Origin of the sequence: Phenylobacterium aquaticum, from assembly GCF_947378715.1 — a bacterium.
Classification (GTDB): domain Bacteria; phylum Pseudomonadota; class Alphaproteobacteria; order Caulobacterales; family Caulobacteraceae; genus Phenylobacterium; species Phenylobacterium aquaticum_A.
Window position 1 is genome coordinate 1 of sequence record NZ_CANCLE010000007.1, and the last position, 48,922, is coordinate 48,922.

Below are 48,922 nucleotides of genomic sequence, written 5' to 3' on the forward strand. Positions count from 1 at the left end.
TCATCACCAGTTCGCGGCGGAAGGCGAAGCCCAGGGTCTGGTAGAGGGCGATGGCTCCGGTGTTGCTCGCATAGACATGCAGGATCGGCGTCTCGCCCCGGGCGCGGACCCGGGCGGCGATGCGGCGCATGAGAGCGGCGGCGTAGCCCCGGCCGCGATGGTCGGGGTGGGTGCAGACGCCGCTGAGCTCAGCGTGGCCCTGGGGCTGCATGCGCTCGCCGGCCATGGCGACCAGGCGGCCAGCGACCTTCACCCCGATGAAGGGGGAGAGTTCGTGGGTGCGCTCATAGAAGGGACCGGGCTGGGTCAGGGTCGCCAGGGCCAGCATGTCGGGGGCGTCGGCGGGGGTGAGGGCCAGGACCTCGAAGGGCGCGGCCGGAACCGTGATCTCGCCCTCGGCCGCCATCTGCCAGCACAGGGCCTCGGACACGACGCGGGTTCCCGGGACGGGCGGCGGGGCGGCGGGCTCGACCAGGGCGACATCGCCGTGGGCGCGGACCAGGGCGCCGAGGTCGGCGAGGCTGGCGGGGGAGGTGTCCGGTATGGCGGCGAACAGGCCGATGGCCGGATCGAAGCGCAGGGCCTGACCCTGGCGCACGGCGAGGGGAGCCTGGCGGCCGGTGAGGGCGGACCAGACCGGGCGATCGAGGGGATGTTCGGCGGACATGGGCCAAGTCCTATCGCGACCCCAGATGGAGGCAAAGTCCGGCGGGGCGGTCGACAGCAAGGTGGGGCGCCGCGATGATGCGCCCCTGACCGTTTCGGAGCCTGCATGTCCCCGCACCCCCTCGACCTCGCCACCACCCTCGAACCCCTGGGCGAGGGTCGGTTCCGGGGGCGGACCCACCCGGCCTATTGGAACATGGCCGGGCCGTTCGGCGGGGCGACGGCGGCCTTGATGATGCAGGCGGTGCTGGCCCATCCTGAACGGCGCGGCCGGCCGGTGGCCCAGACGGTGAACTTCTGCGCGGCGGTGGCCAAGGGCGAGTTCGAGATCACCGTCGAACTGGTGCGCGACGGCCGCTCCACCCAGCACTGGAACGCCGTGATGCGCCAGGGCGAGGTGGTGGTGACCACGGCGAGTTTCGTGACCGGCGCCGAGCGTGACACCTGGGCCCATGCGCCGAAGAGCCCGCCCAAGGTTCCGCCAGCCGCCGAGGTCGCGCCGATCCCGACGGCGGGTCGCATGCCCTGGTTCGACCGCTATGAGTTCCGGGTGATGAGCGGACGGACGGTGTTCGACCTGGACCCGCCAGGGGAGCTCGCGCCGGCCGACACCCTGGTCTGGATGCGCGACCTGCCGGAGCGGCCCCTGGACTATGTCGCGCTCTCGGCCCTGGCCGACACCTTCCTGGTCCGCATCCTGCTGGTGCGCGGCCATATGGCCCCGGTCGCGACCGTGTCCCTGACCACCTATTTCCTGGCAAATGAGGCGACCCTTGCGGCGCAAGGTTCGCGGCCCCTGCTGGGGCTCGCCGACGCCCGCGCCTTCCGCCACGGCTTCGCCGACCAGTCCGCCGAACTGTGGGGCGACGACGGGGTGCTGCTGGCCGTGAGCCACCAGGTGACCTGGTTCAAGGAATAGGCCTCACCGCATCAGATGCTCGGCCGCCATGCGGTACAGCGGGATGCCGAGGATCAGGTTGAAGGGGAAGACTACGCCCAGCGCCAGGCCGAGATAGACCCCGGGTTGGGCCTCGGGCAAGGCCAGGCGCATGGCGGCGGGGGCCGCGATGTACGAGGCCGAGGCGGCGAGCAGGGCGACCAGGGTCGCGTCACCCACCGATAGGCCGCCGAGCCTGGCCAGCGCCAGGCCCGCCGCCGCGCCGACCAGGGGCAGGACGAGGCTGAGCGCCAACAGTCGCGGCGGCAGGCGGGCGGCGTGGTTGAGGCTCTGGGCGGCGGTGATGCCCATCTCCAGCAGGAACAGGCACAGCACGCCCTGGAACAGGGGGTTCACGAACAGGTCGAGCTTGGCCAGGCCGCGCTCGCCCGTGGCCAGGCCGATGGCGAAGCTGCCGGCCAGGACCAGGGCCGGGCCGCCCAGGAAGACCTCACGCAGCACATCGCCGCCGCGATGGACGCCGTCCCGGCTGCGGGCCAGCAGCAGGCCAGTCAGGATGGCGGGCGCCTCCATCAGGGCCAGGACCGCCGCCATATAGCCGCCGAACGGGACGCCCTGGGCCTTCAGGAAGTCCGAACCGGTGGCGAAGGTCACCACGGAGACCGAGCCGAAGGCCGCCGCCGTGGCGGCCGCGGTCTTGCGGTCGAGGCCGCCCAGGGTGCGGAACAGGGGGAAGGTCAGGAGCGGCATGAGCAGGCTGAGCGCGAATCCGGCCAGGCCCGCATGCAGGAAGCCTGTATGGAAGCCAGCCTTGGCGGCCTCGACCCCGCCCTTGAAGCCGATGCACAGCATCAGATAGAGCGCGAAGGTCTTTACCGCGCCGGGCGGCAGGGCGAGGTCGGACTTGGCGAAGCCGGCCCCCATGCCGAGGACGAAGAACAGGACGGCCGGCGCAATGAGGTTCTGAAGCCCCAGATGCGCAGCGGCGGTGATGGTGTCGAACATGCGAGCCCCCGGTGTGCGGCGGCCCCCTTGGCCGCTCGGCGGGGCGGCTCATAGGGGGCGGGGGACGATGAGGCGCGTTGAAAGCTGTCATCTTCATCATTAGAGAATGAAATGATGGAGTGGTGAATGGATCGGATCGTCAATCTTGAGCTCGACCTGGTGCGGGCCTTCGTGACCGTCGCCGAGGCGCGGAGTTTCACCCGGGCCGGCGCGCGGCTGGGGCGGACCCAGTCGGCGATCAGCCTGCAGATGCGCCGTCTGGAGGATCGGCTGGGCGCGCAACTCCTGTCGCGGGACCCGCGCCATGTGGTGCTGACCTCGGCGGGCGAGGCGTTCCTGCCCCAGGCGCGGCGGTTGCTGCGGGTCAATGACGAGATCGTCGCCGATCTGCGCGGCGACGACCTGGAGGGCGAGGTGCGGCTGGGGGCGCCGGAGGACTTCGCCACGGTCCACCTGCCGGAGATCCTGGGCCAGTTCTCCCGCGCCCACCCGAAAGTGGCGCTGGCGGTGACCTGCGACCTGACGCTCAACCTGCTGGATCGGTTGCGCGAGGGGGCCTTGGACCTGGCCCTGGTCAAGCGCGAGCCCCTGGGGCCGGACCTGGGGGTGCGGGTCTGGCGCGAGCCCCTGGTCTGGGTGGCGGCCGACGCGGCGGTGCTCAAGCCGGGGGAGCCTGCGCCCCTGGTGGTGGCGCCGGCGCCTTGCGTCTACCGCAAGCGGGCGGTGGCGGCCCTGGAGGCGCGCGGCCGGACCTGGCGGGCCGCCTATACCAGCCCCTCCCTGGCCGGGCAGCATGCGGCGCTCAGGGCAGGATTGGGCCTGACCGTGCTGCCGCGCGACATGGTCCCACCGGACCTCAAGGTGCTGGGCGCCGCAGAGGACCTGCCCTGGCTGGAGGACGCCGAGATCGCGCTGCTGAAGCCGCGTGCGGCGATCCCGACGGCGGCCGACCGCCTGGCGGAATTCGTGCTGAGCTCCCTGGATCGCAAGCAGGCGATGGGGCCGGCATGATCTCCCTGGGGCCGACTAGGGCTTGGGCGCGAGCGGACTGCCCGGCGTCCAGGATGGGCGGGCTTCGGCGTCGGCGACGGCGGCGGTCAGCTTGTAGAAGAAGCTGTTGAAACGGGTGGCGGCGTCGAAGTCCATCGGCTGGGTCAGGTCGTCCTGGGGGCGGTGGTAGCGGACGCGGTACCATTCGCGATAGCGGGCCTCGGCCTCGGTCCCCGGATCGAACCCGAAGATGAAGCCGATGGCCGGCACGCCTATGCCCATGAACGGCCAGTGGTCGGCGCGGCCGAGCAGGCCGCGTTCCGGCTCGTGGTCGGGGCGGATCTCGATGCCCATCGACCCGGCGACCTGGCGGGCGGTCGCGCCCAGGCTGGTGTCGTCGACGGCGAGCGCCGTGAGGATCTTCAGGGGAAACAGCGGGCGCAGCTGATCCAGATTGAGGTCGGCGACCAGGCTGTCGGCCGGCACGGTCGGATGCTTCACGTACCAGTTGGCGCCGAGCAGGCCCTTTTCCTCGCCGGTGAAGGCGGCGAAGACGACGCTGCGCCGATAGCCATGGCCATGCCGGCGCTCGGCCAGGCGGACCAGCAGGGCGACATAGGCCGCGTCGTCGAGGGCGCCGTTATAGAGCCTGTCGCCGCCGACCGGCTCGCCGAAGCCGTAGCCGTCGAGGTGGGCGCTGAGCACCAGGTTCTGGCGGGCGAGGGCGGGATCGGTCCCCGGCAGGACGCCGAGCACGTTCTTCGAAGTGTAGTCGCGGCGCGCCAAAGTCAGGCTCAGCTTCAGGCGCGAAGGGATGTCGAACGCGGGCAGCGGCTGCTTGTCGCCGCCGGCCTTGAGGATCGCGGCGGCGGACTGGCCGGAGCCGGCGATCATGGCCTCGAAGCCGTCGGGGCTGAGGGTCATGGCCGGGATGGCCGGGGCGGGCTTGGCGTCGGCGAAGGCGATGGCGCGGGCGTAGGCCGCCGGCCAGCGATAGGGCTCGATCGTGAAGCCGGGATCATCGACCTGGACCACGCCGACCGCGCCGGCGGCCTGGGCGGCGGCGATCCGCTGGGCCGCCGTGGTCAGGCCCTTGCGCCGGGTGTTGAAGCAGACGGCGATCTTGCCGGCCATGTCGGTCAGGTCGGCGGGCGCGCAATAGCCGCGGAAGGCCAGGGGCGCCTCCAGGCCGGCCGGGCTGTCCTCGGTCGGGCGGATGGAGATCTGATGCAGGAAGACGAGCGGCGCCTGGCCGCCGTCAGGCCGGACCAGGGCGAAGCTGGCTGACGTCACCGCCACCTCGTGCAGCGGGACCTCCTGGAACCAGGTTCCGTGCTCGCCGGCCGGCTTGAGGCCGGCCTTGGCGAAGCGGTCGGCGACCAGGTGGGCGGCGCGGTCATAGGCCGGCGAGGCCACATCTCGGCCTTCCATGTCGTCTCCGGACAGGGCCTCGCTCGCATGCCACCAGGCCCGGGTGTCGGCGTCCTTGATCTCGGCGTCGCGGGGATGGGGGGCGGCCAGGGCCGAGGTGGCGAAGAGGGCGGCGGCGAGGACGAGGGCGATACGCATGGGAACTCCGGGCGGGACGCCTGGGACCTTAGCCGATCGCGCGCCTATGCCCAGCCGAGGGCGGCCTGACCGCGCAGGATCGCCTCGGCTTCCGGCGTGTGCTTGGCGCCCTCGTCCGGATGCAGCACCAGGGCGGGCAGGATCTGTAGCGGCGCCTTGCCGGTCTTGATGGCCCGGACCAGGACTCGCTTGGCCGGGGCGTCGGCGCGGGGGTGGATCGGGCGGATCTGGAACCCGCCGCACTTGGGCGCCAGCAGGGCCAGGATGTCGGCCAGCCGATCGGCACGGTGGATCAGGGTGATGGTCCCGCCCTCGCGCACGGCCTTGGTCAGGAAGCCGGCCCAGGCCGCCAGCCCGCCCTCGGCGATCCAGGCCTCGGTCTTGGCCGGATGCGGCGCGCGCAGGGCGCCGGGGTCGTCGAAGAAGGGCGGATTGGCGAAGGCGGCGTCGAAGGGCTTCAGCCCCAGGCGCGAGAAGGGCTGGCCGATGTCGGCCTCGAGAATCTCCACCCGGCCGGCCAGGCCATTGGCCGCGACATTGGCCCGGGCCAGGGCGGCGGCGGCGGGATCACGCTCCACCCCGGTGAAGCCTGCGTCAGGGCGCCGCACCGCCGCCGCCAGCAGGGCCGCGCCGGGACCACAGCCGGCCTCCAGCACCCGCGCGCCCTGAGCGGCGTCGCAGGCGGCGGCCAGCAGGGCCGCGTCCAGGCCGGCGCGATAGCCCTTGGCCGACTGGCGCAGTAGGATTGCGCCGTCCAGCAGGCGATCCTCCGTGGTGTCGGGAGCGGGTTCGGACGGGGCGGAAGCGGGCGGGATGTCGCGCATGGAAACGGTGGGGAACCCGATGGGGGGCGGCGCGCGGCTTGTGCTCGCCTTGACCGTGCCTTATCGCGTTCCCATTGTGCTTTCGCAAACGGGACTCCCCCAGGTCCCATGCCCATGACTGGAGATTTCGTGGACGCAGCCAGCGCCGCGGTCGTCGCCAAGCCCGCCTCGGTGGATAGGCTCCTCGAGCTTGCGCGCCCGGACATGGCCGGCGTCGACGCCCTGATCCGCGATCGCATGCAGAGTCCGGTGGCGGTGATCCCGGCGCTCGCCGAGCATCTGATCGGCGGTTCGGCCAAGCGGTTGCGGCCGCTGCTGACCATCGCCGCCGCGCGCCTGGCCGGGGCCCGCGACGACGCCTGCCTGAAGCTGGCGGCCTCGGTTGAGTTCATCCACACCGCCACCCTGCTGCACGACGATGTGGTGGATTCCTCGGAGCTGCGTCGCGGCAAGGTCGCCGCGCACCTGATCTGGGGCGCGCCGGCCAGCGTGCTGGTGGGCGATTTCCTGTTCGCGCGGTCGTTCGAGCTGATGGTCGAGGCCGGCTCCATCCAGGCGCTGGAAATCCTGGCCCGGGCAAGCCGTGTGATCGCCGAGGGCGAGGTGCTGCAATTGACCCGCAGCCACGACCTCAACCTGCCGCAGGACACCTATCTGGACATCATTCGCGCCAAGACCGCCGAGCTGTTCGCGGCGGCGGCCGAGGCCGGGGCGGTGTCGGCCGGCGCCAGCGCCGAGCAGTGCCGCAACCTGCGTCGGTTCGGCCAGAACCTGGGCCTGGCCTTCCAGCTGGTGGACGACGCGCTGGACTATTCCGGCGACGCCGGGACGCTGGGCAAGAATTCCGGCGACGACTTCCGCGAAGGCAAGGCGACCCTGCCGCTGCTGCTGGCCATCGCCCGCACGGGGCCGGCCGAGAAGGCCTTCTGGGACCGGGCCGTGGCGCGGCGCGAGCAGGAGGACGGCGACTTCGAACGGGCTCGCCGGCTGATCGCCGAGACCGGCGCCGAGGCCGCGACCCTGGAGCTGGCCGCCCACTATGCCGACGACGCCAAGGCGGCGCTTGGCGAATTCGCGGCGTCCAACAGCTGGCGCCCGGCCATGGAAGACCTGGCCGACTTCGCCGTTCAGCGGAAGATGTAGCGCTCAGAAGCCGGTGAACAGGCGGTCCAGGGCGCGGCGGATCTCGTCTTCGTAGGCGGCGAGGGAGGCGATCGCGGGGCCATAGCCCGCCTTTGGCACGCCTGCGGATTCGGCGAGGGCGAGCAGTAGCGACTCGCTTCGGAACTCAATCGCCAGGTCGACGGAGGTCAGTGCCCTCTGACCGTCGCGAACCAGCGGGGTGAGAAAAGATCGTCTCGATCGGCTCCAGATGGTGGGACTGAAGGACCATCAAGTACGGGCTGTGCTGTCGCGTCGCTCGGTTCGGATTCTCAAGAACGTCGAACTGCCGCACCTACCAGGTCCGCAAACCGGTGCTGAAGACGCCTCGCTCGCGGATGCGTCGGTTGTAGTCGGCGATGGCCTCGGCGTTTTCTTCCGCCCACTTCGCAGCCCTGGCGTCAGCCGCCGCAGCTGCCGCGGCTGGGCCTGAAGCGGCCAGCAGAGCTTCACGCAGCGCACGTTCAACGACGCGTTCAGTCAGCACGCCGGCGGCCTCGGCTTGAGCGAGGAGATCGGCGTCGATCTTGAGTTCGGTCTTGCCCATGGGCCGAAGATAATCCGGTTCCGTGCGTCCGGCTAGCGGCGCAGCTGGTGCGACCAGGGGCGGTTCGCGACGGAGGTGAAGCCCTGGGCCTCCCAGAACGCCGCCGCCGCGTCGCCGCCGGCGTGGACGGTGATCAGGGCGGTCTGGCCGAAGGCTTCCTGGATCAGGGCGGTGGCGATCGCGCGGCCGACGCCGTCGCGGCGATGGGCGGGGCCGACATAGAGCCGGCGCATCCGCAGGGCGGGTTCTTCCGACGGTTCCGGTTCGACGGTCAGGCCGCCGATCCCGGCGAGGCCGCCGCCAGCCAGGGCGGCCAGCAGGGCGACGAAGCGCGGTTCACCGGCCGCCCACTCGGCGGCCAGGCGGTCCATGTGCCGGTGACCCTCGGCGGCGGCCTCGGCGCGAAGACGCTCGAAGCCTTCAGGGAGGCCGTCCTCGATCCGGACGAGCTGGATCATCAGCCCGGGCTGATCATCTTCTCGGGACGGACATAGAGGTCGAACTCCTCGTTCGTCAGATAGCCGCCGCCGACGGCCTCGTCGCGCAGGGTGGTGCCGTTCTTGTGGGCCGCCTTGGCGATCTTGGCGCAGGTGTCGTAGCCGAGCTTGCCGTTGAGCGCGGTGACCAGCATCAGCGAGCGCTCGAGGGCGGCCTTGATGTTGTCCTCGCGGGCCTCGATGCCGACCACGCAGTTGTCGGTGAAGGAGATGGCGGCGTCGGCCAGCAGGCGGCAGGACTGCAGGAAATTATAGGCCATGACCGGGTTGAAGACGTTGAGCTCGAAATGGCCGGACGCGCCGGCGAAGGTCATGGTGGCGTTGTTGCCGAACACCTGGGCGCAGACCATGGTCAGGGCCTCGCACTGGGTCGGATTGACCTTGCCGGGCATGATCGACGAGCCCGGCTCGTTCTCCGGCAGGCTGAGTTCGCCCAGGCCCGAGCGCGGGCCGCTGCCCAGGAAGCGGATATCGTTGGCGATCTTGAACAGCGAACCGGCGACGGTGTTGAGCGCCCCGTGGCTGAACACCATGGCGTCGTGGGCGGCCAGGGCCTCGAACTTGTTGGGGGCGGTGACGAAGGGCAGGTGGGTGATGGCGGCGATCTTCTCGGCCACCTTTTCGGCGAAGCCCACGGGAGCGTTGAGGCCGGTGCCGACGGCGGTGCCGCCCTGGGCCAGTTCATAGAGGCCGCCCAGGGTGGTCTTGATCCGCCGGACGCCGCTGGCGACCTGCTGGGAATAGCCGGAGAACTCCTGGCCAAGGGTCAGGGGGGTGGCGTCCTGGGTGTGGGTGCGGCCGATCTTGATGATGTGGGCGAAGGCCTCCTGCTTGGCCGCCAGGGCGGCGTGCAGATGCTCCAGCGCCGGCATCACCTCGCGGGCCACCTGCTCGGCGCAGGCGATGTGCATGGCGGTCGGATAGGTGTCGTTGGACGACTGGCTCATATTGACGTGGTCGTTGGGGTGGACCGGCTTCTTGGAGCCCATCTCCCCGCCCATCATCTCGATGGCCCGGTTCGAGATCACCTCATTGGCGTTCATGTTCGACTGGGTGCCCGACCCGGTCTGCCAGACCACCAGGGGGAAGTGGTCGTCGAGCTTGCCGTCGATGACCTCCTGGGCGGCGGCGATGATGAACTTGGCGATCTCCGGGTCGAGGCGGCCGAGCTCCATATTGGCTTCGGCGGCGGCGCGCTTGACGATGCCCAAGGCCCGGATCACGGGCTTGGGCTGCTTCTCCCAGCCGATCTTGAAATTGCCGAGGCTGCGCTGGGACTGAGCGCCCCAATAGACGTTGGTCGCGACCTCGATGGGGCCGAAGGTGTCGGATTCGGTGCGGGTCGCGGTCATGTCTTTCAAGCCTCCAGCCAGTTCGCCGCGCCGGTTTAGCGAACACGGGCGAGACTGCAAGAACGAGAGGCCCTATGGACCGTCAATGGACGAGACCTGGACACAGCACGGCAAGGTGCGGGCGCGGTCGATCCCGGCGGGGATCGAGATCGTTGTCGACGGCGTGACGACGCAAGCGCGCTACTACAAGCCGTTGATCTACGAATTCTTCCGCAAGGCCTGGCGCGGATCGCGGCCGGCCTGGGGCGAGTACGCGGTCGAGATACTGATGGAATATGTCGGCGACCCGCCATGGATGGACCTCGACAACCTGGCCAAGGCCCTGCTGGACGCGATCAAGGGCTACGCCTTCCACGACGACGCCCAGGTGGCGCGGCTGTTGGTCGAGCGCCGGGCCGGGGAGCGAGAGCGGATGACCATATTGGTGACCCGGCTGACCGAGGCTGAGGACTGGCGGATCAGGCCCGCTTAGCTGCGGGCTTTTCCAGAGCCTGGGCGATCAGCAGGGCGTTGGCGACGATCACCAGGGTGGTGTAGCGGCCGACGCTTTCCGGCGGCATCTGCGGCAGCAGCCGGGCGAAGTTCACCGCCAGGGCGCAGGCCCCCAGCACGCCCGGCGCGGCATAGATCAGCGCCGCGATCACCCGCCTGCGGCGAGGCAGGTGGCGCAGGCGCGCGGTGAGCTGGAAGAACATCGCCGTCGCGGCGGCCACCAGCACGGCGTTGAGGGCGTAGAACCAGAAGGCCTGCTCGATCACGCCGCGCGCAAAGGCCACGTAGAACAGGGTCGCGGCGCCCCAGACCAGCGCGCCCACCGCCCCAAACCAAAGTCCGTCCTGTTTCGACACGGTTTCCCCCTCCGTACGCCTGATGCAAGCACAGGCTTGCGACAGGCGTGCCAAGGAACGCCTGTTGGGAGAACGAAGGTCCGGGAAGGGTCGCTCGCTGGGCGAGGATGTGCGGACAACCGGGTCCGTCGTCCAGACACAGTTGCGCCCGCATCTGGGGGGATGCGGGCCCATCTTTCAAAAACAGTTGCGCCCGCATCTGGGGGGATGCGGGCGCGGGTCGTGAACCTAGTCTGGGGGGAGCTAGGGGTTCAGCGATACTGTTGCAGACGGGTGGTCCGCAGGCCGGCGAGACCGTGCCGGTCGATAGATTTCTGCCAGGCGAGGAATTCCTCGTTGGTCAGTGAATAGCGCTCACAGGCTTCATCGAGCGTGAGCAGTCCGCCACGGACCGCAGCCACGACTTCCGCCTTGCGCCGGATGACCCAGCGGCCGGTGTCCGTCGGCGGAAGGTCGCCGATCGTCAAAGGCGCGCCGGTCGGGCCGATCACGTAAGGTTCGCCACGGCTGTTCGTCCGGGTCTGCTGTTGTTGCAACATGGCTTTACGCCTTTCCCACCATCATTCTTCAGTGGGAATATAACCGGCAGGACATAACAGCCGGTGAATCGCAATAGTAAAGAAAGGTCTAACCATTCGCTCCCCCGTGTACTAAACCGACACAGTCAAAGATGTCGAGGCAAGTTAAAGCTGATTAACATCAAGACTTATCGCTTAATGCTGATCAACTCTTCCAACATCTGGTCGGCCGTGGTGATGATCTTCGAGGACGCTGAGTAAGCTTTCTGTGTCGAGATCAGGCCAGTGAACTCGGCGGACAGGTCGACGGTCGAAGCTTCCAAGGTCGAGGAGGCGATCTGGCCGGCCCCGGCGACCTTCGGCTGCTTCACGGAGAAGTCGCCGGACGGAATGGTCGGCTGATAGGCATTGCCGCTGACCGGCTTCAGGCCATCCGGGTTCGGGAAGGTGGCCAGGCCGATCTGGGCGATCTTGCGGATTTCCGAGTTGTCGAAGATGGCGGAGACCACGCCGCTCTCGTCGACTTCCACGCCGACCACGTTGCCGACCTGGGCGCCGTCGGGGTTCACCGACTTCACGCTGGAGACCGAGGCGTACTGGCTGAGCTTGGAGAGGTCGAGGGCGATGGTCGAGGAGGCCAGACCCTTGCTGGCGGCCCAGGCCGGGGCGACGCCGCCGGTCGAGGAGTCGATGGTCAGGGACGGGGTGTTGCCCGCGCCGCCGAACAGGGTGGTGTTGGTCTTGTCGAAGGTGCCGTCCGAATTGAACACCACCGAGCCCGAGGCCAGCTGGCCGGAGTTGCCGTTGGCCACCACGTCGCTGGCCGGGACCGCATAGACTTCCGCGTGCCAGGTGTTGGGGGCGGTGGAGTCCTTCAGGAAGGACATGGCCAGCTTGTGGGTGTCGCCGACCGAGTCGATGACGTTCATCTCGATAGTGAAGTCGGGCTTATAGACCGTGTTGCCCTGCGGGTTGTCGGCGTAGCCCGCCATGGAGGTGGAGGCCGCCGTGGCGACATAGCCGGTGTCGCCGACCGAGCCGGTGATGCCGCGCTGGTCGACATTGGCGTTGATGACCACGTTGGAGGTGGCGCGAACCGCCGAGCCCAGGTTCTTGACGTTGATCGCCGACATCTTGCTCAGGTCGGACGGGCTGGTGTCGACCGTGCCGTCATTGGCCACCGGCCAGCCCTGCAGATAGAGCTTGGCGTCATTGACCAGGAAGCCGTCGGCGTCGACGCTGAACGAGCCCGAGCGCGTGAACTTGCGCGGGTCGGAGGCGGTGAGGCCCGAGCTCTTGTCGGTGACGACGAAGAAGCCGTCGCCGGAGATGCCCAGATCGGTGGGCGAGGACGCGGTCTGGATCAGGCCCTGCTGCGCCACATAGGTGCGGGTCACGGCCTGGACGCCGCCCGCCGAGTAACGGCCCTTGACCGCCTGGGACGTCACGACGTTGGCGAAGTCGACGGCGTTGCGCTTGTAGGCGGTGGTGTTGACGTTGGCGATGTTGTCGGAGATCGCCGCCAGAGCGGAGGAGTTGGCGATCAGCCCCGAAACGCCGGCGGCCATTGCGCTGTTGATACTCATGCGGGCATGCCTTCTTTGACTGTCGAGGTCGTGTCAGAGGTCAGGGAGAACCGGTGGGCCATCAGGCGGCCGTGTCGGTCGTGGCGGGGTTGGTGGTGGTCGACGAGGTGGAGCTCGTCGAGGCGCTGTCGATCTGATTGATGCTGGTGACGGTCTCCCAGGGGATCTGGGCGCCTCCCAGAGTGATCAGGGTCTTGCCGTTGGTCTGCTGAACGCCGGTCACCACGCCCTTGACGAAGACCGTCGGGGTGATGGCGGCGCCAGAGGCGTCCTTGGCGGTGATCTTCATGGTGTAGGGGCCGCCGTCGGCCAGCTGCTTGCCGGTCAGGTCCTTGCCGTTCCAGCTGTAGGTGTGGTCGCCGGCCGTCTTGTCGGTGGGCGAGGCGACCTGAACGACCTTGCCATTGGCGTCGAGCACCTCGATCTGCACGCTGTCGGCGGCGGAGGGCAGGGTGTAGCTCCAGTCGGCCTTGCCCTTGACCAGGCCGGCGTCGGCCGAGGTCGCCTTGACCTCTTTGCCGATCAGGGCGACGGCGGTCGAGATGCCGCTGCCGGTGTTGGTGACCAGCTGCTTCAGAAGGTCGTTGGAATAGATCTGCTGCTCGACCCCGGTCATCTGGGTCAGCTGCTGGGTGAACTGGTTCGAATCCAGCGGCGACAGCGGGTCCTGGTTCTTCAGCTGCGTGGTCAGCAGCGTCATGAAGGTGTCGAAGTTCGCCGCCAGGCGCGCCTTGCCCAGGGCCCCGGTGTCGGTCGTGGCGTTTGTGGTGACGCCCGTGGTGGAGTCGACAGCCATGATCTAGATCCTGATGTCCACGCCCGCAGCGGGGCGTGTGCGATAGGCGAGCGCACTGGAAAGCGCGGCGTCGGCGCTGCCGCTGGCGGTGTCGAGCGCGGCCTGGAAGGCGCGGCCGCGCGCCTGGCCGCCGCCGTCGGAGGTCGATTGCCCGGTCTGGTTCTGGTTGGCCTGGCCGCGATCTCCCGCGACGTCGAAGGACATGCCGCCGGACATGTCGAAGCCCGCCTGCTCCAGGGCCTTGGTCAGTTCATCCGCCCGGCCGCGCAGCTCGGCGGCGGCCTGGGGGTTCTCGAAGGACATGGAGGCGGTCAGGCGGCCGTGGGCGCCGATCTCGATGCGGACATCGACCCGGCCGAGATCGGCGGGGTTCAGTTCGACGTCGAACCGGGTGGTGCGGCCGTCCAGCTTCTTGACGATCTGGGCGGCGAGGCTGGCCACGGTCTCCGGAGAGCCGCGCACCGGTACGGTCGCGCGGCTGGTTCCGGTCGCCTGCTCGGCGGCCAGGGCCGGGGCGGCGGCGGGCTGGTTGGTGGGGTCCTTGGCGTCGGTCTTGGTCTCGGCCTCGGCCTTGCCGAGCGCCGGGTCCACGGCGTCGGCCGTATCGGCGCCCTGAGCCTGGGCGCCCGTCGCCGCTATGGCGGTGGTCGCCGTGGCCGGCTGGGCCGCGCTGGCCGCCGCCGTGGCGGTGGTCGGGGCGGCGCCGCCTTCCTTACGGGCCTCGGCGGCCTTGGCGGCGCGGCTGGTCGGGCGTTCGGCGGGTGTCAGGAGCGCAGGCGGCGCGGCCTCGGCGGCGACCGCCTGGAGTTCCGGCGTGGGCGGCGTCGCGACCTCGAGCGCCTGGGCGGCGTCGATGGGCGGCGGCTCGGCGGGCGGCGCGGCCTCCGGCTTGATCTGGGCGGCGGCGACCGGGGCGACCGGCGTTGCGGCGGCATTGGCCCCCTGGCCAGCTGGCGCATAGGCGGCCGCGTCCTGACCGGCCCGGCCGGCGGCGCGAGCGGTCTGTGCGGCCTGGGCGGGGAGCCCGAGGTCTGGGACGCCGGCGGCGTCGTCGCCTGCGATCTCGGCGGCATGGGCGTCGAGCGCGTCATTGGCCGCATTGGCCAGGCGGGCGGTCTGAGCGGCGTGCGCAGCGCCCTTGCCGCCAGCAGCGAGCAGGGCGTCGTCGGTGGCGACAGCGCCTTCACCGGCCTTGGCGGCGGTGGTCGCCGGCTGCGGCGCGGCCGGGGTCTGGCCGGAGAGCATATAGAGCAGGGCGGTGGCGGTGGCGTCCGGGCTCGCCGGAGCGTCGACGGCGGCCAGAGCGTCCGCGGCCTTGTCGTCGCCGGTCTTGGCGGCGCCATTGGCCTGGGTCGCGTCAGCGCCGGCGGCTTTGCCCGCCGCCGCGAGCAGGGCGTTGGCCGCCGCGCCGGTCGGGTTCATGCCCTGATGGCCGAAGAAGGCGGCCAGAAGCGTCTCGAAGCCGTTCACCTGACCGTGGCCGGCCGCAGCGGTCTTTCCAAACAGACCCACGGCCGCGTTCGCGCCCGCACCGGCGACGCCGGAGGTCTGAGCCGTCTGAGCGGCGATGGAAAAGCCTGCAGCCATGGTGTCCGTGATGTCTTGGGCCCAGCGAGGAAGCGAGGGTCCGACGGGAAGGCGCTTGCTGCGCCACGGTCATTCGAACCTGTCAGAGCAACCTCCGCGCCAACTCAGGGCGTGGGGCCAGGCAATTGAAAAACAAGGACAAAAATAGGCCGTTAAGGCCTCGGAAACCTCTGCTCGCGGCGCTTTTTGCCGGGCGCCTGGGGGTCATGTGGCGTCCCTTGCCGGTCCAGAGAGGGGTGTTCGCGCGGCTGGCCGAGCCCGGTTGGCCCTTATGGTTAATCTTGGCGCCAGTCTTGCGCCCATGATCGGGACGGCAGCGGCCTTCGAATGGGTCGGTGTTGATTTATATGGATTTTTCCCTGCCCCTCGCGCGGGCGCTTAGTTAAGGTCCCGGCAGAATTCGCCGGGTCGCGCGCAAGGGTTGCCGGGCGGAGGGTATGTCATGTCCCTGAGCATCGCGATGAAGACGGCGGCCTCGGGCCTGATCGCGGCCCAGACCGGCCTGCGGACGGTGTCCGACAACATCGCCAACGTGAACACCACCGGCTACGTCCGCAAGACCGTGGACCAGCAGCCGCTGGTGGTCGGCGGCATGGGGATGGGCGTCGAGATCACCGGCATCAACCGGGTGACCGACCAGTATCTGCAGGGCGCCTCGATGACGGCGACCTCGGACTCCGCCAAGTGGGGCTCGATGTCGCAATATCTCGACAACGCCCAGGGCCTGTTCGGCGACCCCTCAGGCGACAGCTTCTTCTTCACCCGGCTGGACAATATCTGGTCGTCGTTCTCGGCGGCGGGCAATGACCCGTCCTCCAGCCTGATGCGCGGCCAGGCGCTGTCCAGCGTCCAGGACTTCGTCAACGAAGCCCAACGGATCAACACCCAGATCACCTCGCTGGGGGACACGGTCGACGCCCAGGCCCAGACCGATATCACCAACGCCAATGACCTGCTGAAGCAGATCAACTCGCTGAACTCCGACATCAGCCGGGCGCGGCTGTCGCGCGGCGACTCCTCCGGCTCGGAGAACATCCAGAGCAGCCTGGTGGACCAGCTCTCCAAGTTGCTGAGCATCCAGGTCACGCCGCGCGAAAACGGCGGGGTGACGGTGCGCACGGAGGAAGGGTTCCAGCTGGCCGGCGATCAGGCCGCGACGCTCAGCTATAACCGCACGGACGCGACCAAGGCCTTCATCGCCATCGAGCCCTCGGGCGGCGTGGGGTCGCCTCAGCCGATCGCCGCCTCGTCCGGCCAGGTGCGGGCGCTGATGGACCTGCGCGACAAGAACCTGCCGGGGCTGGCCGACCAGCTGGGCGAGTTCATGAACGAGGCCGCCAACCGCATCAACGCGGTGCACAACGCCTCGACCGCCGTGCCGGCGCCCACCAGCCTGACCGGCCGCGACACCGGCCTGGACCTGCCGACCGCCATCGCCCACTTCACCGGCAAGTCCACGGTGGCGGTGGTCGACAACACCGGCGTGGTGCAGCAGACCGTGGCCATCGATTTTGACGCCCACACCATGAGCGTCAATGGCGGGGCGGGGACCGGCTTCGCCGACGCCTCCTTCCTGACCGACCTGAACAACGCCCTGGGCGGCACGGCGACGGCGTCGTTCAGCGGCGGGGCGCTCACCCTTGCGGCCACCGGCACGAACGGCGTCGCCATCGACGAGGGCACCTCGATGAAGGCCGGGCGGGCCTTCTCGCACTTCTTCGGCCTGAACGATCTGGTGCGCTCGACCGGCGGGCCGACCAATTACGACACCGGCATGACCGCCTCGGACGCCAATGGCTATACGCCCGGCGACACCATCGCCTTCCGCCTGGCCCTGGCCAATGGCAAGCCGGTGTTCGATGTCAGCGTGCCGGTGCCGGCCGCCCCCAGCGACATGCAGGGACTGGTCGACGCCCTGAACGCCACGGGGACCGGGGTCGGTCAGTATGGCCAGTTCAGCCTGAACGCGAACGGCAAGCTCGCCTTCAAGGCCACGACCTCCTACGACATCACCCTGTCGGTGACCGCCGACCACACCCAGCGCGGCATCGGCGGACCGTCGATCTCCAAGCTGTTCGGCCTGTCGACCTTCGAGCGCACCAGCCGCGCCAGCCGGCTGCAGGTCGATCCGACCCTGACCGGCGATCCGACCAAGCTGGCGCTCGCCCAGCTGGACCTCACCGCCACCCCGCCGGCCTCCTCGATCCGCCCCGGCGACGGGCGCGGCGGGGCGTCGATGTCCCAGGCGGGCGACGTGCTGACCAGTTTCGACGCCGCCGGGACCCTGGGCTCTGTGACCATGAGCCTGTCGCGCTACGCCTCGGAATTCGGCGGGGCGGTGGGCCGGACGGCGCAGGCCGCCGACACCAGCAGCAAGTCGGCGACCTCGGTCGCCAACGAAGCCACCTCGCGGCGTCAGGCCACCGAAGGCGTCAATATCGACGAGGAGCTCGTGCGCCTCACCACCTATCAGCAGGCGTTCAACGCCTCGGCCCGGATGATCACCGCGGCCAAGGACATGTTCGACGTCCTGACGAACATGATCTGACCTAGGAGCCTAGCAAGATGAATCGCGTTTCGACGGGAGGCAGCTACAGCGCGGTCCTGACCAACATCATGGCCGCTCAGCAGAGCCAGACCGACGCCGGCGACCGGGTTGCGACCCAGAAGAACGGCACCAATCTGAAGGACTATGCGCGCAACGCCGAGATCCTGACCTCGATGCGGGCCGTGGACACCCGGCTGCAGGGCTATACCGACAACAACGCCCGCCTGGTGGACAAGCTGACCACCCAGGACTTCGCCCTGAACCAGGTGGCGAGTTCGGCCGACTCGGTGCGCCAGACCATCGCCGACGCCCTGGCCAGCGGCCGGGGCGACACCCTGATGCAGGATCTGCAGGGCTTCTTCGGCAATGCGGTCGAGGGGTTGAACGCCCGCTATGGCGGCAAATACCTGTTCGCCGGCGGCCAGATCGACACCCAGCCGGTGTCGGCCCAGATCATGGCCGACCTGACCAATGGCCAGCCGATCTCCAGCTTCTTCCACAACGACACCTATACGGTGGACGCCAAGGTCGACGACTCCACCACGGTCAAGACCGGTCTGCTGGCCGACGGCCTGGGCACCGACCTGTTGACCTCGTTCCAGACCATCCAGACCTTCCAGCAGAGCGGCGCCGGGCCGTTCAACGGCATCCTGACCGACGCCCAGAAGACCTTCCTGGAGGGGCAGCTCAGCAGCTGGTCCACCTTGCACCAGAACCTGGTCAATAACGCCGCCCGCAACGGCATGGTCCAGACCCGGGTGGACAACGTCCAGAAGGACCTCACCAATCGGGTGACCAGCATCAAGGGCATGATCGGCGGCATCACCGACGCCGACATGACCAAGGCGGCCAGCGACCTGCAGCAGGCTCAGCTGGCGGTGCAGGCGGCGGCCCAGGTGTTCGTCACCTTGAAGGACACCTCGCTGCTGAACTTCATCAAATAGGCCGATCCGGCCGGGGTCAGAGCGAGAACTCGCCGCCGATCCGCCGCACCAGCCGTTCGCCCGACCAGACTTCGGCGGCGAAGCGGTCGCCCTTCAGGGCCTGAGCCGCCTCCAGCGCCGCCTGATCATCCGCATAGTCAGCCTCCTGAGCGTCGCTGATGCGCTCCTGCGGGGTCAGGACATAGATGCGATAGGGGCTCAACACGGCGTATCCAGGGTGACCTTCGGGATCGAAAATCCTCTTGAGACGGCGTCCCATCCTGAAATTTACTTTGAAGACTGGGTAGGCGTCCACAAGGTCCAGCTGAATTCCTCGTGATTATTTACGATAACCTTGTTCGCCAAGTCGCGCCGGAGAGATATCGGCGGTGAACTCGCAAAACCGCCGCCGAGCCGCTACATAGGCCCCATGAACGCGCTTTTCACCGACGCCGCCGTCGAAGCGGCCCGGGCCGCCGTGGGGCTGCCTGCGGGATCGCGCGTGGTGGCGGCCATGTCCGGCGGAGTGGATTCCACGGTGACGGCCGCCCTCCTGGCCCGCGCCGGCTATGACGTGGTCGGCGTCACCCTGCAGCTCTATGACCACGGCGCGGCGATCCAGAAGAAGGGCGCCTGCTGCGCCGGCCAGGATATCCATGACGCCCGCACCGCCGCCGAGGCGATCGGCATTCCGCACTACGTTCTCGACTATGAGAGCCGGTTCAAGGAACAGGTCATCGAGGATTTCGCCGACGCCTATCTGCGCGGCGAGACGCCCATCCCCTGCATCCGCTGTAATCAGACGGTGAAGTTCCGCGACCTGCTGGATACGGCCCGCGACCTGGGCGCCGCGGCCATGGCCACGGGCCACTATGTGCGCCGCGAGGCGGGCGCGATGGGCCCCGAACTGCACCGCGCCGCCGACCCGGCCCGCGACCAGAGCTATTTCCTGTTCGCCACCACGGCCGAGCAGCTGGCCTATCTGCGCTTCCCCCTGGGCGGCATGCCCAAGCCGGAGGTGCGTCGGGCGGCGGCCGAGCTGGGTCTGGCCATCGCCGACAAGCCGGACAGCCAGGACATCTGCTTCGTGCCGGAAGGCCGCTACACCACGGTGATCGACCGCTTGCGACCGCAGGGCGCCGTGCCCGGCGAGATCGTCCACATGGACGGTCGCGTGCTGGGCCGCCACGAGGGCGTGACCCGCTACACCATCGGCCAGCGCCGGGGGCTGAACGTGGCGGTAGGCGATCCGCTGTTCGTCACCCGCATCGACGCCGAGCGCCGCCAGGTGATCGTCGGGCCGCGCGAGGCGCTGCTGACCCGGGCCTGCGGCTTGAAGGAAACCAACTGGCTGGGCGAAGGCGCCTCGATCGAGGCCGCCCTGGGCCGGCCGGTGCTGGCGCGGGTGCGCTCCACGCGCGAGCCGGTAGCCGGGCGCCTGGCCTTGGTCGACGGGGTGATCGGGATTGAGTTCGAGACGCCGGAGGAGGGCGTCGCGCCGGGCCAGGCCTGTGTGCTCTATGCGCCGGAGGCGTCGAGCCGGGTGCTGGGCGGCGGCTTCATCGACCGCACGGTGCGGGCCGAGATCGAGGTCGGCTGACCTCTATTGCGGCATCGCATTGCCGATCTTGGCGTAGGTGCCGCTGATCTTGGTCTTCAGATTGGTCATGGCGGTGATCAGGACGATGGAGATCAGGGCTGCGATCAGCCCGTATTCGATCGCCGTCGCGCCACGTTCGTCAGCGATGAATCTCTTCACGAAGTCCAAGTCTAGATCCCCTGAGCGTGGCTGCGCCGAACTGATTGGTTCAGCGAGCACAATATCCGTGGCGCGAGTTAAAGTTAGACTAACCGTCCAATCGCGACGCCCGAATCTCGCCATAATCTAATCGAGGCGAGCGGTTACATCTTCTGGTGGACTGAGGGTGCTGATCAGTATTCGTGGATAAGATTCTGTAAATTTCAGGCTTGGCTTCAGGCTGCGCCACCTGACGCAACGTCGGTCCTCCCCAGGCGGGGGCGCAGGCACTATATCCCTCCCATGACCCAAGCTTCCGATCCCGTCGTCATCGCGTCCTTCGCCCGCACGCCCATGGGCGGCTTCCAGGGGGTGTTCTCCTCCGTCAAGGCCACGGCCCTCGGCGCGGCCGCCGTGCAGGCGGCGGTGGAACGGGCGGGACTGAACCCCGACCAGGTGCAGCAGATCATCATGGGCTGCGTGCTGCCGGCCGGCCTCGGCCAGGCGCCGGCCCGCCAGGCGGCGCTGGGCGCAGGCCTCTCCAAGTCCGTCGAGGCGACCACGGTCAACAAGATGTGCGGCTCGGGCATGCAGGCTGCGATCATGGCCCATGACGCCCTGGCCGCCGGATCGGTCGACATTATCGTGGCCGGGGGCATGGAGAGCATGACCAACGCCCCCTACATCCTGGCCCGCCACCGGGCCGGCGCGCGGATCGGCCACGACACGGCCTATGACCACATGTACCTCGACGGCCTGGAGGACGCCTATGAGCCCGGTCGGCTGATGGGCAGCTTCGCGGAGGAGACCGCCCGGGCCTATCAGTTCAGCCGCCAGGCCATGGACGACTTCGCCATCTCCAGCCTGAACCGCGCCAAGGCGGCGGTGGAGAGCGGGGCCTTTGCTCGCGAGATCGTTGGCGTCGAGGTGACCAGCCGCCAGGGAACCCTGCTGGTCGAGACCGACGAGCAGCCGGGCAAGGCCGACCCGGCCAAGATCCCGACCCTGAAGCCGGCTTTCGCCAAGGACGGGGCGATCACCGCGGCCAACGCCAGTTCGATCTCCGACGGGGCCGCAGCCCTGGTCCTGACCCGGGCCTCGGTGGCGGAAAAGCTGGGGATGAAGGTGGTGGCGCGGATCGCCGCCCATGCCGGCCACGCCCACGAGCCCAGCCAGTTCGCCACCGCCCCCGTGCCGGCCATCCGCAAGGTGCTGGCCCGCGCCGGCTGGAGCGTCGAGGAGGTCGACCTGTTCGAGGTCAATGAGGCCTTCGCCGTGGTGGCCATGGTCGCCGAGCAGGAGCTGGGGATCGACCGGGCCCGGCTCAACGTCAATGGCGGCGCCTGTGCGCTCGGCCACCCGATCGGCGCCTCGGGCGCGCGGATCCTGGCCACCCTGATCTCGGCGCTGGAGACGCGCGGCGGCCGGCGCGGCGTCGCCAGCCTGTGCATCGGCGGCGGCGAGGCGACGGCCGTGGCGGTGGAGCTGGTCTAGCTCAGAGGGTCTTCGCCAGAGCCTCGAGTTGGCTGGCCACGACGTTCCAGCCCTCCCGGAAGCCCATGGCCTCGTGCTGGGTCTTCTTCTCCACGCTGGGATGGCCGACCCGCGCCGTATAGAGCGTCCGGCCGTCGGCCTGAGGCTCGAAGGTGAGGACCGCCGTCATCATGGAGTCCGGATTGGGAACCCAGCCCTCGCTGAAGGCGTCGGTGAAGACCAGCTTCCTGCCCGGATCGATCTCCAGATAGACGCCGCCGTTCGGAAAGGATTCCCCGTCCGGCCCATACATCATCATGTCGCTGGCGCCGCCCGGGCGCAGGTCCATGCGCGAGACCTCGGCCCGCCAGGGCTTGGGGCAGAACCATTCCGGATAGAGTTCCGGCGTGGTCCAGGCCTTGAACAGCTGATCGGGCGTCGCCTCCATGAGATGAGCGATGACCAGTTCGCGGTCGTTGCGGGGTTCGATCTCTACGGGGACAGCCAAGACGTGCTCCTGAATTGAGGTTTGCGCTTAGGACGGGCGAGCCCGCGCCGTCCCGACAGGCGACCGTCTATTTCGCCGCATCGAGCAGATTGATCGTCACCCCGCCGGGGAGCGACATCTGGCCGGGCGCCATGCCGGCGGGGCAGGGCCCCTGCCAGGCGGCGTCGATGACCATCTTGCGGGTTCCGTTCATCATCGGGGTCTGGGCGCCGACCGTCGAGCTCTCGGCGGTGATCTGGTAGTGGCTGTTGAAGTCGCCGGCGGCCAGGCCCGAGGTGGTGGTCTTGCCGCCGGAGCCCATGTCGCAGACCGAGGAGAACCGCCAGCCGCCGTCCGCCGTGCTGGAGGCCAGGTTCTTCTCGCAGACATCCTGGGTCGCCTGGGCGCCCCACCAGGACAGCTTGGCGTCGGTGGCTTCGTCCAGGCAGATGCGGCTGACCTGCACGAAGTCGCCATTGGAGACCCGCTGTTCCCACAGGCCCGGCTTGCGCTTCGGCGCGGTCTGGGAGGGCGGGGCGGCCGCGCCGTTGGCGGGCGGCTTGGCGGCCTGGTCGCCAGTCTTGGAACAGGCCGACAGGGTGAGCGCGACCGCCGTGGCGAGGATCAGGACGCGAGGGTTCATGACGGTCTCCGGGAATTGTGATGCTGCGCGAGGCTAGTGGGGATCGCAATGCCTAGCGAGGCGCTTATGTTCAGGCCATGAGCGATCTCAAAGACACCGGCGCCCGCTACGAGATGGTCGAGCAGGGCCTGACCTCCTGGGCCGACTATCGCCGCGCCGGCGACCGGCTGTTCATCGACCATGTCGAGGCGCCCGTCGCCCTGCGCGGAACCGGCGCGTCGGGCCGGCTGATGGCGGCGCTGGCCGCCGACGTCCGCGCCAAGGGCCTGAGGATCACCCCGATCTGCGGCTACGCGGCGGCGTGGCTGCGGCGGAGCCAGGCGTTCGGCGACCTGGTGGGTTGATCGCTGCGTCCATTTCCCGCATCGCCGGGCGCGTTCTGCCGGCTGTAAGCCCCTCTAAAGCATCTGGGAGGAGGCGCGGCATGGCCGTTCGGTTGGGAGTCGTGGCGGGGCTGGACCTGGTTCCCCTGGCCGACGCGGAGCTCCGCGAACTATTGGCCGCGCGCGAGGCCTTCGCCCGCCAGCGGATCGGCTGGTATGCGCGCCGTCGCCGACTGGCCCAGGCCGCCTCCCATCTGTTGCGCGGCGTGGGCTGCGCCTTCATCGCGGTCGGTGCGGTGACGCCCGCCCTGCGTGAGGCCATCCCCGCCGTCGCGGCCACGACGCTGGGGTCCTTCGCCTTTGGATATGTGCTGCTGGGTCTCGGGGCGGCGGCGGTGGCCGTCGACCAGGTGTTCGGCGTCGGCCGGTCCGTCCCCCGGTTGGCCGCCGCCGAGTTCGGGGTGGCCGGTGAGCTGGAGCTGTTCCGCGCGGACTGGATCTCTGCCGGTGAGGCGCCGGCGGCGGAAGCCCGCCGGCGTCGCATCGACCTGGCCCGGGGCTTCACCGCCGAGATCAACCGCCTGGTCCGCCGCGAGTCCGACCGGGCCCAGGACATGGCGATCTGAGCCTGGGTTGGGGGTCGCCGAACCTGGTTGAGGCGGCTCGGCCGCCAGGAAGAATTGACCACGAACCACACGAACGACACGAACGGGGCCGCGCTGACCTAGGGGTTCGTGTGGTTCGTGTGGTTCGTGGACTAGATTTCTTGCCTTAGTGCGGATCGCCGTGGGGGCTGGCCTCGACCTCGGGATTGCCGCCGCCCAGTCGTGCGAGCCGACGGGCGCTCTCATCCTGGACCAGGGTGACCAGGGCCTGGCGGACCAGAGACGCGGTGTCTTCCACCCCGGTCAGCGCCTTGGCGCGGACGATCAGTTCCGCATGGCGAGCGACGCCACCGCCTGGGCGCGGGCCTCGCAGTCCTCGACCAGTCGCCGGGCGATCTCGCGCACCCCGGCCGGATAGACGTCGCCGCCTGAGGAGATGTCCTCGGCCAGGACCTTCAACTCCTCAAGCGCGGTCTTCAGGGACAGCACATGCTTGTGCGCCAGTCCCCGGGCCTCGGCCTGCAGCCGCTTCACCTGGTCGGAGATCCGCTCGGGCGGCGCCGGCGGCGCTGCCGCCTCGACCAGCGCGACAGCCTCGACAACCAGGGGCGCAGGCTCGACCCGCTTGGCCCCGTTATCCGCCACCACCTTCAACGCACGTCCACGCATAGCCATAGCTCCGTATCGGCACAGGTAGCGGGGCGCGCTGCAGGATTGGGGCCTACTTCCGCCCCTTCCGGAACCGCTCCGCAGCCTCAGCCCGCGCCTCGGCTTTCACCCGCTTCACCGCGCTCTTGTCCACGGCCTCGCCGGGCGCCGTGAGGGCGTCGTTGGCGAATTCCAGGTCGAGCATCTTCAGGCGCTTGATCTCGTCGCGCAGGCGGGCGGCGGTCTCGAATTCGAGGTTGGAGGCGGCTTCGCGCATCCGGGCCTCCAGGTCGCGGAGGGTGGTCTTGAAGTTGTCGCCCAGGAACGGCTTGGAGCCATCCTCCGCCACGCCGACCGGCACGGTGACGCGGTCCTTCTCGTAGGGGCTCGCGAGGATCTCCTTGATCGAGGACTTGATGCTGGCGGGCGTGATGCCGTGCTCGAGGTTGTAGGCCTCCTGCTTCTCGCGCCGCCTTTGGGTCTCGGCCATGGCGCGTTCCATGGAGCCGGTGACATTGTCGGCATAGAGGATCACCCGGCCGTCGACGTTGCGGGCGGCGCGGCCGATGGTCTGGATCAGACTGGTCTCTGAGCGCAGGAAGCCTTCCTTGTCGGCGTCGAGGATGGCGACCAGGCCGCACTCGGGAATGTCGAGGCCCTCGCGCAGCAGGTTGATGCCGATCAGGGCGTCGAAGGCGCCGAGCCGCAGGTCGCGGATGATCTCGATCCGCTCCATGGTGTCGACGTCGGAGTGCAGGTAGCGGACCCGCAGGCCCTGCTCGTGCATATATTCGGTCAGGTCCTCGGCCATCTTCTTGGTCAGGACCGTGATCAGGGAGCGGTAACCGAGCTTGTTGGTCTGGCGGACCTGGTCGATCACGTCGTCGACCTGGCTGAAGCCGTCCTTGTGGACCGGCTTGATCTCCACCGGCGGGTCGATCAGGCCGGTGGGGCGGATCACCTGTTCGGCGAACACCCCGCCGGTCTTCTCCATCTCCCAGTTCCCCGGCGTGGCCGAGACGTGGACGGTGGCCGGGCGCATGGCCTCCCACTCCTCGAACTTCAGCGGCCGGTTGTCGATGGCCGAGGGCAGGCGGAAGCCGTACTCGGCCAGCGTGAACTTGCGGCGATAGTCGCCTCGGTACATGCCGCCGATCTGGGGCACGGTCTGGTGGCTCTCGTCGACGAACAGCAGCGCGTTCTCGGGGATATATTCGAAGAAGGTCGGCGGCGGCTCGCCGGTGCGGCGGCCGGTGAGATAGCGGCTGTAGTTCTCGATCCCGGCGCAGGAGCCGGTGGCCTGGATCATCTCCATGTCGAAGGTGGTCCGCTGCTCCAGGCGCTGGGCCTCCAGCAGCTTGCCATTGGCCACCATCCAGTCGAGGCGCTCCTTCAACTCGGCGCGGATCTGGTTGACCGCCTGGTTGAGGGTCGGGCGCGGCGTCACATAGTGGCTGTTGGCATAGACCTTCACGGTCTCGAGGTCGGTGGTCTTCTTGCCCGTCAGCGGGTCGAACTCGGTGATGGCCTCGATCTCGTCGCCGAATAGGGACAGGCGCCAGGCGCGATCCTCATAGTGGGCGGGGAAGATCTCGATGGTGTCGCCGCGGCGGCGGAAGGTGCCGCGCTCGAAGGCCTGGTCATTGCGCTTGTATTGCTGGGCCACCAGGTCGGCGAGCAGCTTCTTCTCGTCGATGCGGTCACCCACCGACAGGCTGAAGGTCATGGCCGTATAGGTCTCGACCGAGCCGATGCCGTAGATGCAGGAGACCGAGGCGACGACGATGACATCGTCGCGCTCCAGGATCGCCCGGGTCGCCGAGTGGCGCATGCGGTCGATCTGCTCGTTTATCGAGGAGTCCTTCTCGATGTAGGTGTCGGTGCGCGGGACATAGGCCTCCGGCTGGTAATAGTCGTAGTATGAGACGAAGAACTCGACCGCGTTCTCCGGGAAGAAGCTCTTGAATTCGCTGTAGAGCTGGGCGGCCAGGGTCTTGTTGGGGGCCAGGATCAGGGCCGGGCGCTGGGTCTGTTCGATGACCTTGGCCATGGTGAAGGTCTTGCCGGAGCCGGTGACGCCCAAGAGCACCTGGTCGTGCTCGCGGCCCTCCAGGCCGGCCACCAGCTCGGCGATGGCGGTGGGCTGGTCGCCGGCCGGCTCATAGTCGCTGACCAGCTTGAACACCCGCCCGCCCTCGGACTTGGCCGGCCGCGCAGGGCGGTGCGGCGTCCACAGCATGGGCGTCGTGGCCTCGTCATAGTCGAAGACAGCGGGCGCCTCGGTGACGCCGGACGTGGGGGAACGGGACATGAACCTGAACCTAGGTGGCTTGCTGGCCGGACGCTAGGGGCGCGGCGTGTCAGGAGCTGTCAGCAGGGTGGTTTGGTGGCGGCTGCAAAGCTCCTCCCCCAGCGGGGGAGCAGCGGGTCTCTGGTCTACTTCTTCTTCCCGGGCTTGCGGGCCTGGGCGATGGCGGTGTCGAGCTGGTCGAGGGTCATGACGCCTTCCTGGGCCTTCACGCCGTTGACATAGAAGGTCGGGGTGGCGTTGACGCCCTTGTCGATGCTGGTCTGGACCCGGGTCTCCAGGGCCTGGATCTGGTCCTGGTTGGCCAGGCAGGCCTTGACCGCGTCCTCATCCAGGCCGCCGAGCTTGCCGGCGGCCAGCAGCGGGGTCCTGAGGTCCTCCTTCTCGTACATCTCCGCCTGGGAGCGGAAGAAGGCGTCGACCACCTTGAAATAGCTGGCCGGCCCGGCGCAGCGGGCGACCAGGAAGCCGGCGGCGGCGATGTTCTCCGGCGGGGTCAGGTACTCGTGCAGCACGTAGCGCACCTTGCCGGTGTCGACATATTTGGCCTTGAAGCCCGGGAAGATCTCATTGTTGAAGTGGGCGCAGTGGGTGCAGCTGAGCGAGGCGTACTCGTCGATCACCACCTTGGCCTTGGGATTGCCCATGGCCATGTCCTGGGCGGCCGGCGGTGCGGCCGGCGCGGGCTTGGGCGCGGCGGCCTGGCCGCTGGAGGCGGCGAGGGCGGCGACGGCGAGGGCGATAAGGGCTGAGCGCAAGGGGCGGTCCTGACGACGGGGAGGCGTTGCGGTTTCCCTACGCGCTCCAGCGGGGCTGTAAAACCCCGGTCGTCCGGTCAATCCGCCGCCCGAGGCCCGCCACGATCCTTGATCGCCATGATGACCGTAAGAAGGCGGCCTGCCGTCAGAACACGCCGTGCGCGCCGGTCGCGACGATGGCGATGACGGCGGCCAGTGTCAGGGCCGCGAGGACCAGATGCGCCAAGGCGTCGCTCTCCCAGGTTCGTTTCCAAGGGCTACGAATCTAGCGACCGTCCGGATGCGCGCATGACGCACTTGGACTAGACGCTGCAACCTTGGAGGCGACCTTGGGAGAGCGCCCCGGATCAGTGGTGGGGGTCGACCGTCTTGCTGACCACCGTGCCCACGGCGGCGCCTGCGGCCGCGCCGACGGGGCCGCCCAGGACGGCGCCGGTCACCGCGCCGGTGGCCGCGCGCTGTTCGACATTGTGGCCACAGGCCGAGAGGGTCAGGGCCAGTCCGGCGACGGCCAGCAGGCCAAGGGTCTTGCGCATGGATTTTCTCCGCGAATTGAAAGGCTCGCCCTGTCCAACGGCGCTGTGCAGCCGAGGTTCCCGATCGACGTGGTTAAGCTTATCCACATGAAAATTCATGCTGCAGCGCAATACCGGGTTGCGAATCTGCAGCGCTTTGGTCATAAGCACCTCAACTTCGCCGTAGCTTGTCTTTCCACGTGTATCGGACAGGCCCGTTTTCGACCGCCGCCAGCAAGAGCAGGGGCCGTTGAACACAACGATGTCGGGGGGCGCCAATGCCCTCGCCACACGGGATTCTCACCTTTGACATCTACCTTCCAGACGCGCGCCGATTGGCGTGCGCTGACCAGCGCCGCTTTGATCGGCTCGGGCATCGGCCTGGGCCTCGGCGCCGCCTATCTCGCGGGCGGAATGGCCCGCGCCGCCACGGACCATGCCCGCGCCTCGCGCATCGCCGAGGCCGCCGCAGGCGGATTCTCCGAGACCGTCCTGCAGCACGAGGCCGCCGCCATGGCCCCGGGCGTCCTGCGGATCGCGCGGGCTCATGACCCCTTCACCGTCGCCGGCTCGGCCGAGCGCGACCGCCAGAGCGCCATTCTCGCCGAGCGGCTGGAGCGCCAGGTCACCGACGACCGGCCGATCCAGTCGGCCCTGTTCCTGCGCGCCGCCTTCGGCTCGCCCTTCATGCCCGCCGCCGCGCCTTTCCACCTGACCGGGGCGCTGGACAGCTCGCGTGAGCTCGATTGCCTGACCCAGGCGGTGTATTTCGAGGCCCGGGGCGAAGGCGCCGCCGGCCAGGCCGCCGTCGCCCAGGTGGTGCTGAACCGCGTGCGCTCGCCCGCCTTCCCCAAGACCGTCTGCGGCGTGGTGTTCCAGGGCGCGGCCCGAGGCGTCAGCTGCCAGTTCAGCTTCGCCTGCGACGGCTCGATGCGCCGGGGCCGTGAGCCAGACGCCTGGAACCGCGCCGAGCGCGTGGCCGCGCGCGCCCTGTCCGGCAGCGTGATGGCTGCGGTCGGCAACGCCACCCACTTCCACACCATCAATGTGGCCCCGGCCTGGGGACCGCACCTGTTGCGCGTCGCCCAGGTGGGTCTGCACGTGTTCTATCGGTTCGGCGGCGGGGTGAGCCCGCAGACCTTCCTGGCCGAGGCGGAAGCCAGCGCGCCGGAACAGACCAGCCAGCCGATGTTCGCCAGCCTGGCCCAGGGCGGCCAGCCGACCAGCGGGCCGACCGACTACCGCCTGGCTTCAGCGGTGATCACCGAGGCGCCTGCCGGCGCGCCGGCGGCTCTAACGGGCCCGGCCGGCTCCGGCTCCGGGACCGCCGACAGCAAGGCCACCGCCTCCGCCGCCGACGCGCCCAAGCCGGCGCGGCTGACGCCGACCTCGGCGGTGCGGCCCGCCGACCAGCCCGTCAAAGCGCCCGCTTCATCTGCTTCCTGATCAGGTTGGGGAAGAAGCGGGTCATGAACCGGACCTGCTTACCCCGGTCGCCGACGATATATTCCAGCGCCTGGCCCTGGCTGGCCTCCCAGATCACCTGGGCGGCGTCCTGCGGCGTGTAGACCACGTGGCCGCCGTCCTTGACGGCGTCGCGGATGGTGCGGTTCGAGCGCTCGGCCCCGGCGTCCAGGATCGGTGTCTCCACGAACCAGGGCATGACACAGGCGACCCCCACGCCGAAGCGGGCGAACTCCGCGTCCAGCGCCTGGGACAGGCCGCGCACCGCGAACTTGGTGGCGGCGTAGATCGACATCTGGGGTGAGCCGAACAGGCCGGCGCAGGAGGCGATATTGATCAGCCGCGAGCCCGGTGTGGCGCGCAGCAGGTCGAGCGCGGCGCGGGCCCCGTGGATCACGCCCTTCACATTGATATCGATCTGCAGGTCGAGATCGGCCTCGGACTGTTCCTCCAGCCAGCCGAACCGGGCGATGCCGGCATTGTTGACCAGCAGGTCCAGCCGCCCGCCGCTGGCCTTGGCGAAGGCGGCGAGGGCCTTGTCCCATTCGGGCCGCTTGCGCACATCCAGGTTCAGCACCACGCCATTGCCGGGTCCGATCTCGGCCAATGCCGCCTTGGCGCCCGGCTGGTCGATATCGGCGATCCCGACGAAGAAGCCTTCGGCGGCGAAGCGCTTGGCGGCGGCGAGCCCGATGCCGCTGGCGGCTCCGGTGATGAAGACGCAGCGGCGTCCCTCGGCCTTGGCGGCGACAGCCATGATCCCGGTCCTTCCGTGGGCGGCGCCTTGGCCGCGCCTTTGTCTGTGATTAGCCCCGGTCGACCTTGCGGCTGAACCTGGGCGTGCGAATGCTGATCGAACAGGTTGACGGACGGTCAGGTCAAGGAACGAGGACGCGATGACGAAGACGGAACGCCATGCCGAACTGGCCCAGCAGCTGCTGGCCTGTGACTACGACGCCCTGACGCCGGTGCAGCGCAGCGTCATCGACCTGATCGCCACCGAGGCGCCCAGCGCGCTCAACCCCGCCCTGAAGAGCGATGATCGCAGCTTCTGGGACCGCACCGCCGACCGGGTGGCGCAGATCGGCGGGTCCTGGAGCTTCATCTTCGGCTTCTTCCTGGCCCTGGCCCTGTGGATCAGCTGGAACGTGGGGACCCGGGTCTTCGGCCTGTCCTTCGATCCCTATCCCTTCATCTTCCTGAACCTGATGCTGTCCATGCTGGCGGCGATCCAGGCGCCGGTGATCATGATGAGCCAGAACCGTCAGGCCGATCGCGATCGTGAGGCCGCCGAGCACGACTATCTGGTCAATCTGCGGGCCGAGCTGGAGATCATGCACCTGCACGACAAGGTCGACGCCCTGCGCGACAAGGAGATGATGCAGATGATCAAGCGCCAGAACGAGACCCTGAAGCTGCTGCGCAAGGAAGTGGCCGCCCTGGCGGCGGCGAAGGCTTAGCTTCGCGCGGTTCTGCGCAAGGCCTGGGGCGGTTGGCCGAAGGCGCGGATGAAGGCGCGGCGCATGCGTTCGGGATCGCCGAAGCCCGCGGTCTCGGCGATGCGGTCTATGGGGTCGGCGGAGCCCTCGACCCGCTCGCGGGCGGTCTCCAGCCTCAGGCGCTCGACGGCCTTGGCCGGGGTCATGCCGGTCTCGGCGGCGAAGGCGCGGGCGAAGTTGCGCGCGCTCATGGCGGCCTGATCGGCGAGGCGCTCGACGGTGAGGGGTTCGGCGAGCCGGGGCCGCATCCAGTCCAGCAGTTCGGCGAAGCGCCCGGCCCGGCCGCCCATCTCGATCAAGGCCGAGAACTGCGACTGGCCGCCCGGGCGGCGGTGATAGACCACCAGTTGCTGGGCGACGCGGCGGGCGATGTCTTCGCCCAGGTCCTGGGCGATCAAGGCGAGGGCGAGGTCGATGCCGGCGGTGATGCCGGCCGAGGTCCAGACGTCGCCGTCGCGGGTGTAGATGCGGTCGGGCTCCAGCCGCACCTTGGGATAGCGCCTGGCGAAGTCCTGGGTCCGCTCCCAGTGGGTGGTGGCGCGCTTGCCGTCCAGCAGTCCGGCCTCGGCGAGGATATAGGCGCCGGAGCAGACGCTGGTGGTGCGCCGGGGCGTCAGCGCCCGCAGCCAGGCGATCAGCACCGGGTGCAGGGCGGCGGGCCGCGTGCCCTCGCCACCGGAGACGATGACGGTGTCGAGCGGACCCTCCAGCGGGCCAGCGCTCATCAGGGCGCCGCAGGAGCTGCGCACCAGGCCGGGCTCGGCGGCCATGATCCGCAGCTCATAGGTCCCAGGGACATAGCGGGCCGCGATCTCGAAGGCGGCCAGGGGGCCGGTGGCGTCGAGGATCTGGAAGTCCGGGAAGATCACGAAGCCCAGCTGGCGGGTCATGGCGTCTTTCGAGGGAAGAATGGCATTTCCGCCAGACCCTAGGCCTGCCACCCTTGGCGCGTCAAATCCCAGGAGGTTCCCATGGCCGAGCTGATCATCGTCATCCCGATCTATCCCGAGGTCACCCACCTCGACTTCACCGGCCCGCACCAGGTGTTCTCGCGCATCCCCGGCGCCAAGGTGATCGTCGCCTCCAAGGGCGGGGTCGATATCGAGGGCGATGGCCTGGTGTTCACCCGGCTGACCGACCTGGCCGACATCCCGCGCTGCGACGTGATCTGCGTGCCCGGCGGGTTCGGGACCACGGCGGCCATGCTGGACGAGGCCTATATGGCCGAGGTCACCCGGCTGGCGGCGGGCGCCAAGTACTTGACCAGCGTCTGCACCGGCTCGCTGATCCTGGCGGCGACCGGCTTGATCACCGGCAAGCGGGCGGCCTGCCATTGGGCCTGGCGCGACATGCTGAAGCCGTTCGGCGTGATCGTCGACGAGGCCCGGGTGGTGCGCGACGGCAATGTCATCACCGGGGGCGGGGTGACGGCGGGGCTCGACTTCGCCTTCGTCATGGCCGCCGAACTGGCCGGCGAGACCCTGGCGCAGTCGGTGCAGCTGGGCCTGGAATATTCCCCCGCGCCGCCGTTCAACGCCGGCCGGCCTGAGACCGCCCCGCCGGAGATCGTGGCGGCCGTGCGCCAGCGCATGGAGGCCTCCGGCGCGGGCCGCATGGCCGCCGCCGAGGAGGCCGCGCGCCGGCTGAAGGTCCGGGCATGATCGGTCGCGCGCTGGCGGCCCTCGCCGCCGCCGTGCTGAGCGCGACGGCCGGTCCCGCCGCTGCGGGCCACGCCCGGCCCTTGGTGGCGATCCTGGCCGATCCGTCCGGGACCGAGACCACCGACCTGATCGCCCCCTATGCGATCCTGGCGGAGTCCGGCGCGGTGGATGTGCTGGTGGTGTCCTCCGACCTCGCCCCCGTGCCGCTGATGCCAGGGATCGGACGGGTGAAGCCCCAGGCCAGCCGCGACAGCTTCGACCGCGCCCATCCTGAGGGGCCGGACATGGTCATCGTGCCCTATATGATGCGGATCGATGACCCGGCCCGTTCCGCCTGGCTGCGGACCCAGGCGCGGCGTGGCGCGCGGATCGTCTCGATCTGCGACGGGGCCCTGGTGCTGGCCAGCGCCGGCCTGCTGGACGGTCGTCAGGCCACGGCCCATTGGGCCTCGCGCAAGACCCGGCTGAAGCGCTGGCCCAAGGTCGCCTGGCGCATGGACGCCCGCTGGGTCGATGATGGGCGGATCACCACCACCGCCGGGGTCAGCGCCTCGGTTCCGGCGGCCTTGCAGCTGGTCCGTGAACTCGCGGGCGAGCCGGTGATGCTGGCCACCGCCGCGCGCCTCGGTCTCGATCGGCCCAGCATCGCCCATGACGCGCGGGCCTATCAACTGGCCCCGCCGATGCTGCAGACCGCCGCCGGCAATCTGCTGGCCTTCTGGGAGCATCAGAAGGTGGCGGTGGCGGCTGGACCGGGCTTTGACGACCTGGCCTTCGCCACCGAGCTGGATGGCTGGTCGCGGACCTTGCGCTCCAAGGCCTATGCGGTCACCCCGGCCCAGGGGGCGGTGTCGCGCCACGGCCTGACCGTGCTGGGCGTGACGGAGTTGCCGGGGGCGAGCCGCCAGGCGAAGCTGCGGCGAGGCGAGCCGATCCCGCTGATGATCGGGGATATCACCGCCGCCTATGGCCGCCCAACAGCGCGGTTCGTGGCCCTGCAGCTGGAGCATCCCGCCAGTTTCGCGCCCTAGATGGAACCGGTTAGGCTGGGCGGATGAACGACACGCCGCCCGGCCAGGTCCTGATCCTCACCGGCCCGCCGGGCGCGGGCAAGACCACGGCCGCGCGCCGCCTGGCCGAGGCCGCGCCCATGGGCGTCCATGTGCATGGCGACGACTTCATGGACTATATCCGCTCCGGCTTCATCGAGCCCTGGAAGCCGGCCTCCCAGGCCCAGAACCTGACCCTGTCGCGCAGCCTGGCGGCGGCCTGTTTCAGCTTCGCGGCGGGGGGCTATTTCACGGTGCTGGACTGGGTGGTCGGCCCCTGGTTCCTGGAGGTCTATCGCGCCGAGGCCGCGCGGTCTGGGGTCAGGCTGGACTATGTGGTGCTGCGGCCGAGCGAGGCCCTGGCCCGTCAACGCGCCCGGGACCGCCTGGAGCGGCCCATCGCCGACTACGCGCCGATCCGCCCGCTCTACGCCCAGCTGGCGGATCTGGGCGCGCTTGAAACCCACGTCCTGGAGACCACCCATCTCGACCTGGAGGCGACGCTCGCGGCCTTGCAGTCTGGGCTTGCGGAGGGGCGCTGGCGGCTCGGCTGAGATGATCTGACGCAGCCGATAGAGGCTGTCGGGAGAGTGCGCCGCCGCCGCGACTCCTGACAGGCGAGCGACCGTCACGGCGGGGCATTCAACTACCTGGAATGGGCGAGGGGCCCCTTCCTTTTCGACCGCGCGGTGCGCTTCTGACCCGCTGAAGGCGTCAAGGGAGCGTTCACCATACCGTCCGGATCCGCATCACCGCCGGCCGCCGTGGGACCCGGTTCGGAGCGGGCGCCGCGCAGCGCCCTGCTGGACCTGCTGAGGTTCGCGGCGGCCGGCCTGATCGTCCTCTACCACTACCGCTTCGACAGCCCCATCAAGCTCGACCTGTTCAGCCCGCTGTTCGATCGCGGCTATCTGGCCACCGACTTCTTCCTGATCCTCTCGGGCTATGTGCTGGGCCGCGCCTATGGCCGCCAGATCGCCCTGGGCAAGGTGTCCGACGAACAGTTCCTGCTGCGCCGGGTGATGCGGGTCTGGCCGGCGCACGTCGTCATGCTGGTCGCTTTCGCCGCGGTGATCGGGGCCGCCGAGATGGCCGGGCGCGCGCCGCACAACGCCGCCCAGGTCCAGTGGCGCGACTGGCCGGCCCAGCTGGCGCTGATCCAGGCCTGGGGCCTGCATCGCGGCGAGGGATGGAACGTGCCGACCTGGACGCTGTCGGCCCTGATCGTCTGCTATGCGGGCTTCCCGACCCTCTGGCGGCGGACCCTCGGAGATTGGCCGGCGGCGAGCCTGCTGGTCATCGGGGTGAGCGTGCTGGCGGGCGCGGATCTGGTCAGCGAGGCGTTGTATGGCCAAGGCGTGTTCGACCTGCCCTCGAATCTGGGGGTCATGCGGGCCCTGCCGCTGTTCGTGTTCGGCGCGCTCGTGGCCCGCGCGTCGGAGGCCGGCTGGCCGCTGCGGCGCTGGGCGCCCTGGCAGGCGATCGCAGCCTTCGCGGGGTTCTGCGTGCTGCAGGCGACCGGCAAGTTCGACCTGCCGTCCATGGCGTTGCTCGGCGTGCTGATCGGCGCCGCCGGCGAGGTCCCCGCGCGGGGTCGGTCCGGCCTCGCCGACCGGGCGGCCAAGGTCTCATTCGCGCTCTACATCACCCATGTCTTCGTCGCGACCCTGTGGTTCAACTTCATCCACGCGGTCGACGCCCGGTTCAATCCTCCGGCCTGGGAGCAATGGAGCCTCTGGGGCATGGCCTTCCCGGCGGCGCTGATCGCGGCGGTGGTCTTCGAGCGCTGGGCGGACCGCCCGTTGCAGGCGGGCGTGGCGGCCCTGCTCAGGCCGCGTCCAGGCCGATATCCAGCACTGGCGCCGAATGGGTCAGGGCGCCGACACTGATCACCTGGACGCCGGTCTCGGCTATGGCCCGCACGGTGGCCAGATTGACCCCGCCCGAGGCTTCCAGCTGAACCCGGCCGGCGGTCAGGGCGACGGCGCGTCTCAGATCCTCGAGCGCGAAATTGTCGAGCATGATCACGTCGGGCCCGGCCTCAAGGGCCTCCGCCAGCTGGGCCAGACTGTCGACCTCGACCTCGACCTTGGTCAGGTGACCAGCGGCGGCGCGGGCGCGGCGCACGGCCTCGCCGACCCCGCCGCAGGCCGCGACGTGGTTGTCCTTGATCAGGATGGCGTCATCCAGGCCGAAGCGGTGGTTGACCCCGCCGCCGCAGCGCACGGCGTATTTTTCCAGGGCGCGCAGACCCGGCGTGGTCTTGCGGGTGTCGACGATGCGCGCGGAGGTCCCGGCGACGGCGTCCACATAGGCCCGGGTCAGGGTCGCGACGCCGGAGAGCCGGCCCATCAGGTTCAGCGCGGTGCGCTCTGCCGAGAGCAGGGCGCGGGCGTTGGCGGAGACCTTGGCCAGCACGGCGCCCGGCGCCACGAGGTCGCCGTCCTGGCTCAGGGCCTCGAACCGCGCGCTGGGATCGAGGGCGAGGATGGCGAGGCGGGCGCAGGCGAGACCGGAGACCACGCCGGCCTGGCGCGCGCCGAAGGTCGCCTCGAGCCGGGCGTCGGCGTCGATACAGGCCTGGGCGGTCAGGTCGCCGGCGCGGCCGAGGTCCTCGGCCAGGGCGGCGCGGACGATCGGTTCGATCAGCAGGTCGGGCAGGGGGGCGATCATGGGGTCTCGGGCTGTTGCAGGCCGCGCAGGAAGGCCCGCAGCAGGGTGCCGGTGGCGGCGCGGACGTCGCGCTCGGTCTGGTCGCGCTCGGCGGGCGGCGCCGAGGCGATGCGCAGCACGCCCTGGACAAAGGCGCCGAACAGCAGGTGGGACAGGGCGTCGATCTGGTTGGCGGGGACCATGCCGGCCTGGGCGTAGTGCTTCAGCCCGTCCGCCACCAGGCAGGCGCCGATCGGCTCCTGCAGCGCCAGCCAGGGGCCGAAGCCCAGGACCGAGGGCCCATCGATCAGCAGCAGGCGGTGGGCTTCCCGCGTGCCATAGGCGTCGAACATCCGCCGGCCGCCGGTCATCAGCTCTTCCAGGCGCGGCGTGCCGGCGCCGCGGCCGGCGGCGTCCACCTGGCGCACGACGTCCTCCATCACCGCGTGGCAGGCGGCGTGGAACAGGTCGGCCTTGTCCTTGAACTGGTAGTAGACGGCCCCCTTGGTCAGATTGGCGGCGGCGGCGACCTCATCGACGGAGACCTCGGCATAGCCGTGCTCTGCGAACAGCCGACGCGCCTCGGAGACCAGGCGATCGCGGTTGGATCTCTGGCTGGAGGGATGATGAGTGGCGACCAGGGTCATGCGGCCTGGGACGCGGGCGCCCCCTCCGGCAGGGTGATGAAGGTCCGTTGCGCGGCCTGACGCTCGGGATGATCGGCGCGGAAGTGACCACCCCGGCCTTCACGGCGTTCCAGGGCGGCGGCGGCGACCAGGCGGGCGGCGACCAGGGGCGCGGCGCGGCCGTGGGCGGTCTCCAACCGATCGATCTCGCTCAGCAGGCGGTCCAGGCCCGCGGCGTCGCGGACCACGCCGGCCTCACGGCTCATGGCGGCGCGCAGGGTCTGGAGGGCGGCTGGCGGCAGTTCCGGCGTCACCAGGCGTCGCAAGGCCCGGGGCCCGGGCTGGGCCTCGGCGGCGGCGGATATGCCGGCCCGGACCCCGAACACGGCGGCCTCGAGCAGGGAGTTGGACGCCAGTCGGTTGGCGCCATGGACGCCCGTGGAGGCGCATTCGCCGGCGGCGAACAGGCCGGGCAGGGCGGCGGTCCCATGCTCATCCGTGACGATCCCGCCCATGTGGTAGTGGCAGGCCGGGGCGACGGGGATCGGCTGGATCCGGGGGTCGACCCCGCCGGACAGGCAGGCGGCGAACACGGCTGGGAACTCCTGCGGGAAGTGCGAGCCCACGGCCTCGCGGGCGTCCAGGAAGGCGCCGCGACCGGCGGCGATCTCCGCATGGATGGCGCGGGCCACCACGTCGCGGGGGGCCAATTCCGCGTCGGCATGATAGCCGGCCATGAAGGCGTGTCCGGAGGTGTTGATCAGCTTGGCGCCTTCGCCGCGCAGGGCCTCGGTGGCGAGCGGGGCGGGATCACGACCGATATCGATGGCGGTCGGGTGGAACTGGACGAATTCTGGATCGCCGATCATCGCCCCGGCCAGGGCGGCGAGCGCCAGGCCCTCGCCCTGCAGTTCTGCCGGGGTGGTGGTGACGCCATAGAGGCCGCCGATGCCGCCGGTGGCCAGGAGGACGGCCGGGGCGGTGATCTCCAGCGGCCGGCCATTCTGGACCACGACCACGCCGCTGATCCGACCCTCGGCGTCCTGCAGCAGGCCGCGCAGGCGCGCGCCCGCCCGGACCTCGACATGGCGCGAGGACAGCACGGCGCGGACCACGGCCTCCATGATCTCGCGGCCGGCCTGGTCGCCCTTGACCCGGGCGATGCGGGGCCGGGAGTGGGCGGCTTCCAGGCTCTGGGCGAAACCGCCTTCCGCCGTGCGGTCGAAGGGGGCGCCGAGCTCGGCCAGACGGCGCACCGCGGCCGGACCTTCCCGGGCCAGCAGCGCGGCCATGACCGGATCGACCAGGCCCGCGCCGGCGGCGATGGTGTCGGCGGCATGTAGCTCGGGCGTATCGCCCACGGACAGGGCCGCGGCCATGCCGCCCTGGGCCCAGGCGGAGGAGCAACCCTGGTTCAACGGCGCGCCGGTCAGCAGCAGCACCTTGCGCGGCGCGGCGGAGAGCGCGGCGGACAGGCCCGCAAGGCCCGCGCCCACGATCAGGACGCCGTCGTGATGGATGCGGTCCATAGGGACCTCCCTCGGAGCGGCTGGGCTCAGATCAGTTCCACGTCCACGTGATGGCGAGCCTTCACGAGGTCGTAGCGGGCGGGGATGGCGGGCGGCGGCAGGTCGATCATCCGCTGCACGGCCAGGCGGGCGCGGTCGGCGATGGCCGGGTCCACGAACACCTCGTGGCGGTCATGCAGCAGGGCTTCATAGATGTTCTCGAGACTGATCCGCTTCATGTGCGGGCAGAGATTGCAGGGCCGCACGAACTCGGTGAACGGCGCGTCGGCGGCGACATTGTCGGCCATGGAGCATTCGGTGATCAGCACCACCTGCTTGGGCCGACGCTGGATCACATAGTCGTTCATGGCGGCGGTGGAGCCGGCGAAGTCGGAGACCTCCAGCACCTCGGCCGGGCATTCCGGGTGGGCCAGGACCTCGGCGTCCGGATAGGCGGCGCGGATCTCCAGGATGTCGGCGGCGGTGAAGCGCTCATGCACCTCGCAGCGGCCCTGCCAGGCGATGATCTTGACGTCGGTCTGGCGGGCGACATTGCGGGCCAGGAACTCGTCGGGGATCAGGATCACCCGGTCGACGCCCCATTCACGGGCCACATGCTCGACCACCTGGACGGCGTTGGCGGAGGTGCAGCAGATGTCGGTCTCGGCCTTCACCTCGGCGGTGGTGTTCACATAGGTGACCACCGGCACGCCGGGATAGCGCTGCTTGATCAGCCGGACGTCGGCGCCGGTGATCGAGGAGGCGAGGGAACAGCCGGCCTGCAGATCGGGGATCAGCACCCGCTTGTCCGGGGACAGGATCTTGGAGGTCTCGGCCATGAAGTGCACGCCAGCCTGGACGATCACCGCGGCGTCCGAGCGGGCGGCTTCCTTGGCCAGGCCCAGGCTGTCGCCGACATAGTCGCCGACCCCGTGGAAAATCTCCGGCGTCATGTAGTTGTGGGCCAGGATGACCGCGTTCTTCTCACGCTTCAGGCGGTTGATCTCGGCGATCACCGGGGCGTGCAGCCGCCACTCCATCGGGGTGACGTGATGCTTCACCTTGTCCCAGGCGGGGCGGGTGCTGCGTTCCACTTCGGGCGTGAACGCGAACTGATTACCGTCTGCCACCGGCGCCTCCTTATGCTCACAATGAGCATTTCACCGATCTCAAAAACGCCGCGAGATGCTTTTCGATCCCGTCGGCGTGTCGGATATGCTCAATCGGAGCAAAACCGATGAGACACATATAGACCCCTGGCGGCCCGGCGCCAAGAGCGATGGATGACAGTTTTTCTACGCAGGCTTGTGAGCCGGCTCCAGGACCCCGGCGATGGCGCGGGCCAGGGCGTCGCCCGAAAAGGGTTTGCGCAGCAGCGGCCACGGCGCGCCGTCCGCGGCGGCCAGGGCGTCGCCGGTATAGCCGGACGCCAGCAGCACCGGCAGGGAGGGCCGCAGGCCGACGGCGCGGTGGGCGAGGTCCACCCCGGTCAGGGGCCCGGGCATGATCAGGTCTGTCAGCATGAGGTCGATGCGCCGGTCGCCGCCGAGATGGTCGAGGGCGGCCTCCGTCCCGGGGGCGTGGGTGACGGCATGGCCTTGCTCTGCGAGCAGGGCTGCGACCATCTCGGCGACCTCCAGATCGTCTTCGACCAGCAGGATCGCCAGCGCTCGGCCCTGGGCGGCGGCAGGGGAGGGCGTCGGCGGCTCGGCGGCCCGGGCGGCCGACAGGGGCAGGAAAAGCCGCACCGAGGCGCCCTGGCCGGGCGCGGATTCGATCGCGACCCCGCCGCCGCTTTGCCGGGCGAAGCCATAGACCTGGGACAGGCCGAGGCCGGTGCCCTTGCCCACCTCCTTGGTGGTGAAGAACGGTTCGAAGACCCGCGACAGGGTGTCAGCGTCCATGCCGACGCCGGTGTCGTGGACGCTGACCCGCACATAGGTCCCAGGCGGGGTTTCCAGGGCCTGGCCCTCAGCCACCTCACAGACTGCGGTCTCCACCCGAATGGCCCCGCCCTGGGTGACGGCGTCGCGGGCGTTGACCACCAGGTTCATCAGGGCGGCGTGAAACTGGCTGGCGTCGATCATGGCCACGGCCCGGCCGGCGGCGGTGGTGAAGTTGAGGCTGACCGCCTCGCCGACCGCGCGGCGCAGCAGGGGCTCGGCCTCGCGCAGGGCGGTGTCGATCTCCACAGGCTCGGGCCGCAGGGCCTGGCGGCGCGAGAAGGCCAGCAGTTGCTGGGTCAGGCGCTCACCACGCCGCGCCGCGCCCAGGGCGGCTTCCACCATGCGGCCGCGGCGAACCTCGTCGCCCGGACTGCGTTGCATCAGATCCAGGGCGCCGATGATCACGGTGAGCAGATTGTTGAAGTCGTGGGCGACGCCGCCGGTCAACTGGCCCACGGCCTCCATCCGCTGGGCGTGGCGCAGGGCGGTCTCGGCTTCATCGCGCTCGACCAAGGCCTCACGGACCCGGGTCGCCAGGAGTTCGTTGATCTGCTTGAGGTCGGTCTCGGCCCGCTTGGCGTCCGTGACGTCGAAGGCGATGCCGATGAAGCCTTCGAAGCCGCCGTCCGGGCCACGCCTCGGCTGGGAGAAGGAGCGGATCCAGCGCCAGGCGCCGTCAAACCGCTGGTAGCGCGCCTCCAGGGTGAACAGCTGCCGGGCCGCCTCGCCGGCGACCTGCTCCTTGAGGATGCGCGGCAGGTCCTCGGGATCCAGGCGCTCGCGCCAATCGAAGTCGACAGCCTGCTCATAGGGCACGCCCAGATAGTCGACATAGGCCTGGTTGACGAACTCGCGCTGGCCGCCGGGCCTGGACACCCACATCAGCACCGGGGCGCTGTCGGCCAGGGCCCTGAAGCGCGCCTCGCTTTCCTGAATCTGTTCGAAGGCCTGGCGCCGTTCGGTGACGTCGATATTGACGCCCAGGGCGCGCAGCGGCTGACCATCGGGCGCCCGCAGGAAGTCGCCGCGTGACATCAGCCAGTGGACCGAGCCATCCCCGCGCACCACCCGATACTCGGTCGTCTCCATCCGCCCGTCCCGGATCGACTTCAGGGCCGCAAGGACACGGGCGCGGTCATCCGGGTGCGCGGTCTCGAGGATCGCCGCCACGCCGGCCGGGCGGTCGATCTCGAGCCCGAGATTGCGATAGGTGGCGGCCGACCAGATGACCTCGTCGGTGGCCAGGTCCCAGTCCCACAGGCCGACCCCACCGATCTCCTGAGCCAGGCGTAGCCGCGCTTCGCTCTCGTTCAGGGCCTGCTGGGTGATCTGTTGGGCGCGGCGGGCTTCCTCGTAGCGGAGAAGGGTCTCGCGCAGGGCCGAGGCGACCATGACGGTGAGGGCGCCGGACAGGGCGAACATCACCATGACCGCACCGGTCGAGACCCCGTTGGGGAAGGTGTTCTGGGACAGAGCCCCCAGCAGCATTGAGGTGGCCAAGGCGCCCCAGCCCCAGCGCTGACCGCCATAGAGGGTCGCCAGTATATAGGCCGGGAAATAGGTCGCCGAGAGGCCGGCGGCGTTGGGCCAGCCGATGATCAGGCCCCGGGTCGCGATGGCGCCGGCCAGGGCGGCGACCGTCACGGCCAGGCCGTGCAGCAGGGGCGGCGACCGCCGGGAGATAAACCTGAGGGGCCACTCCACCGCCGTCATATGCTCCCGCCTGTCCGCAGGTCTCTGCCCCCGGGTCTCATTAAGGAATAGACCGCTGGCCGTCTGGCGCAACAGCGGATATCGCAACGCGTTCAGGGGGCGGTGTGTTCCGGGGCGCGCCATCTTGCGGTCGCATCCCGGCGCCAAGGCTCCGCGACCACGCGACAAAGGACCCGGCCGAAGACTTGAGCGCGCTCAACCCCCAACTTCCCGGGTTCGGTCTTGTCCGCTGGGTCATCGTGGCCTTGGCGGCCTGGGGCCTCGCCGCCTGCGCCAGTGTCTATCTGCCGGTGGGGTCGGGCCATGCGGCAGGGGTGGCCAGTGTCGCAGAGACCTTCTCGGACCGGGGCCTGGATCGACTGACCGCCGATATGGACCCCGCCATGCTCGCCGTGGCGCGACGGCACGATCCCGCGCGTCACACCGACTTCTGGGGCCGTCCCCGGGGCTGGGCGGTGCTCGACCTGCGTCGGTTGCCGGACCTCGGCTTCGGCACGGCGCTCAATGACACGGCGCTGGAGATCAATGCGCTGCGGCCCTTCTCGCGGCTGCCGATCCGGCCGATGGGCCCCTTCGTGCTGAAGTCCGACGCCGACGACAGCGCCCGCGCCGTCACCTGCCTGGCCCAGGCCGTCTATTATGAGAGCGCCCGGGAGCCGGAGCTGGGCCAGGAGGCGGTGGCCCAGGTGGTGCTGAACCGGCTGCGCCATCCGGCCTATCCGAAGTCGGTCTGCGGCGTGGTCTATCAGGGCGCGGCCAACCACACGGGCTGCCAGTTCACCTTCACCTGCGACGGCTCGCTGGACCGCCCACCTGAACCCTCGCTCTGGGCCCGCGCCCAGGCGGTGGCGCGTCAGGCCCTGGGCGGCTTCGTGGTCAAGGATGTGGGGTCGGCCACCCACTATCACGCGGTCTATGTGGCGCCCTACTGGGCCCCGACCCTGGTCAAGCTGAAGCAGATCGGGGCGCATATCTTCTATCGCTGGACCGGCCCCTGGGGAGAGCCCGCCGCCTTCACCGGGCGCTATGCGGGGGGCGAGGCCCATCTCTCGCCGGAGATTCTCGACAGTTTCGACGCCCGCACCCAGGGCCTCTTGCCGCCGGACCTGCAGCCGGTTCCGACCACCCACAGCGTGACCCTGACGGTGGCTGGCGAGGCGCGCACCTATACGATGGCCGACCCTGGCGCGCCGGCCGGCGTCGGCGACCACGCGCTCGGCACGCTCTACGCCCCGCACCGCAAGCCGACCCGTGAGGAGATCCAGGCGATCAACGCCAAGCTGGCGGCCATGGAACAGGCCGAGGCGGCTTCCCAGCCCGCCGCGCCGCAGCCTAACCCCTGAAGGCGTCCGGATAGGCGACGGTCAGGGGCTGGTCGAGGGCGCCGGGCTCGAGCGCCAGGGCCATGAAGGCCGGGCTCTTGGAATAGGGGGATGCGACCTTGGCGGCCGCCTCGCGGGTGAAGCCGAAGCGGGGATAGTAGGTGGGGTGGCCCAGGACCATGACCGCATGCGCCCCGAACTCCTTAGCGAGGTCGAGGCCCGCGCGGGTCAGCCTGCCGCCGCCGCCCGCGCGCTGGCGGTCGGGCCGGATGGCGAGCGGGCCCAGGGCGGCGAACAGCTGGACGCTGTCGGCCCACAGCCGGCTGAAAGCCACATGGCCGGTGACCTCGTCCGCGTCCAGCTCCACCAGTTCGAACAGCATGTCGCCGTCCTCCCGCAGCCGACGCAGGATGAGGCTTTCGGCCTCGCCGCCGAAGGCGGCGTCGGTGATGGTGGCGATGGCGGGATGGTCGGCTGGGCGGACGATGCGGATCATCCGCCCAGCTTAGGCTCGCGCTCGGCCGGGGTCTATTCGGCGGCCAGCAGGACCGGCGCGGCCTGGGGCCCGCGGATCAGCTTGCCGGGCAGGTCGCCGGTGGCCTCGCCATTCTCGAAGGTCACCACGCCCGAGACCACCGTGGCGCGATAGCCATCGGCCTTCTGGATCAGGCGGCGGCCGTCGGCCGGCAGGTCGAAGACCATTTCCGGCGCCCGGATCGACAGGGCGTCGAAGTCGATGACGTTGAGGTCGGCCTTCATGCCCGGCGCGATGACGCCCCGGTCGTTGAGGCCATAGAGCCGGGCGGTCTCGCGGGTCTGCATGGAAACCACCTTCTCCAGCGGCATGCGCTCGCCCCGCGACCGGTCGCGGACCCAGTAGGTCAGCATGTAGGTCGGGAAGCTGGCGTCGCAGATCACCCCGCAGTGGGCGCCGCCATCCGACAGGCTCAGCACCGTGTTGGGGTCGTTCATCATCTCGACGATGTGGTCGAAGTTGTGCTCGGCGTAGTTCAAGAGCGGCAGGTAGATGTAGCCCAGCCCGCCGTTCTCCATGAGCATGTCATAGACAACCTCTTCCGGCGTCAGACCCCGGCGCGTGGCCTCGGCGGCGACGGAGTCCTCGACGCGGGGCTCATATTCCAGCTGACCGTCCCGCTCCAGGCGGAACATGTTGTTGAAGTCCTGCAACAGGGCGCCCATGGCCGCCGCCTGGGGTGTGACCTCCGACACCATGGCCGCGCGCACGGCCGGATCCCTCAGCCGCTCAAGGCGCTGGGCGAAGGGCAGGTCGGCGATGGCGCGATAGGCGGTCTTGCGGATGAAGGGATGCACGGTCGACTGCCAGCCCAGCACCATGCCGGTGGGGCGGCAGGCGATGCCGGCGGTGATGTTGGCGCCGTTGGCCTGTGCCTGTGCGGTCAGGGCCAGCATGTCGCGCCACTTGTTGGGCTGGAACGGCGACTGCAGCAGGCTGAAGGTGACCGGCAGCTTGGTCTCCTTGGCGAAGGCCGCCATCCAGGCGAACTCGTCCTCCGGAATGGTCATGTCCGAGGCCAGCTCGAACACCCCGTGGCCGGCTTCGCCGAGCGCGCGGCCGATGCCGATCATCTCATCGGCGCCGGCGAAGGTGCCGGGGATCACTTCCCCATCCTTGGTGCGGTGCAGGGCGGTGCGAGAGGTGGAGAAGCCGAGCGCCCCGGCCTGGACGGCCTCGCGGGTGATGCGGGCCATCTCGGCGATGTCGTCCGGGGTGGCGGCCTCGTTCTTGGCGCCGCGCTCGTCCATGACATAGGCGCGGATGGCGCTGTGCGGGGCCTGGGCGGCGACGTCGAGCACCCGGGGCTTACGGTCGAGGCTGTCGAGATATTCCGGGAAGGTCTCCCAGTCCCACTTCATGCCTTCGGCCAGGGCCGAGCCGGGGATGTCCTCGACGGCTTCCATGATGCCGATCAGCCACTCGTGGCGGTCGGGGCGGGCGGGAGCGAAGCCGACGCCGCAATTGCCCATGACCACGGTGGTCACGCCATGCCAGCAGGAGGGGCTGAGATAGGCGTCCCAGGTCACCTGGCCGTCATAGTGGGTATGGATATCCACCCAGCCGGGGGTGACCAGCAGGCCCGTGGCGTCGATCTCGCGCCGACCCTTCGCCAATATGGTTCCGACCTGGCTGATGACGCCGTTATCCACGGCCACGTCGGCCTTGCGGGCCGCAGCGCCGGTGCCGTCGACCACCAGGCCGCCGCGAATGACCAGGTCGTGCATGGTTCCCTCCCAGGGTTGTTTTCACGACCATACCGGGAACAGCAAGGGCGGCAACGGCGCCCTTAGGTCAGCTTTCGCGGATTTAACCGGGCTTCGCGACCAGCAGGGCGAGGGCGGCGTTGATGCGGGTCTGCCAGCCGGGACCCCCGGCCTTGAAGTGCTCGACCACGTCCTGGTCCAACCGCAGCTTGACGGCGACCTTGGGTCGCTCGGCCTTGGGTCGGCCCAGGGGCTTGCGGAACAGTTCGCGAAACTCGGGCGGCGCGGTCTCGACCGTCCAGGCCCTGGCGAACATCTCCTCGGTCCATTCCGGATTGTCCGGATCGTCCAGGTCCGGCTCCGGCATGGCGGCCAGCCGGTCTTCAATCTCCTTGGTCGACGACATATCGGCGATACTCCCTCAGATGGGCGCGCCGAAGACTGATGGCGCGGATCGTGTCTGGTCGCGGCCGTGTGAAGGCCAGTGAATGAGGCAGGCCGTCCAACAGCCCGAAGCCGATGTAACGAACCTCGCCATAGGCGATGCGTCTATCCTCGAAGAAGTCCGCCATCTGCAGCTCCACAGCGCGGGCCAAGGACAGGCCGTGCTTGGCGATGTTGAGGGCGTCCTTGGCGGGATCGAATTCGATCTCCAATTCTTGTACCCCCAAAAACTGCGATCTTCAATCCGGCACGCATTTAGTTCACTATTTGTTCTATGTGAAGGCGCGGCCTTTCAAGGGCGGGGGTGTCTGGGCTGCAGGGTTCAGTCGCCGTACACCCACTCGACGTCGGCGCCCAAGGCGTTGAGGTTCTCGACGAACCTGGGGTGGGCGCGCTTGATCGGGGCGGCGTTGAGGATGGTCGACTGGCCCTCGATGCTGGCGGCCAGCATGAACAGGGCGATGGCGACGCGGATGATGTAGGGGCTCTCGACCTCGGCCGGCATCAGCGGCTTGCCGCCATAGGTGATCAGGCGGTGCGGGTCGCAGAGCACGGCGTGGGCGCCGAACTTGCCCAGTTCCTGGGTCCAGCCGAGCGCGCCCTCATAGACCTTGTTCCAGAACATCACCGAGCCCTCGGCGCGCACGCCCAGGGCCACGAAGATCGGCAGGAGGTCGGCGGGGACGTAAGGCCAGGGGGCGGCCTCGACCTTGGTCAGGATGTTGGAGGTGAAGGGCGCGCGCACAGCCAGCTTGCCGTCGATGCGGGCCGAGGACCAGCCGTCCTTGTGGGTCACCTCGACGCCGAACTTGGCGAAGGTGCGGTCGAGCAGGGGGAACTGGTCGGAGGCGCCGTTCTTGACCGAGACCTCGCCGCCGGTGATCGCGCCCATAGCCAGGAAGGTGGCGACCTCGTGGAAGTCGTCGGCGAAGGTGAATTCCGCGCCGCCCAGCTTGTCGACGCCCTCGACCGTGAGCCGCGAGCCGCCGACCCCGGACACGTCCGCGCCCATCCGGGCTAGGAAGGCGCAGAACTCCTGGACGTGAGGTTCGCAGGCCGCGTTGGTCAGCTGCGAGCGGCCCTTGGCCGTGGCGGCGCACAGGGCGAAGTTCTCGGTGGTGGTGACCGAGGCGTAGTCCAGCCAATGGTCGGAGGCCGCGAAGCCCCTGGGGGTCGAGATATAGAGCGCTTCGGGGGTGCGCAGGACCTCGGCGCCAAAGGTTTGGAACACCTCGATATGCGGGTCGATCTCGCGGGCGCCCAGGGTGCAGCCGGTGGCGTCCTCCTCGATCGAGGCGGCGCCGAACCTGTGCAACAGCGGCGGAATCAGCATCAGGGTGGAGCGCATGCCGAGCGGCAGGTGCGCGGCCTTGGGGTTCAGGCCCTCGCCGTGGCGCAGGTTCAGCGTCCCGGTCTCGTAGTCCATGTCTACGGCAGACCCAAGATTGCCGAAGAAATCCAGGATCTTGCGGACGTCTGTTATGTCCGGAACCCGATGCAGGGTCACGGGCTGATCCGTGAGCAAAGTCGCGCAAAGCACGGGCAGCACAGCGTTCTTGTTGGCGCTGGGGGTGATGGAGCCCCGAAGCGGCCGGCCGCCGCGCACGATCAGGTTGGTCATGGCCTGGGCCTCGTCAGTCTTGGGGGTTCGGCAGGCGTCATAGCCCAGGCGCAGGGGAATCCAGAAGCAGCTTCGCGCAGGGCGCGGATCACCAGGTCGCGATCTTCTGGGCCTCGGCGTGGCTGATGGCGTGATGGGCCTTGGCGTGGTCCTCCTCGGCCAGCAGGCGCACGGCCTCCAGGGCGGCCATGCAGCCCATGCCGGCGGCGGTGACCGCCTGGCGATAGACGTCGTCTGTGACGTCGCCGGCCGCGAACACGCCGGGGATGGCGGTCGAGGCCGTGCCTGGGGTCACGTCCAGATAGCCGGCCGCGTCCATGGCCAATTGGTCCTTGAACAACTCGGACGACGGGGCGTGGCCGATGGCCACGAACAGGCCGTCGCAGGACACCTCCAGGGTCTCGCCGGTCTGGCTGTGCTTCAGCTTCAGGCCCGTGACGCCCATGGGGTCGGAGGCGCCCAGCACCTCGTCGACCGAATGGTTCCAGATCACCTCGATCTTGGGATGGGCGAAGGCGCGTTCCTGCAGGATGCGCTCGGCGCGGAACTCGTCCTTGCGGTGGACGATGGTGACCTTGGAGGCGAAGTTGGTGAGGAACAGGGCCTCTTCGACCGCCGTATTGCCGCCGCCGACCACCACGACCTCCTTGCCGCGATAGAAAAAGCCGTCGCAGGTGGCGCAAGCCGAGACGCCGAAGCCCTGGAACTTCTGCTCGGAGGGCAGGCCCAGCCACTTGGCCTGGGCGCCGGTGGCGATGATCAGGGTCTCGGCCAACCAGACCGCGCCGCTATCGCATTCCAGGCGGAAGGGGCGTTGGCTGAGGTCGGCCTTGATCACGATGTCATTGATCAGCTCGGCGCCGACATGCTCGGCCTGGGCGCGCATCTGGTCCATCAGCCACGGCCCCTGGATCACCTCGGCGAAGCCCGGATAGTTCTCGACATCGGTGGTGATGGTCAGCTGGCCGCCGGGCTGGATGCCGGCGATCAGCACAGGGTTGAGCAGGGCGCGCGCGGCATAGACGGCGGCGGTGTAGCCGGCCGGGCCGGAGCCGAGGATCAGACAGCGGGTGGTGCGGGGGGTCTCTTGAGCCATGTCCGCTATTTAGGTGAGATTCCGCCCGAGCGCATCGGGCATGAACGTCAGAATGGCTGGGGAGGCTGTGAGGTTTCGTCAGCCGTCCCATCTGCGGAAGACGGGGCCTTGGTTAACGACCGCTTCAGCGCCTTTGGATAGATTCAGCCCATGACCGGGCTTCCCGAAATCCAGATCGCCGGCCGCCGGATCGGGGCGGGGCATGAGCCCTATGTGATCTGTGAGCTGTCGGGGAACCATAACGGCAGCCTGGACCGGGCGCTGACC

General features: G+C 69.4%; 52 protein-coding genes and 1 pseudogene. 18 read left to right on the forward strand and 35 right to left on the reverse strand.

Annotated elements, in window-relative coordinates; genetic code table 11:
* Positions 1-667, reverse strand: a 667-nt coding sequence (locus Q7P21_RS02120; protein ID WP_304175513.1) for a GNAT family N-acetyltransferase, incomplete at its 3' end; no start/stop codon positions are given.
* A gap of 105 nt (positions 668-772) precedes the next feature.
* On the opposite strand from Q7P21_RS02120, the gene Q7P21_RS02125 reads away from it, so the two are divergent.
* Positions 773-1,585 (forward strand): acyl-CoA thioesterase II, encoded by an 813-nt coding sequence (locus Q7P21_RS02125; RefSeq protein ID WP_304175515.1) that lies wholly within the window; start codon positions 773-775, stop codon positions 1,583-1,585.
* 3 nt (positions 1,586-1,588) lie between these two features.
* Here Q7P21_RS02125 and Q7P21_RS02130 read toward each other — a convergent pair whose 3' ends face one another.
* Positions 1,589-2,569, reverse strand: coding sequence for a sodium-dependent bicarbonate transport family permease (locus Q7P21_RS02130; RefSeq protein WP_304170965.1), 981 nt, complete (start codon positions 2,567-2,569; stop codon positions 1,589-1,591).
* Between the two features lie 126 nt (positions 2,570-2,695).
* On the opposite strand from Q7P21_RS02130, the gene Q7P21_RS02135 reads away from it, so the two are divergent.
* Positions 2,696-3,580 (forward strand): LysR substrate-binding domain-containing protein, encoded by an 885-nt coding sequence (locus tag Q7P21_RS02135; protein WP_304175516.1) that lies wholly within the window; start codon positions 2,696-2,698, stop codon positions 3,578-3,580.
* Positions 3,581-3,595: 15 nt separating this feature from the next.
* Here Q7P21_RS02135 and Q7P21_RS02140 read toward each other — a convergent pair whose 3' ends face one another.
* Positions 3,596-5,128 (reverse strand): M28 family peptidase, encoded by a 1,533-nt coding sequence (locus Q7P21_RS02140; RefSeq protein ID WP_304175518.1) that lies wholly within the window; start codon positions 5,126-5,128, stop codon positions 3,596-3,598.
* Positions 5,129-5,172: 44 nt separating this feature from the next.
* Positions 5,173-5,952, reverse strand: coding sequence for a tRNA1(Val) (adenine(37)-N6)-methyltransferase (locus Q7P21_RS02145; protein WP_304175520.1), 780 nt, complete (start codon positions 5,950-5,952; stop codon positions 5,173-5,175).
* Between the two features lie 129 nt (positions 5,953-6,081).
* On the opposite strand from Q7P21_RS02145, the gene Q7P21_RS02150 reads away from it, so the two are divergent.
* Entirely contained in the window at positions 6,082-7,095 is a 1,014-nt protein-coding gene (locus Q7P21_RS02150) for a polyprenyl synthetase family protein (RefSeq protein ID WP_304170969.1), read from the forward strand.
* A gap of 3 nt (positions 7,096-7,098) precedes the next feature.
* Here Q7P21_RS02150 and Q7P21_RS20465 read toward each other — a convergent pair whose 3' ends face one another.
* From Q7P21_RS20465 to fumC, 4 genes are all read right to left on the reverse strand, one after another.
* On the reverse strand, positions 7,099-7,326 hold the full coding sequence (locus tag Q7P21_RS20465; RefSeq protein WP_368670088.1) for a CcdB family protein: 228 nt from the start codon (positions 7,324-7,326) through the stop codon (positions 7,099-7,101).
* Between the two features lie 82 nt (positions 7,327-7,408).
* On the reverse strand, positions 7,409-7,660 hold the full coding sequence (locus Q7P21_RS02155) for a type II toxin-antitoxin system CcdA family antitoxin (protein ID WP_304175522.1): 252 nt from the start codon (positions 7,658-7,660) through the stop codon (positions 7,409-7,411).
* A 32-nt stretch (positions 7,661-7,692) separates the two neighbouring features.
* The gene (locus tag Q7P21_RS02160) at positions 7,693-8,118 is read right to left on the reverse strand and encodes a GNAT family N-acetyltransferase (RefSeq protein ID WP_304175524.1); all 426 of its coding nucleotides are present in this window, start codon (positions 8,116-8,118) and stop codon (positions 7,693-7,695) included.
* Entirely contained in the window at positions 8,118-9,509 is a 1,392-nt protein-coding gene (gene fumC, locus Q7P21_RS02165) for a class II fumarate hydratase (protein ID WP_304175526.1), read from the reverse strand. The genes Q7P21_RS02160 and fumC overlap by 1 nt, the downstream gene beginning before the upstream one ends.
* Positions 9,510-9,594: 85 nt before the next feature.
* On the opposite strand from fumC, the gene Q7P21_RS02170 reads away from it, so the two are divergent.
* Positions 9,595-9,981: a RusA family crossover junction endodeoxyribonuclease gene (locus Q7P21_RS02170; protein WP_304175528.1), complete on the forward strand. Its 387-nt coding sequence runs from the start codon at positions 9,595-9,597 to the stop codon at positions 9,979-9,981.
* On the opposite strand, the gene Q7P21_RS02175 is transcribed toward Q7P21_RS02170, so the two are convergent.
* The 5 genes from Q7P21_RS02175 to Q7P21_RS02195 all read right to left on the reverse strand — a co-directional run bounded on the left by Q7P21_RS02175 (position 9,968) and on the right by Q7P21_RS02195 (position 14,844).
* Positions 9,968-10,357, reverse strand: a complete 390-nt coding sequence (locus tag Q7P21_RS02175; protein WP_304175530.1) for a DUF5367 family protein — start codon at positions 10,355-10,357, stop codon at positions 9,968-9,970. The genes Q7P21_RS02170 and Q7P21_RS02175 overlap by 14 nt on opposite strands.
* Positions 10,358-10,608: 251 nt before the next feature.
* Positions 10,609-10,896, reverse strand: a complete 288-nt coding sequence (locus tag Q7P21_RS02180) for a DUF1153 domain-containing protein (RefSeq protein ID WP_304175532.1) — start codon at positions 10,894-10,896, stop codon at positions 10,609-10,611.
* 167 nt (positions 10,897-11,063) lie between these two features.
* A complete protein-coding gene (locus Q7P21_RS02185; protein ID WP_304168856.1) occupies positions 11,064-12,461 on the reverse strand; it encodes a flagellar hook protein FlgE in 1,398 nt (465 codons plus the stop codon).
* Positions 12,462-12,522: 61 nt separating this feature from the next.
* A complete protein-coding gene (locus Q7P21_RS02190; protein ID WP_304175534.1) occupies positions 12,523-13,257 on the reverse strand; it encodes a flagellar hook assembly protein FlgD in 735 nt (244 codons plus the stop codon).
* 3 nt (positions 13,258-13,260) lie between these two features.
* Entirely contained in the window at positions 13,261-14,844 is a 1,584-nt protein-coding gene (locus Q7P21_RS02195; RefSeq protein ID WP_304175536.1) for a flagellar hook-length control protein FliK, read from the reverse strand.
* Positions 14,845-15,286: 442 nt separating this feature from the next.
* On the opposite strand from Q7P21_RS02195, the gene flgK reads away from it, so the two are divergent.
* The gene (flgK, locus tag Q7P21_RS02200) at positions 15,287-17,392 is read left to right on the forward strand and encodes a flagellar hook-associated protein FlgK (protein ID WP_304168864.1); all 2,106 of its coding nucleotides are present in this window, start codon (positions 15,287-15,289) and stop codon (positions 17,390-17,392) included.
* Between the two features lie 17 nt (positions 17,393-17,409).
* Positions 17,410-18,336 carry a flagellin gene (locus Q7P21_RS02205; RefSeq protein ID WP_304168867.1) on the forward strand — a complete coding sequence of 309 codons (927 nt, stop codon included), beginning with the start codon at positions 17,410-17,412 and terminating at the stop codon, positions 18,334-18,336.
* A 16-nt stretch (positions 18,337-18,352) separates the two neighbouring features.
* On the opposite strand, the gene Q7P21_RS02210 is transcribed toward Q7P21_RS02205, so the two are convergent.
* Positions 18,353-18,538 carry a hypothetical protein gene (locus Q7P21_RS02210; protein ID WP_304168869.1) on the reverse strand — a complete coding sequence of 62 codons (186 nt, stop codon included), beginning with the start codon at positions 18,536-18,538 and terminating at the stop codon, positions 18,353-18,355.
* A 207-nt stretch (positions 18,539-18,745) separates the two neighbouring features.
* On the opposite strand from Q7P21_RS02210, the gene mnmA reads away from it, so the two are divergent.
* Positions 18,746-19,915, forward strand: a complete 1,170-nt coding sequence (gene mnmA / locus Q7P21_RS02215; RefSeq protein ID WP_304168871.1) for a tRNA 2-thiouridine(34) synthase MnmA — start codon at positions 18,746-18,748, stop codon at positions 19,913-19,915.
* Between the two features lie 3 nt (positions 19,916-19,918).
* On the opposite strand, the gene Q7P21_RS02220 is transcribed toward mnmA, so the two are convergent.
* A complete protein-coding gene (locus tag Q7P21_RS02220) occupies positions 19,919-20,083 on the reverse strand; it encodes a Flp family type IVb pilin (protein ID WP_304168873.1) in 165 nt (54 codons plus the stop codon).
* A 273-nt stretch (positions 20,084-20,356) separates the two neighbouring features.
* Between Q7P21_RS02220 and Q7P21_RS02225 the strand changes: the two genes are divergently transcribed.
* On the forward strand, positions 20,357-21,547 hold the full coding sequence (locus tag Q7P21_RS02225) for an acetyl-CoA C-acyltransferase (RefSeq protein WP_304175538.1): 1,191 nt from the start codon (positions 20,357-20,359) through the stop codon (positions 21,545-21,547).
* A 1-nt stretch (position 21,548) separates the two neighbouring features.
* Here the strand turns inward: Q7P21_RS02225 and Q7P21_RS02230 are convergent, their stop codons facing one another.
* Positions 21,549-22,034, reverse strand: coding sequence for an SRPBCC family protein (locus Q7P21_RS02230; RefSeq protein ID WP_304168879.1), 486 nt, complete (start codon positions 22,032-22,034; stop codon positions 21,549-21,551).
* A 67-nt stretch (positions 22,035-22,101) separates the two neighbouring features.
* Entirely contained in the window at positions 22,102-22,656 is a 555-nt protein-coding gene (locus Q7P21_RS02235; RefSeq protein WP_304168882.1) for a DUF3617 family protein, read from the reverse strand.
* A gap of 77 nt (positions 22,657-22,733) precedes the next feature.
* Between Q7P21_RS02235 and Q7P21_RS02240 the strand changes: the two genes are divergently transcribed.
* Both Q7P21_RS02240 and Q7P21_RS02245 read left to right on the forward strand, forming a co-directional pair.
* Positions 22,734-23,000: a GNAT family N-acetyltransferase gene (locus Q7P21_RS02240; protein ID WP_304175540.1), complete on the forward strand. Its 267-nt coding sequence runs from the start codon at positions 22,734-22,736 to the stop codon at positions 22,998-23,000.
* 80 nt (positions 23,001-23,080) lie between these two features.
* Positions 23,081-23,605, forward strand: coding sequence for an SLATT domain-containing protein (locus Q7P21_RS02245; RefSeq protein WP_304168888.1), 525 nt, complete (start codon positions 23,081-23,083; stop codon positions 23,603-23,605).
* 145 nt (positions 23,606-23,750) lie between these two features.
* Here the strand turns inward: Q7P21_RS02245 and Q7P21_RS02250 are convergent, their stop codons facing one another.
* From Q7P21_RS02250 to Q7P21_RS02270, 5 genes are all read right to left on the reverse strand, one after another.
* Complete coding sequence (locus tag Q7P21_RS02250; protein ID WP_304168891.1) at positions 23,751-23,882, reverse strand: hypothetical protein; 132 nt, start codon at positions 23,880-23,882, stop codon at positions 23,751-23,753.
* A 26-nt stretch (positions 23,883-23,908) separates the two neighbouring features.
* Positions 23,909-24,253: a hypothetical protein gene (locus Q7P21_RS02255; protein WP_304175542.1), complete on the reverse strand. Its 345-nt coding sequence runs from the start codon at positions 24,251-24,253 to the stop codon at positions 23,909-23,911.
* 52 nt (positions 24,254-24,305) lie between these two features.
* Positions 24,306-26,543: an excinuclease ABC subunit UvrB gene (gene uvrB / locus Q7P21_RS02260; protein WP_304168895.1), complete on the reverse strand. Its 2,238-nt coding sequence runs from the start codon at positions 26,541-26,543 to the stop codon at positions 24,306-24,308.
* Between the two features lie 125 nt (positions 26,544-26,668).
* Entirely contained in the window at positions 26,669-27,298 is a 630-nt protein-coding gene (locus Q7P21_RS02265; protein WP_304175544.1) for a DsbA family protein, read from the reverse strand.
* 347 nt (positions 27,299-27,645) lie between these two features.
* The gene (locus Q7P21_RS02270) at positions 27,646-27,834 is read right to left on the reverse strand and encodes a hypothetical protein (RefSeq protein ID WP_304175546.1); all 189 of its coding nucleotides are present in this window, start codon (positions 27,832-27,834) and stop codon (positions 27,646-27,648) included.
* A 285-nt stretch (positions 27,835-28,119) separates the two neighbouring features.
* Here Q7P21_RS02270 and Q7P21_RS02275 point away from each other — a divergent pair, with 285 nt between their 5' ends.
* Positions 28,120-29,259 carry a cell wall hydrolase gene (locus tag Q7P21_RS02275; protein ID WP_304175548.1) on the forward strand — a complete coding sequence of 380 codons (1,140 nt, stop codon included), beginning with the start codon at positions 28,120-28,122 and terminating at the stop codon, positions 29,257-29,259.
* On the opposite strand, the gene Q7P21_RS02280 is transcribed toward Q7P21_RS02275, so the two are convergent.
* On the reverse strand, positions 29,231-30,034 hold the full coding sequence (locus Q7P21_RS02280; RefSeq protein ID WP_304175550.1) for an SDR family oxidoreductase: 804 nt from the start codon (positions 30,032-30,034) through the stop codon (positions 29,231-29,233). The two genes, Q7P21_RS02275 and Q7P21_RS02280, sit on opposite strands and share 29 nt — an antisense overlap.
* A gap of 139 nt (positions 30,035-30,173) precedes the next feature.
* Here Q7P21_RS02280 and Q7P21_RS02285 point away from each other — a divergent pair, with 139 nt between their 5' ends.
* A complete protein-coding gene (locus Q7P21_RS02285) occupies positions 30,174-30,737 on the forward strand; it encodes a DUF1003 domain-containing protein (protein ID WP_304175552.1) in 564 nt (187 codons plus the stop codon).
* Here the strand turns inward: Q7P21_RS02285 and Q7P21_RS02290 are convergent.
* The gene (locus tag Q7P21_RS02290) at positions 30,734-31,666 is read right to left on the reverse strand and encodes a GlxA family transcriptional regulator (protein ID WP_304175554.1); all 933 of its coding nucleotides are present in this window, start codon (positions 31,664-31,666) and stop codon (positions 30,734-30,736) included. The genes Q7P21_RS02285 and Q7P21_RS02290 overlap by 4 nt on opposite strands.
* An 81-nt stretch (positions 31,667-31,747) precedes the next feature.
* On the opposite strand from Q7P21_RS02290, the gene Q7P21_RS02295 reads away from it, so the two are divergent.
* The 4 genes from Q7P21_RS02295 (at position 31,748) to Q7P21_RS02310 (ending at position 35,375) form a co-directional block, all read left to right on the forward strand.
* On the forward strand, positions 31,748-32,437 hold the full coding sequence (locus tag Q7P21_RS02295) for a DJ-1/PfpI family protein (RefSeq protein WP_304175556.1): 690 nt from the start codon (positions 31,748-31,750) through the stop codon (positions 32,435-32,437).
* Positions 32,434-33,468, forward strand: coding sequence for a DJ-1/PfpI family protein (locus Q7P21_RS02300; protein WP_304175558.1), 1,035 nt, complete (start codon positions 32,434-32,436; stop codon positions 33,466-33,468). Before Q7P21_RS02295 ends, Q7P21_RS02300 begins: the two co-directional genes overlap by 4 nt.
* 23 nt (positions 33,469-33,491) lie before the next feature.
* A complete protein-coding gene (locus tag Q7P21_RS02305; RefSeq protein WP_304175560.1) occupies positions 33,492-34,040 on the forward strand; it encodes an AAA family ATPase in 549 nt (182 codons plus the stop codon).
* A gap of 210 nt (positions 34,041-34,250) precedes the next feature.
* A complete protein-coding gene (locus tag Q7P21_RS02310) occupies positions 34,251-35,375 on the forward strand; it encodes an acyltransferase (protein ID WP_304175562.1) in 1,125 nt (374 codons plus the stop codon).
* On the opposite strand, the gene nadC is transcribed toward Q7P21_RS02310, so the two are convergent.
* From nadC to Q7P21_RS02335, 5 genes are all read right to left on the reverse strand, one after another.
* Positions 35,314-36,159, reverse strand: coding sequence for a carboxylating nicotinate-nucleotide diphosphorylase (gene nadC, locus Q7P21_RS02315; protein WP_304171244.1), 846 nt, complete (start codon positions 36,157-36,159; stop codon positions 35,314-35,316). The two genes, Q7P21_RS02310 and nadC, sit on opposite strands and share 62 nt — an antisense overlap.
* On the reverse strand, positions 36,156-36,785 hold the full coding sequence (locus tag Q7P21_RS02320; protein ID WP_304171246.1) for a TetR/AcrR family transcriptional regulator: 630 nt from the start codon (positions 36,783-36,785) through the stop codon (positions 36,156-36,158). The genes nadC and Q7P21_RS02320 overlap by 4 nt, the downstream gene beginning before the upstream one ends.
* Positions 36,782-38,293, reverse strand: coding sequence for an L-aspartate oxidase (locus Q7P21_RS02325; protein ID WP_304175564.1), 1,512 nt, complete (start codon positions 38,291-38,293; stop codon positions 36,782-36,784). Before Q7P21_RS02325 ends, Q7P21_RS02320 begins: the two co-directional genes overlap by 4 nt.
* Positions 38,294-38,319: 26 nt before the next feature.
* On the reverse strand, positions 38,320-39,402 hold the full coding sequence (gene nadA / locus Q7P21_RS02330; protein WP_304167430.1) for a quinolinate synthase NadA: 1,083 nt from the start codon (positions 39,400-39,402) through the stop codon (positions 38,320-38,322).
* Positions 39,403-39,567: 165 nt separating this feature from the next.
* Positions 39,568-41,931, reverse strand: a complete 2,364-nt coding sequence (locus Q7P21_RS02335) for a PAS domain-containing sensor histidine kinase (protein WP_304175566.1) — start codon at positions 41,929-41,931, stop codon at positions 39,568-39,570.
* A gap of 185 nt (positions 41,932-42,116) precedes the next feature.
* Here Q7P21_RS02335 and Q7P21_RS02340 point away from each other — a divergent pair, with 185 nt between their 5' ends.
* On the forward strand, positions 42,117-43,274 hold the full coding sequence (locus Q7P21_RS02340; protein ID WP_304167424.1) for a cell wall hydrolase: 1,158 nt from the start codon (positions 42,117-42,119) through the stop codon (positions 43,272-43,274).
* Here Q7P21_RS02340 and Q7P21_RS02345 read toward each other — a convergent pair.
* From Q7P21_RS02345 to trxB, 6 genes are all read right to left on the reverse strand, one after another.
* On the reverse strand, positions 43,264-43,749 hold the full coding sequence (locus tag Q7P21_RS02345; RefSeq protein ID WP_304175568.1) for a GNAT family N-acetyltransferase: 486 nt from the start codon (positions 43,747-43,749) through the stop codon (positions 43,264-43,266). The genes Q7P21_RS02340 and Q7P21_RS02345 overlap by 11 nt on opposite strands.
* Before the next feature lie 32 nt (positions 43,750-43,781).
* On the reverse strand, positions 43,782-45,515 hold the full coding sequence (locus tag Q7P21_RS02350; RefSeq protein ID WP_304175570.1) for an amidohydrolase family protein: 1,734 nt from the start codon (positions 45,513-45,515) through the stop codon (positions 43,782-43,784).
* 82 nt (positions 45,516-45,597) lie between these two features.
* Positions 45,598-45,900 (reverse strand): BrnA antitoxin family protein, encoded by a 303-nt coding sequence (locus tag Q7P21_RS02355; protein WP_304167416.1) that lies wholly within the window; start codon positions 45,898-45,900, stop codon positions 45,598-45,600.
* Entirely contained in the window at positions 45,878-46,150 is a 273-nt protein-coding gene (locus Q7P21_RS02360) for a BrnT family toxin (RefSeq protein WP_304167414.1), read from the reverse strand. The genes Q7P21_RS02355 and Q7P21_RS02360 overlap by 23 nt, the downstream gene beginning before the upstream one ends.
* A 110-nt stretch (positions 46,151-46,260) precedes the next feature.
* Entirely contained in the window at positions 46,261-47,559 is a 1,299-nt protein-coding gene (locus tag Q7P21_RS02365) for a UDP-N-acetylglucosamine 1-carboxyvinyltransferase (protein WP_304167412.1), read from the reverse strand.
* A gap of 88 nt (positions 47,560-47,647) precedes the next feature.
* Positions 47,648-48,655, reverse strand: coding sequence for a thioredoxin-disulfide reductase (trxB, locus tag Q7P21_RS02370; protein ID WP_304167410.1), 1,008 nt, complete (start codon positions 48,653-48,655; stop codon positions 47,648-47,650).
* Between the two features lie 150 nt (positions 48,656-48,805).
* Here trxB and Q7P21_RS02375 point away from each other — a divergent pair.
* Positions 48,806-48,922: pseudogene (locus Q7P21_RS02375) on the forward strand (pseudaminic acid synthase); the annotation flags it as partial.

Bases quoted from the DNA above. Each gene is read 5' to 3' on its own strand.
- Q7P21_RS02125 (WP_304175515.1), top strand. From the start codon at position 773: ATGTCCCCGCACCCCCTCGACCTCGCCACCACCCTCGAACCCCTGGGC.
- Q7P21_RS02130 (WP_304170965.1), bottom strand. From the start codon at position 2,569: ATGTTCGACACCATCACCGCCGCTGCGCATCTGGGGCTTCAGAACCTC.
- Q7P21_RS02135 (WP_304175516.1), top strand. From the start codon at position 2,696: ATGGATCGGATCGTCAATCTTGAGCTCGACCTGGTGCGGGCCTTCGTG.
- Q7P21_RS02140 (WP_304175518.1), bottom strand. From the start codon at position 5,128: ATGCGTATCGCCCTCGTCCTCGCCGCCGCCCTCTTCGCCACCTCGGCC.
- Q7P21_RS02145 (WP_304175520.1), bottom strand. From the start codon at position 5,952: ATGCGCGACATCCCGCCCGCTTCCGCCCCGTCCGAACCCGCTCCCGAC.
- Q7P21_RS02155 (WP_304175522.1), bottom strand. From the start codon at position 7,660: ATGGGCAAGACCGAACTCAAGATCGACGCCGATCTCCTCGCTCAAGCC.
- Q7P21_RS02160 (WP_304175524.1), bottom strand. From the start codon at position 8,118: ATGATCCAGCTCGTCCGGATCGAGGACGGCCTCCCTGAAGGCTTCGAG.
- fumC (WP_304175526.1), bottom strand. From the start codon at position 9,509: ATGACCGCGACCCGCACCGAATCCGACACCTTCGGCCCCATCGAGGTC.
- Q7P21_RS02170 (WP_304175528.1), top strand. From the start codon at position 9,595: ATGGACGAGACCTGGACACAGCACGGCAAGGTGCGGGCGCGGTCGATC.
- Q7P21_RS02180 (WP_304175532.1), bottom strand. From the start codon at position 10,896: ATGTTGCAACAACAGCAGACCCGGACGAACAGCCGTGGCGAACCTTAC.
- Q7P21_RS02185 (WP_304168856.1), bottom strand. From the start codon at position 12,461: ATGAGTATCAACAGCGCAATGGCCGCCGGCGTTTCGGGGCTGATCGCC.
- Q7P21_RS02190 (WP_304175534.1), bottom strand. From the start codon at position 13,257: ATGGCTGTCGACTCCACCACGGGCGTCACCACAAACGCCACGACCGAC.
- Q7P21_RS02195 (WP_304175536.1), bottom strand. From the start codon at position 14,844: ATGGCTGCAGGCTTTTCCATCGCCGCTCAGACGGCTCAGACCTCCGGC.
- flgK (WP_304168864.1), top strand. From the start codon at position 15,287: ATGTCCCTGAGCATCGCGATGAAGACGGCGGCCTCGGGCCTGATCGCG.
- Q7P21_RS02205 (WP_304168867.1), top strand. From the start codon at position 17,410: ATGAATCGCGTTTCGACGGGAGGCAGCTACAGCGCGGTCCTGACCAAC.
- mnmA (WP_304168871.1), top strand. From the start codon at position 18,746: ATGAACGCGCTTTTCACCGACGCCGCCGTCGAAGCGGCCCGGGCCGCC.
- Q7P21_RS02225 (WP_304175538.1), top strand. From the start codon at position 20,357: ATGACCCAAGCTTCCGATCCCGTCGTCATCGCGTCCTTCGCCCGCACG.
- Q7P21_RS02235 (WP_304168882.1), bottom strand. From the start codon at position 22,656: ATGAACCCTCGCGTCCTGATCCTCGCCACGGCGGTCGCGCTCACCCTG.
- Q7P21_RS02240 (WP_304175540.1), top strand. From the start codon at position 22,734: ATGAGCGATCTCAAAGACACCGGCGCCCGCTACGAGATGGTCGAGCAG.
- Q7P21_RS02245 (WP_304168888.1), top strand. From the start codon at position 23,081: ATGGCCGTTCGGTTGGGAGTCGTGGCGGGGCTGGACCTGGTTCCCCTG.
- Q7P21_RS02255 (WP_304175542.1), bottom strand. From the start codon at position 24,253: ATGCGTGGACGTGCGTTGAAGGTGGTGGCGGATAACGGGGCCAAGCGG.
- uvrB (WP_304168895.1), bottom strand. From the start codon at position 26,543: ATGTCCCGTTCCCCCACGTCCGGCGTCACCGAGGCGCCCGCTGTCTTC.
- Q7P21_RS02270 (WP_304175546.1), bottom strand. From the start codon at position 27,834: ATGCGCAAGACCCTTGGCCTGCTGGCCGTCGCCGGACTGGCCCTGACC.
- Q7P21_RS02280 (WP_304175550.1), bottom strand. From the start codon at position 30,034: ATGGCTGTCGCCGCCAAGGCCGAGGGACGCCGCTGCGTCTTCATCACC.
- Q7P21_RS02285 (WP_304175552.1), top strand. From the start codon at position 30,174: ATGACGAAGACGGAACGCCATGCCGAACTGGCCCAGCAGCTGCTGGCC.
- Q7P21_RS02290 (WP_304175554.1), bottom strand. From the start codon at position 31,666: ATGACCCGCCAGCTGGGCTTCGTGATCTTCCCGGACTTCCAGATCCTC.
- Q7P21_RS02295 (WP_304175556.1), top strand. From the start codon at position 31,748: ATGGCCGAGCTGATCATCGTCATCCCGATCTATCCCGAGGTCACCCAC.
- Q7P21_RS02300 (WP_304175558.1), top strand. From the start codon at position 32,434: ATGATCGGTCGCGCGCTGGCGGCCCTCGCCGCCGCCGTGCTGAGCGCG.
- Q7P21_RS02305 (WP_304175560.1), top strand. From the start codon at position 33,492: ATGAACGACACGCCGCCCGGCCAGGTCCTGATCCTCACCGGCCCGCCG.
- nadC (WP_304171244.1), bottom strand. From the start codon at position 36,159: ATGATCGCCCCCCTGCCCGACCTGCTGATCGAACCGATCGTCCGCGCC.
- Q7P21_RS02320 (WP_304171246.1), bottom strand. From the start codon at position 36,785: ATGACCCTGGTCGCCACTCATCATCCCTCCAGCCAGAGATCCAACCGC.
- Q7P21_RS02325 (WP_304175564.1), bottom strand. From the start codon at position 38,293: ATGGACCGCATCCATCACGACGGCGTCCTGATCGTGGGCGCGGGCCTT.
- Q7P21_RS02335 (WP_304175566.1), bottom strand. From the start codon at position 41,931: ATGACGGCGGTGGAGTGGCCCCTCAGGTTTATCTCCCGGCGGTCGCCG.
- Q7P21_RS02345 (WP_304175568.1), bottom strand. From the start codon at position 43,749: ATGATCCGCATCGTCCGCCCAGCCGACCATCCCGCCATCGCCACCATC.
- Q7P21_RS02350 (WP_304175570.1), bottom strand. From the start codon at position 45,515: ATGCACGACCTGGTCATTCGCGGCGGCCTGGTGGTCGACGGCACCGGC.
- Q7P21_RS02355 (WP_304167416.1), bottom strand. From the start codon at position 45,900: ATGTCGTCGACCAAGGAGATTGAAGACCGGCTGGCCGCCATGCCGGAG.
- Q7P21_RS02365 (WP_304167412.1), bottom strand. From the start codon at position 47,559: ATGACCAACCTGATCGTGCGCGGCGGCCGGCCGCTTCGGGGCTCCATC.
- trxB (WP_304167410.1), bottom strand. From the start codon at position 48,655: ATGGCTCAAGAGACCCCCCGCACCACCCGCTGTCTGATCCTCGGCTCC.